The organism is Streptomyces sp. NBC_00341 (assembly GCF_041435055.1).
Classification (GTDB): Bacteria; Actinomycetota; Actinomycetes; order Streptomycetales; family Streptomycetaceae; genus Streptomyces.
In genome coordinates, this window is record NZ_CP108002.1 from 6,732,976 (window position 1) to 6,790,646 (window position 57,671).

Annotated in this window: 44 protein-coding genes and 1 riboswitch (2 of these 45 only partly in view); of the genes, 34 read left to right on the forward strand and 10 right to left on the reverse strand. The window is 70.3% G+C overall.

Annotated elements, in window-relative coordinates; genetic code table 11:
* Positions 1 to 72: the beginning of a serine protease gene (locus OG892_RS30360; RefSeq protein ID WP_073737722.1), read on the reverse strand. It extends 1,092 nt beyond the left edge of the window; 72 of the gene's 1,164 nt are visible here — the first part of the coding sequence; the start codon lies at positions 70 to 72; its stop codon lies beyond the left edge, outside the window.
* A gap of 434 nt (positions 73 to 506) precedes the next feature.
* Here OG892_RS30360 and OG892_RS30365 point away from each other — a divergent pair, with 434 nt between their 5' ends.
* From OG892_RS30365 to OG892_RS30385, 5 genes are all read left to right on the forward strand, one after another.
* Positions 507 to 1,886 (forward strand): diaminobutyrate--2-oxoglutarate transaminase family protein, encoded by a 1,380-nt coding sequence (locus tag OG892_RS30365; protein ID WP_328865212.1) that lies wholly within the window; start codon positions 507 to 509, stop codon positions 1,884 to 1,886.
* A 29-nt stretch (positions 1,887 to 1,915) separates the two neighbouring features.
* Positions 1,916 to 3,808 carry an IucA/IucC family siderophore biosynthesis protein gene (locus tag OG892_RS30370; RefSeq protein WP_073737720.1) on the forward strand — a complete coding sequence of 631 codons (1,893 nt, stop codon included), beginning with the start codon at positions 1,916 to 1,918 and terminating at the stop codon, positions 3,806 to 3,808.
* Positions 3,809 to 3,873: 65 nt separating this feature from the next.
* Complete coding sequence (locus OG892_RS30375; protein WP_371630756.1) at positions 3,874 to 4,671, forward strand: GNAT family N-acetyltransferase; 798 nt, start codon at positions 3,874 to 3,876, stop codon at positions 4,669 to 4,671.
* A 60-nt stretch (positions 4,672 to 4,731) separates the two neighbouring features.
* A complete protein-coding gene (locus OG892_RS30380; protein WP_371630757.1) occupies positions 4,732 to 6,696 on the forward strand; it encodes an IucA/IucC family siderophore biosynthesis protein in 1,965 nt (654 codons plus the stop codon).
* Positions 6,697 to 6,746: 50 nt separating this feature from the next.
* Positions 6,747 to 8,717 carry an ATP-dependent DNA helicase gene (locus tag OG892_RS30385; protein ID WP_073737718.1) on the forward strand — a complete coding sequence of 657 codons (1,971 nt, stop codon included), beginning with the start codon at positions 6,747 to 6,749 and terminating at the stop codon, positions 8,715 to 8,717.
* 98 nt (positions 8,718 to 8,815) lie between these two features.
* On the opposite strand, the gene lexA is transcribed toward OG892_RS30385, so the two are convergent.
* The gene (gene lexA, locus OG892_RS30390; RefSeq protein WP_024489034.1) at positions 8,816 to 9,610 is read right to left on the reverse strand and encodes a transcriptional repressor LexA; all 795 of its coding nucleotides are present in this window, start codon (positions 9,608 to 9,610) and stop codon (positions 8,816 to 8,818) included.
* Between the two features lie 533 nt (positions 9,611 to 10,143).
* On the opposite strand from lexA, the gene nrdR reads away from it, so the two are divergent.
* Both nrdR and OG892_RS30400 read left to right on the forward strand, forming a co-directional pair.
* Positions 10,144 to 10,656, forward strand: coding sequence for a transcriptional regulator NrdR (gene nrdR, locus OG892_RS30395; protein WP_371630758.1), 513 nt, complete (start codon positions 10,144 to 10,146; stop codon positions 10,654 to 10,656).
* 159 nt (positions 10,657 to 10,815) lie between these two features.
* Positions 10,816 to 13,722 (forward strand): vitamin B12-dependent ribonucleotide reductase, encoded by a 2,907-nt coding sequence (locus OG892_RS30400; protein WP_073737786.1) that lies wholly within the window; start codon positions 10,816 to 10,818, stop codon positions 13,720 to 13,722.
* A 103-nt stretch (positions 13,723 to 13,825) separates the two neighbouring features.
* On the opposite strand, the gene OG892_RS30405 is transcribed toward OG892_RS30400, so the two are convergent.
* A complete protein-coding gene (locus OG892_RS30405; protein ID WP_073737716.1) occupies positions 13,826 to 14,362 on the reverse strand; it encodes a TerD family protein in 537 nt (178 codons plus the stop codon).
* Between the two features lie 239 nt (positions 14,363 to 14,601).
* Between OG892_RS30405 and OG892_RS30410 the strand changes: the two genes are divergently transcribed.
* The 4 genes from OG892_RS30410 to OG892_RS30425 all read left to right on the forward strand — a co-directional run bounded on the left by OG892_RS30410 (position 14,602) and on the right by OG892_RS30425 (position 19,005).
* A complete protein-coding gene (locus OG892_RS30410) occupies positions 14,602 to 15,207 on the forward strand; it encodes a YdbC family protein (protein ID WP_073737715.1) in 606 nt (201 codons plus the stop codon).
* 121 nt (positions 15,208 to 15,328) lie between these two features.
* A complete protein-coding gene (locus OG892_RS30415) occupies positions 15,329 to 15,988 on the forward strand; it encodes a histidine phosphatase family protein (RefSeq protein ID WP_073737714.1) in 660 nt (219 codons plus the stop codon).
* A 10-nt stretch (positions 15,989 to 15,998) separates the two neighbouring features.
* Positions 15,999 to 16,895 (forward strand): ADP-ribosylglycohydrolase family protein, encoded by an 897-nt coding sequence (locus tag OG892_RS30420; RefSeq protein ID WP_328865208.1) that lies wholly within the window; start codon positions 15,999 to 16,001, stop codon positions 16,893 to 16,895.
* Between the two features lie 256 nt (positions 16,896 to 17,151).
* Positions 17,152 to 19,005 carry a DUF4153 domain-containing protein gene (locus OG892_RS30425; protein WP_371630759.1) on the forward strand — a complete coding sequence of 618 codons (1,854 nt, stop codon included), beginning with the start codon at positions 17,152 to 17,154 and terminating at the stop codon, positions 19,003 to 19,005.
* A 112-nt stretch (positions 19,006 to 19,117) separates the two neighbouring features.
* Here OG892_RS30425 and OG892_RS30430 read toward each other — a convergent pair whose 3' ends face one another.
* Positions 19,118 to 20,671 carry an MFS transporter gene (locus OG892_RS30430; RefSeq protein ID WP_073737713.1) on the reverse strand — a complete coding sequence of 518 codons (1,554 nt, stop codon included), beginning with the start codon at positions 20,669 to 20,671 and terminating at the stop codon, positions 19,118 to 19,120.
* A gap of 234 nt (positions 20,672 to 20,905) precedes the next feature.
* Here OG892_RS30430 and OG892_RS30435 point away from each other — a divergent pair, with 234 nt between their 5' ends.
* From OG892_RS30435 to OG892_RS30445, 3 genes are all read left to right on the forward strand, one after another.
* The gene (locus OG892_RS30435) at positions 20,906 to 21,532 is read left to right on the forward strand and encodes a TetR/AcrR family transcriptional regulator (protein WP_073737712.1); all 627 of its coding nucleotides are present in this window, start codon (positions 20,906 to 20,908) and stop codon (positions 21,530 to 21,532) included.
* 141 nt (positions 21,533 to 21,673) lie between these two features.
* Positions 21,674 to 22,384 carry a ribonuclease HII gene (locus OG892_RS30440; protein ID WP_073737711.1) on the forward strand — a complete coding sequence of 237 codons (711 nt, stop codon included), beginning with the start codon at positions 21,674 to 21,676 and terminating at the stop codon, positions 22,382 to 22,384.
* Between the two features lie 60 nt (positions 22,385 to 22,444).
* On the forward strand, positions 22,445 to 23,065 hold the full coding sequence (locus OG892_RS30445) for a hypothetical protein (protein WP_328865206.1): 621 nt from the start codon (positions 22,445 to 22,447) through the stop codon (positions 23,063 to 23,065).
* A 171-nt stretch (positions 23,066 to 23,236) separates the two neighbouring features.
* Here the strand turns inward: OG892_RS30445 and OG892_RS30450 are convergent, their stop codons facing one another.
* Both OG892_RS30450 and OG892_RS30455 read right to left on the reverse strand, forming a co-directional pair.
* Positions 23,237 to 23,869 carry a hypothetical protein gene (locus OG892_RS30450; RefSeq protein ID WP_073737709.1) on the reverse strand — a complete coding sequence of 211 codons (633 nt, stop codon included), beginning with the start codon at positions 23,867 to 23,869 and terminating at the stop codon, positions 23,237 to 23,239.
* Positions 23,870 to 24,086: 217 nt separating this feature from the next.
* Positions 24,087 to 26,258: a RecQ family ATP-dependent DNA helicase gene (locus tag OG892_RS30455; RefSeq protein WP_371630760.1), complete on the reverse strand. Its 2,172-nt coding sequence runs from the start codon at positions 26,256 to 26,258 to the stop codon at positions 24,087 to 24,089.
* Positions 26,259 to 26,369: 111 nt separating this feature from the next.
* Between OG892_RS30455 and OG892_RS30460 the strand changes: the two genes are divergently transcribed.
* The 6 genes from OG892_RS30460 (at position 26,370) to OG892_RS30485 (ending at position 34,732) form a co-directional block, all read left to right on the forward strand.
* Positions 26,370 to 27,671 (forward strand): DUF4192 domain-containing protein, encoded by a 1,302-nt coding sequence (locus OG892_RS30460; RefSeq protein ID WP_073737707.1) that lies wholly within the window; start codon positions 26,370 to 26,372, stop codon positions 27,669 to 27,671.
* A gap of 214 nt (positions 27,672 to 27,885) precedes the next feature.
* Positions 27,886 to 28,650, forward strand: coding sequence for an NUDIX domain-containing protein (locus tag OG892_RS30465; RefSeq protein WP_073737706.1), 765 nt, complete (start codon positions 27,886 to 27,888; stop codon positions 28,648 to 28,650).
* Between the two features lie 289 nt (positions 28,651 to 28,939).
* A complete protein-coding gene (locus OG892_RS30470) occupies positions 28,940 to 30,835 on the forward strand; it encodes an ATP-binding cassette domain-containing protein (protein WP_073737705.1) in 1,896 nt (631 codons plus the stop codon).
* A gap of 181 nt (positions 30,836 to 31,016) precedes the next feature.
* Positions 31,017 to 31,901 carry a FadR/GntR family transcriptional regulator gene (locus OG892_RS30475; protein WP_274535163.1) on the forward strand — a complete coding sequence of 295 codons (885 nt, stop codon included), beginning with the start codon at positions 31,017 to 31,019 and terminating at the stop codon, positions 31,899 to 31,901.
* A gap of 322 nt (positions 31,902 to 32,223) precedes the next feature.
* Positions 32,224 to 33,771, forward strand: a complete 1,548-nt coding sequence (locus tag OG892_RS30480) for an RNA polymerase sigma factor (protein WP_073737783.1) — start codon at positions 32,224 to 32,226, stop codon at positions 33,769 to 33,771.
* A 130-nt stretch (positions 33,772 to 33,901) separates the two neighbouring features.
* The gene (locus tag OG892_RS30485; RefSeq protein WP_073737703.1) at positions 33,902 to 34,732 is read left to right on the forward strand and encodes a trypsin-like serine protease; all 831 of its coding nucleotides are present in this window, start codon (positions 33,902 to 33,904) and stop codon (positions 34,730 to 34,732) included.
* A gap of 103 nt (positions 34,733 to 34,835) precedes the next feature.
* Here OG892_RS30485 and OG892_RS30490 read toward each other — a convergent pair whose 3' ends face one another.
* The gene (locus tag OG892_RS30490) at positions 34,836 to 35,069 is read right to left on the reverse strand and encodes a hypothetical protein (RefSeq protein ID WP_024489001.1); all 234 of its coding nucleotides are present in this window, start codon (positions 35,067 to 35,069) and stop codon (positions 34,836 to 34,838) included.
* Between the two features lie 439 nt (positions 35,070 to 35,508).
* On the opposite strand from OG892_RS30490, the gene OG892_RS30495 reads away from it, so the two are divergent.
* From OG892_RS30495 to OG892_RS30525, 7 genes are all read left to right on the forward strand, one after another.
* A complete protein-coding gene (locus OG892_RS30495; RefSeq protein ID WP_073737702.1) occupies positions 35,509 to 37,629 on the forward strand; it encodes a type IIA DNA topoisomerase subunit B in 2,121 nt (706 codons plus the stop codon).
* A 184-nt stretch (positions 37,630 to 37,813) separates the two neighbouring features.
* Entirely contained in the window at positions 37,814 to 38,332 is a 519-nt protein-coding gene (locus OG892_RS30500; protein WP_328865200.1) for a DUF1453 domain-containing protein, read from the forward strand.
* The gene (locus tag OG892_RS30505) at positions 38,329 to 39,492 is read left to right on the forward strand and encodes a histidine kinase (protein WP_328865199.1); all 1,164 of its coding nucleotides are present in this window, start codon (positions 38,329 to 38,331) and stop codon (positions 39,490 to 39,492) included. The genes OG892_RS30500 and OG892_RS30505 overlap by 4 nt, the downstream gene beginning before the upstream one ends.
* On the forward strand, positions 39,489 to 40,166 hold the full coding sequence (locus tag OG892_RS30510) for a response regulator transcription factor (protein ID WP_073737699.1): 678 nt from the start codon (positions 39,489 to 39,491) through the stop codon (positions 40,164 to 40,166). Before OG892_RS30505 ends, OG892_RS30510 begins: the two co-directional genes overlap by 4 nt.
* 131 nt (positions 40,167 to 40,297) lie before the next feature.
* Complete coding sequence (locus tag OG892_RS30515; RefSeq protein WP_328868343.1) at positions 40,298 to 40,741, forward strand: DUF485 domain-containing protein; 444 nt, start codon at positions 40,298 to 40,300, stop codon at positions 40,739 to 40,741.
* Entirely contained in the window at positions 40,738 to 42,330 is a 1,593-nt protein-coding gene (locus OG892_RS30520; protein WP_073737697.1) for a cation acetate symporter, read from the forward strand. Before OG892_RS30515 ends, OG892_RS30520 begins: the two co-directional genes overlap by 4 nt.
* Before the next feature lie 406 nt (positions 42,331 to 42,736).
* The gene (locus OG892_RS30525) at positions 42,737 to 43,756 is read left to right on the forward strand and encodes a LacI family DNA-binding transcriptional regulator (protein ID WP_073737696.1); all 1,020 of its coding nucleotides are present in this window, start codon (positions 42,737 to 42,739) and stop codon (positions 43,754 to 43,756) included.
* Positions 43,757 to 43,785: 29 nt separating this feature from the next.
* On the opposite strand, the gene OG892_RS30530 is transcribed toward OG892_RS30525, so the two are convergent.
* Positions 43,786 to 45,156 (reverse strand): citrate synthase, encoded by a 1,371-nt coding sequence (locus OG892_RS30530; protein WP_328865198.1) that lies wholly within the window; start codon positions 45,154 to 45,156, stop codon positions 43,786 to 43,788.
* 112 nt (positions 45,157 to 45,268) lie between these two features.
* Here OG892_RS30530 and OG892_RS30535 point away from each other — a divergent pair, with 112 nt between their 5' ends.
* Together OG892_RS30535 and OG892_RS30540 are read left to right on the forward strand one after the other, a co-directional pair.
* Positions 45,269 to 46,429: a citrate synthase/methylcitrate synthase gene (locus OG892_RS30535; RefSeq protein ID WP_073737695.1), complete on the forward strand. Its 1,161-nt coding sequence runs from the start codon at positions 45,269 to 45,271 to the stop codon at positions 46,427 to 46,429.
* A gap of 19 nt (positions 46,430 to 46,448) precedes the next feature.
* Complete coding sequence (locus OG892_RS30540) at positions 46,449 to 47,549, forward strand: GTP-binding protein (RefSeq protein WP_371630761.1); 1,101 nt, start codon at positions 46,449 to 46,451, stop codon at positions 47,547 to 47,549.
* An 11-nt stretch (positions 47,550 to 47,560) separates the two neighbouring features.
* On the opposite strand, the gene OG892_RS30545 is transcribed toward OG892_RS30540, so the two are convergent.
* Positions 47,561 to 50,011, reverse strand: a complete 2,451-nt coding sequence (locus OG892_RS30545; RefSeq protein ID WP_371630762.1) for a DNA topoisomerase (ATP-hydrolyzing) subunit A — start codon at positions 50,009 to 50,011, stop codon at positions 47,561 to 47,563.
* 325 nt (positions 50,012 to 50,336) lie between these two features.
* Here OG892_RS30545 and OG892_RS30550 point away from each other — a divergent pair, with 325 nt between their 5' ends.
* The 4 genes from OG892_RS30550 (at position 50,337) to OG892_RS30565 (ending at position 55,246) form a co-directional block, all read left to right on the forward strand.
* Positions 50,337 to 51,713 carry a pitrilysin family protein gene (locus tag OG892_RS30550; RefSeq protein WP_199884490.1) on the forward strand — a complete coding sequence of 459 codons (1,377 nt, stop codon included), beginning with the start codon at positions 50,337 to 50,339 and terminating at the stop codon, positions 51,711 to 51,713.
* Positions 51,714 to 51,739: 26 nt separating this feature from the next.
* Positions 51,740 to 53,122, forward strand: a complete 1,383-nt coding sequence (locus tag OG892_RS30555; RefSeq protein WP_073737691.1) for a pitrilysin family protein — start codon at positions 51,740 to 51,742, stop codon at positions 53,120 to 53,122.
* Between the two features lie 211 nt (positions 53,123 to 53,333).
* Positions 53,334 to 53,501, forward strand: a riboswitch (cyclic di-AMP (ydaO/yuaA leader).
* A gap of 12 nt (positions 53,502 to 53,513) precedes the next feature.
* Positions 53,514 to 54,314 (forward strand): M23 family metallopeptidase, encoded by an 801-nt coding sequence (locus OG892_RS30560; protein WP_371630763.1) that lies wholly within the window; start codon positions 53,514 to 53,516, stop codon positions 54,312 to 54,314.
* A 221-nt stretch (positions 54,315 to 54,535) separates the two neighbouring features.
* Positions 54,536 to 55,246 carry a GntR family transcriptional regulator gene (locus OG892_RS30565; RefSeq protein WP_328865194.1) on the forward strand — a complete coding sequence of 237 codons (711 nt, stop codon included), beginning with the start codon at positions 54,536 to 54,538 and terminating at the stop codon, positions 55,244 to 55,246.
* Between the two features lie 205 nt (positions 55,247 to 55,451).
* Here OG892_RS30565 and OG892_RS30570 read toward each other — a convergent pair whose 3' ends face one another.
* Positions 55,452 to 55,733, reverse strand: coding sequence for an HPr family phosphocarrier protein (locus OG892_RS30570; protein ID WP_073737688.1), 282 nt, complete (start codon positions 55,731 to 55,733; stop codon positions 55,452 to 55,454).
* Positions 55,734 to 55,905: 172 nt separating this feature from the next.
* On the opposite strand from OG892_RS30570, the gene OG892_RS30575 reads away from it, so the two are divergent.
* A protein-coding gene (locus OG892_RS30575; RefSeq protein ID WP_371630764.1) for a GNAT family N-acetyltransferase crosses the window boundary here: on the forward strand, positions 55,906 to 57,671 show its 5' portion. It continues 1,177 nt past the right edge of the window; 1,766 of the gene's 2,943 nt are visible here — the first part of the coding sequence; the start codon lies at positions 55,906 to 55,908; its stop codon lies beyond the right edge, outside the window.

Here is a 57,671-nt window from a genome sequence, read left to right on the forward strand (position 1 = left end):
ACTGTCGTCGTCCGGCCCGCAGGCGGTCGCGGTGAGAGCGAGGACGGCGGCGACCGCCGCGGTGGCGAACACGGGAGAGGGGCGACGGGCGCTCCCCCCGCGGCGTGCGGTGGCTGCTGGTCGAATGAGTCGCATCTGGTGATCCCCCTGGGACTTCGTAACTCAACGCTTCTGTACTGCACTTCTGTACGGCGCACCGCACTTCCTCACAGCACCCCGGCCCCGTCCCGGACGGTGATCCGGGACTGCTCCGGTGGTGCCGCGGTCCCCGGGGAACTGTCCCCGGGGCTCGGTGCGGCCCCCCACTATGCCGGTGCCGGAGTTGACGGTGTACGGCAGGGGCCTGGTTCCGCCCCGTAAGGATCTTCGGATTTACCCGTGATCCTCCGCGTCCGGCGTCGTTGGTACGTACGGGGGACACAGGGACAGAGTTCACCCCCGCAGCCCGTCCCTGCGCAATCGTGCTGACGTGCAACGCAACTGTTACAGCGGGAGGATCAAGAGCCGTGGCCGTGACCGAACCAGCTCCGGCGGCACCGCCCGCGACGTACGAGGGAATCCTGCGGCGCCAGGCGATGCGCGAGTCGGCCGCTCGCACCTACGCCCGGTCGCTGCCGATCGTCCCGGTACGCGCCCGTGGACTGACCATTGAGGGCGCTGACGGCCGGCGCTATCTCGACTGCCTTTCCGGCGCGGGGACTTTGGCCCTCGGTCACAACCACCCGGTCGTACTGGAAGCGATCAAAAAGGTCCTCGACTCGGGTGCGCCCCTGCACGTCCTCGACCTGGCCACCCCGGTCAAGGACGCCTTCACCACAGAGCTGTTCGCTACGCTGCCGCGTGAGTTCGCGGACAACGCGCGGATCCAGTTCTGCGGACCGGCCGGAACGGACGCCGTCGAGGCGGCGTTCAAACTCGTCCGCGCCGCCACCGGGCGGAGCGGGCTGCTCGCCTTCACCGGCGCCTATCACGGTATGACGGCCGGCGCCCTCGCGGCATCCGGGGGCGCCGAGGACGTACGGGTGACCCGCCTCCCGTTCCCGCAGGAATACCGCTGCCCCTTCGGAGTCGGCGGCGAACGCGGCGCGTCGATTGCCGCGCGGTGGACCGAGACCCTGCTGGACGACCCCAAGAGCGGAACACCCGCGCCCGGCGGAATGATTCTGGAGCCGGTGCAGGGCGAGGGCGGAGTCAACCCCGCCCCGGACAGCTGGCTGCGGCGAATGCGGGACATCACCGCGTCCCGGTCCATCCCGCTGATCGCTGACGAGGTCCAGACCGGCGTCGGCCGTACCGGTACCTTCTGGGCCGTCGAGCACAGCGGGGTCATTCCCGATGTGATGGTGCTCTCCAAGGCCATCGGCGGCTCCCTTCCGCTCGCTGTCATCGTCTACCGCTCAGAACTGGACACCTGGCAGCCCGGTGCACACGCCGGCACCTTCCGCGGCAACCAGCTCGCCATGGCGGCGGGCACCGCCACCCTCGCCTACGTCCGGGAGAACCGGCTGGCCGAGCGCGCCGGGACCCTCGGCGCCCGGATGCTGGCGAGCCTGCGGGCGCTCGCCGTGGACCACCCGTGCATCGGTGACGTCCGCGGCCGGGGCCTGATGATCGGCGTGGAGCTCGTCGACCCGGAGGCGGCTCCGGTGGACGGAGGGGGCGCGGCCCCGCCCGACCCCGCCCTCGCCGTCGCCGTGCAGCAGGAGTGCCTGCGCCGAGGTCTCATCGTCGAACTCGGCGGCCGTCATTCCACGGTCGTACGTCTGCTCCCTCCCCTCACGCTCACCGACGAACAGGCAACCGCGGTCCTCGACCGCCTCGCCGATGCCATGGCAGCCGCGGAGCACTCACCGCACCGACGGACCGCGACCGGGTCGATCCGCTGACTCCGGCCACCATCACAGGAAAGACCGCCGTGAACCCCACCCCCGCGCCCGAGGCCGACGGCCCTCCCTCCACCCACCACCGAGGAGAGGCCGGAACATCCGGTCACCTCGCCGTCGAGCCGCCGACCGTGCCGCGCCAGAAAGAGATGCCGCACGGTCACTGGCACGCCGCCAGGACGACACCCGCCTTCCCGGCACCGGCCGCCGACCCCCTGGACCACCCGGACCCGCTCCGGGCCGCGGACGCCGCCGGCATCGAGAACCTGCTGCGCTGCTGGGTCCGCGAATGCGACCTGCCCCGCCCGGAGGGGGAGACCCTGCGCATCCCGCTGCCCGCGAGTGGCACCGCCCTCCTCGTCCCCGTCCGCCACTGGTCCGCCACGGGCTGGCACCGCTTCGGCGTACCCGTCCTGGCACAGGCACCCGACGGAGCGCCCACCGCGGACGCCGTCACCGTCGCCGCACTCCTCGGCCGCGAGGCCGACCACAACGAGGGCGCGGACATGGTGGGCAGGGTCGCCGACTCGGTGCGGCGAACCGCCGTGTTCATCGACGGACAACGCCGCCGTCCGACCGCACCCGCCGAGGCCGACCTCTTCCTCAGCGCCGAGCAGTCCCTGCTCCTCGGACATCCGCTCCACCCGTCTCCCAAGAGCCGCGAAGGCCTCTCCGACTCCGAATCCCGCCTCTACTCACCCGAGTTGCACGGCTCCTTCCCCCTCCACTGGATGGCTGTCGACCGGTCCGTACTGGCAGCCGACTCCGCATGGACCGACCAGGGCCGTCCGGTGCCGGCGACCGAACTCGTGGCCCGGCACGCCCAGGGCCTGCCGTTCCCCGAACACACCGCACCGATCCCACTCCACCCCTGGCAGGCCCGGGAACTGGCGAACCGTCCCGAGGTCGCCGCCCTCCTCGACGCCGGACTCGTGCACGACCTGGGCCCGTACGGCGCCCGCTGGCATCCCACCTCTTCGGTGCGCACCGTCCACCGGCCCGGCGTCGACACCATGCTGAAGCTCTCCCTCGGCCTGCGTATCACCAACTCCCGCCGTGAGAACCTCCGTAAGGAACTCCACCGGGGGGTGGAGGTCCACCGTCTGCTGCGCAGCGGGCTCGCCACGCAGCTGCACCTGGCCCATCCAGGCTTCGACATCGTCCGGGACCCCGCATGGCTCGCGGTCGACACCCCGGACGGCGAGCCCGTACACGGCTTCGACGTCATGCTGCGCCACAACCCCTTCGACCGGCACGACGACGCGGTCTGCATCGCCGGGCTCACCGCGCCGCGCCCCTGGCCGGAGCGGGCAGGCATGCACTCACGCCTCGCTGACATCGTCCGCCGACTGGCCGCTGCCACCGGACGGACCACGACCGCCGTCGCCGCCGAGTGGTTCCTGCGCTACCTCGACCGGGTTGTCCGGCCTGTGCTCTGGCTCGACGGGCACGCAGGGGTCGCACTCGAAGCGCACCAGCAGAACACCCTGGTGCTGCTCGACGCCGAAGGCTGGCCGGTCGGTGGCCGCTACCGCGACAATCAGGGCTACTACTTCCGTGAGTCACACCGCGCGGCACTTGAGCGCAGGCTTCCCGGCATCGGATCGGTCAGCGACACCTTCGTCTCCGACCCCGTCACCGACGAACGCTTCGCGTACTACCTCGGTATCAACAACGTGTTCGGACTGATCGGAGCGTTCGGTGCCCAGCAGCTCGCTGACGAACAGATGCTCCTCGCCGCCTTCCGCCGGTTCCTCGGAGCGGCGAGCGCGCTGGGCTCCCCGCTCCCCGCACACCTGCTGGAAACCCCGCGCCTGCGCTGCAAGGCCAACATGCTGACCCGGCTGCACGGCCTCGATGAACTCGTGGGTCCCGTCGACACCCAGTCCGTCTACGTCACCATCACCAACCCCCTCTGCGGCTGAAGGAATCCCGCTGGGTGCCCGAAGGAACCTCGTCGTCCGAATTGCTGAGAGAGGAGAGCACCACCGTGCCTCCCACCGACGCGCACGCCGACCCCGTAACCGGCCCCGCCCCCAGGGCCGGAACGGGCGCCGAGGACACACTGGATCCACCGGGCACCCAGGAACTCCTCGCGGTCCCGGCCGAGGAGATACCCGGCGCACCCAGCACGCCCAGTACGCCCAGTAGGCCCAGCCCGTCCGATGTATTCGGCGCACCCGGTGCGCCTGTCACCGAGAACGCCGCGGGTATCTCCGAGCTGCTCGACCGGCCGGCCGCGTGGCAGCCCGCCGCCACGCCGGCCGGAGTGTTCCAGCTCGTCCCCGTACGGCTGGGGCGCGACCTCGCGGTGATCAGCCGCTGGATGAACGACCCCGCCGTCGCGGCCTTCTGGGAACTCGCCGGGGCCGAAACCGTCACAGCGGAACATCTGAGGTCCCAACTCGACGGCGACGGACGCAGCCTCCCCTGTCTGGGAGTGCTGTCAGGCACTCCCATGAGCTATTGGGAGATCTACCGCGCCGACCTGGACCCGTTGGCCCGCCACTACTCCGCCCGCTCGCATGACACCGGAATCCACCTCCTCATCGGTGAGATCAACAACCGCGGCCGTGGAGTCGGAGCCATGCTGCTCCGGGCCGCCTCCGACCTCGTACTCGACAACCGTCCCCTGTGTACCCGGGTCCTCGCCGAACCCGACCTTCGTAACACCCCTTCCGTCGCCGCCTTCCTCAGCGCCGGATTCCGCTTCTCCGCGGAGGTCGAACTCCCGGACAAGCGGGCCGCGCTGATGATCCGCGACCGTGTCCACCGTGCCCAGCTGTGAACCAACCGCTGCCTTATCTACACCGCTCGAAGCCCATCGGTTCCATCCCGAGGAGTCCCCGTGCCCCAATATCCTGTGAGCCATGATTCAGCGGAGTCGCCCGCGTTGCTCAGCACTCCAGAACTGAACCGGGCGGTGTGGGACCGAGCCGCCGCCCGGATGCTTGCCAAGATGCTCGGCGAATTCGCCTACGAGGAAGTCATCCAGCCGGTCACGCGATCCGCCGGGAGCGATACGTACACCCTTGTGCTCGACGACGGCGGAAGCCTGATCTTCAGCGCCGGCCGCGGGGTCTACGGCAGCTGGCGGGTGGCCCCCGACTCGATCCGCGAGGCGACCACGGCCGAGACCGAGGCGCACGCCCTCGCCGCCCGGGAAGCGAGCGCCCGGGAAACGAGCGCTCCGGCAGCGACCGACCCGGGCGCGAGCGTCACCACGGATGTCCACGCGGCATCCGACGCGTCCCCAGCGTACGAAACGCCCGCGGGCGTCCCCTTCCGCGACCCGCTGCTCTTCCTCGCCCGCGCCCGCCGCCTGCTCGGGATCGACGGCGCCACCCTCGGCCACCTGGTGCGCGAGCTCACCACCACACTCACCGCCGACGCCCGCCTCGACCACAGCGCGCTCACGGTCTCCGAACTGGCCGGCCTCGACTACGCGGAACTCGAAGGACACCAGACCGGCCACCCCTGGATCGTCGCCAACAAAGGGCGCCTCGGGTTCTCCGCCACCGACGCGTCCCTCTTCACTCCCGAGGCCCGCAGGCCGGTCCGGCTGCCGTGGATCGCGGTCTCCTCCCGGATCGCCGCCTACCGGGGCGTGAGCTCGCTCGCCACCGCCGATCAGCTCTACGCCACGGAGCTCGATCCGGCGGTCCGCGAGTCCTTCGCCGAGGCCCTGCGCGCCCGGGGCCTGCACCCCGACGACTACTACTGGCTGCCCGTGCACCCCTGGCAGTGGGACGAATGGATCGTTCCGCTGTTCGCTCCGGCCATCGCCGCGGACGACATCGTCCCCCTGCACGCCGACCCCGATCTGCGGCTGCCGCAGCAGTCCATCCGTACCTTCGCCAACCTGGAACGGCCCGACCGGCACACCGTCAAGCTGCCCTTGTCGATCCTCAACACGCTGGTCTGGCGCGGACTGCCGACGGAACGCACCCTCGCCGCCCCCGCCGTGACAGGCTGGGTCCAGGGGCTGCGCGACAATGATCCCTTCCTGCGCGACACCTGCGGCGTCATCCTGCTGGGAGAGGTGGCATCGGTCGCTGTCGAGCACCCGCTGTACGACCACCTCCCGGAGACGCCGTACCAGTTCAAGGAGATCCTCGGCGCGATCTGGCGTGAACCCCTCCTCCCTCGCCTGGCGCCCGGCGAGCGCGCCCGCACCCTCGCCTCCCTGCTGCTCACCGACCCGCAGGGGCGCGCATTCACCGCCGAGCTGGTCGCCCGCTCGGGGCTGACCCCCACCGCGTGGCTGAGCCGCCTCTTCGCCGCCCTGCTCCCACCGCTGCTGCACTTCCTCTACCGCTACGGCACCGTCTTCTCGCCGCACGGCGAGAACGCCATCGTCGTCTTCGACGGTCAGGACGTCCCCGTCCGCCTGGCGATCAAGGACTTCGTCGACGACGTGAACATCAGCGCCCGGCCGCTCCCGGAGCACGACAGCATGCCGGACGACGTACGCCGCGTGCTGCTCACCGAGGAGCCGGGCTTCCTCACCCAGTTCATCCACTCCGGTCTCTTCACCGGAGTCTTCCGCTTCCTCTCCCCGCTCTGCGAGGAGCAGCTGGGCGTACCGGAGGCCGAGTTCTGGTCACTCGTCCGGGCGGAGATCCTGCGCCACCACGCCCGCTTCCCCGAGCTCAAGGACAGGTTCGAGATGTTCGACATGCTGACGCCGCGCATCGAACGCCTCTGCCTGAACCGCAACCGCCTGCATCTGGACGGCTACCGGGACCGGCCCGAGCGACCGCACGCGGCAGTCCACGGCACCGTGGCCAACCCGCTCCATCCCTCCGCGTGAGGCCGGGAGTGACCGCCGTTGTCAGTGGAGCCCCGTAGGCTGGTCGGGCTATGACGAAGCCACCTCTCCCCGAGCTCCTGCACGCCGCCGTGACCGCCGTCGGCGGTACGGAGCGACCTGGTCAGGCCGCCATGGCCGACGCCGTCGCCGAGGCCGTAGACAACCAATCCCACCTGCTCGTCCAGGCCGGTACCGGCACCGGTAAATCGCTGGGCTACCTGGTGCCGGCCCTCGCGCACGGCGAGCGTGTCGTGGTGGCCACGGCGACCCTGGCCCTCCAGCGCCAGCTGGTGGAGCGGGACCTGCCGCGTACGGTCGACGCCCTGCATCCGCTGCTGCGCCGCCGCCCCCAGTTCGCGATGCTCAAGGGCCGGTCGAACTACCTCTGCCTGCACCGCCTCCACGAAGGAGTGCCGCAGGATGAGGAGGAGGGCCTCTTCGACCAGTTCGAGGCCGCGGCCCCGTCGAGCAAGCTCGGTCAGGACCTCCTGCGGATGCGGGACTGGTCGGACGAGACGGAGACCGGTGACCGCGACGATCTGACGCCGGGGGTCTCCGACCGGGCCTGGGCGCAGATCTCCGTCTCCTCGCGCGAGTGCCTGGGCGCCACCAAGTGCGCGTACGGGGCGGAGTGCTTCGCTGAGCAGGCCCGTGAGCGGGCGAAGCTCGCCGATGTGGTGGTCACCAACCACGCGCTCCTCGCCATCGACGCCATCGAAGGCGCTCCGGTGCTTCCGCAGCACGAGGTGCTGATCGTCGACGAGGCCCACGAGCTGGTCTCCAGGGTCACCGGCGTGGCCACCGGCGAGCTCACCCCCGGCCAGGTCGGCCGCGCGGTCCGGCGCGCCGCGAAGCTGGTCAACGAGAAGGCCGCGGACGCGCTGCAGAGCGCGTCGGAGGGTTTCGAGCGGGTGATGGAGCTGGCACTTCCCGGCCGCCTGGAAGAGGTGCCGGAGGATCTCGGCTACGCGCTGATGGCCCTGCGTGACGCCGCGCGTACGGTGATCTCCGCCCTGGGCACCACCCGGGACAAGTCCGTCCAGGACGAGGACGCCGTGCGCAAGCAGGCACTGGCCTCGGTGGAGTCCATCCACGGCGTCGCAGAGCGGATCACACAGGGCTCCGAGTACGACGTCGTCTGGTACGAACGCCATGACCGCTTCGGCGCCTCCGTACGGGTCGCCCCGCTCTCCGTCTCCGGACTGCTGCGCGAGAAGCTCTTCACGGACCGCTCCGTCGTGCTCACCTCGGCCACGCTGAAGCTCGGCGGCGACTTCAACGGGGTCGGCGCGTCACTCGGGCTCGCCCCCGAAGGCACCGCGGGTGAGGACATCCCGCAGTGGAAGGGGCTCGACGTCGGCTCGCCCTTCGACTACCCGAAGCAGGGGATCCTTTACGTCGCCCGGCATCTGGCGACGCCCGGCCGGGAGGGTTCCCGCACCGACATGCTGGACGAGCTGGCCGATCTGGTGGAGGCCGCCGGCGGCCGCACCCTTGGGCTGTTCTCCTCCATGCGGGCCGCCCAGGCGGCCGCCGAGGAGCTGAGGGGCCGGCTGGACAGGCCGATCCTGCTCCAGGGCGAGGAGACGCTGGGGGAGCTGATCAAGAACTTCGCGGCTTCCCCGGAGACCTGCCTCTTCGGCACGCTCTCGCTCTGGCAGGGGGTGGACGTCCCCGGCGCGAGCTGTCAGCTGGTGGTCATGGACCGGATTCCGTTCCCCCGCCCCGACGACCCGCTGATGAGCGCGCGCCAGAAGGCGGTCGAGGAAGCGGGCGGCAACGGCTTCATGGCGGTCGCGGCGACCCACGCCGCGCTGCTGATGGCCCAGGGCGCCGGCCGCCTCGTCCGTGCCACGGGTGACAAGGGCGTCGTCGCGGTGCTTGATCCGCGTCTCGCCAATGCCCGGTACGGGAGCTATCTGCGCGCCTCGCTCCCTGACTTCTGGTACACGACCGACCGCAATCAGACGCGTCGCTCGCTGGCGGCGATCGACGCCGCCGCGAAAGCCGAGGGCAAGTAGGCCCGTGCGGGGCCTCGGTCTACGGGGTCCCGGTCGCATGGATGGGGCCCGGAAACCGGCACTACCGGTTTCCGGGCCCCATCCATGCGATGGCGACGTCACACCCGCCGCAGCACCGCCACGACCTTGCCGAGGATGGTCGCCTCGTCGCCGGGAATCGGCTGGTACGCGGAGTTGTGGGGGAGCAGCCAGACATGACCGTCCTCCCGCTTGAAGCGCTTGACCGTGGCCTCGCCCTCCAGCATCGCCGCCACGATGTCGCCGTTCTCCGCCACGGGCTGGCGCCGGACCGTGACCCAGTCCCCGTCGCAGATCGCCGCTTCGATCATCGAGTCACCGACGACCTTGAGGACGAAAAGCTCGCCGTCACCGACCAGCTGGCGGGGAAGTGGAAAGACGTCCTCGACGGACTCCTCGGCGAGGATCGGACCACCGGCCGCGATCCGGCCGACCAACGGAACGTACGAAGCCGCGGGCTTCCCGGTGGTGTCCGTGGGCTGCGTGCTGGGCTGGTCCGAACCGCGAACCTCGTACGCCCGGGGTCGGTGGGGGTCACGGCGCAGGAACCCCTTGCGTTCCAGAGCCATGAGCTGATGCGCGACGGAGGACGTACTGGAAAGGCCCACCGCCTGACCGATCTCCCGCATCGACGGGGGGTATCCCCGCCGCTGCACGGAGTCCCGGATGACCTCGATCACTCGCCGCTGCCGGTCCGTGAGCCCTGAGCTGTCCGCCCGGATTCCAGGAGGTCGCCCGGGAAGCGAGCGCGCTGGGCGCGCGGGCTCGGGCCCCTCCGTGTTCGTGGCTGAGTCATTCATGGCATGCACCGGCTCACGTCGGCTCTGGGAGCGGTCCTGGGCAGTGATGATGGCACTGTCTGCGGTGGTGGTCACGTCGGCCCCTCTCGAATGGTCTCCCTAGCTGCACAACGGTAGTAGCTTTCGAAAGGTTGCGCCAAACACACGTTCGAGTGAAAAACAAATAAAAGCCTGTTGGGCGTTCATTGCTAGGTGTATGAGCGAAGCCGCGAGGGACGCCGCCTGCCGTCGGGTCGAACGGCAATTCGGATCATTACGGTAGCCTCAGCGGCCGCGGAGGCGTCGCGCGGGGTCGCCGTCCGAGGTCGCCGCCCGCCCTTCCGCGCCCCCCGGGAGCCGCCGCCCCGCAATCGGTGCGGCCACATCCTTCCCGTACTCTCTTGCTCGGTCGTACGCTGCCTTCCGGCCGCCCGTGATGCGCGACACGCGCTAGGGCCAAATGCGCGGCCAAACCCAAGATCTAGTGGTTGGATTGCCTCGATCGCCCAGAGGTTGTGGTCCCCGTCTTTCGGGGGTGCGGTCATCGCCTATGCTTGAGACTGCTTCGAAGGCCCCTCGCGGGGCCTGATGAGGCCATTCAGTCGTGCTGTGAAGGAGGGTTGGGAGCCATGCACTGCCCCTTCTGCAGGCACCCCGACAGCCGGGTCGTCGACAGTCGCACCACCGACGACGGGACCTCGATCCGCCGGCGCCGTCAGTGCCCCGACTGCTCCCGCCGTTTCACGACGGTGGAGACCTGTTCGCTCATGGTGGTGAAGCGCAGCGGCGTGACCGAGCCTTTCAGCCGCACCAAGGTCATCTCCGGCGTGCGCAAGGCGTGCCAGGGGCGGCCGGTCACCGAGGACGCCCTCGCCAAGCTCGGCCAGCGGGTCGAGGAGGCGGTGCGTGCGACCGGCAGCGCCGAGCTGACCACTCACGACGTGGGCCTGGCCATTCTCGGCCCCTTGCAGGAACTCGACCTGGTCGCGTACCTGCGGTTCGCATCCGTGTACCGGGCGTTCAACAGCCTCGAAGACTTCGAGGCCGCCATCGTGGAACTCCGCGAACAGCGGCCTCCCGTAGAAGGATGCGGGGCCGGCGAGACCCTTGAGGTCCCCGTTCCCGCCGTCGCCGCCGACTGAGCGGCGCAGGCCGACCGCCGCCGGTCCCCGGACCGGCGGCCGGGTGGCACACAGACCTGCTCCGGATGCCCCACGCGGCGTCCGAAGTACCAGACACACACTGTGCCCGGGGAAGTTCTCGGCACTTCAGGGCGTTTTTGCCCACATATGGGAGGCGGCATGACAGAGACGGCGAGCGGCCCGGCGCGAGGTTCCCGCAACAAGGGAGCCAAGTCGACTGCGACTAAGCAGGGCCTGCGTATCGAGCGCATCCACACCACCCCCGGCGTGCATCCGTACGACGAGGTGGCATGGGCGCGCCGTGACGTCGTCATGACCAACTGGCGCGACGGCTCGATCAACTTCGAGCAGCGTGGCGTCGAGTTCCCCGACTTCTGGTCGGTGAACGCGGTCAACATCGTCACCAGCAAGTACTTCCGCGGGGCCGTAGGCACCCCGCAGCGCGAGACCGGTCTGCGACAGCTCATCGACCGGATCGTGAAGACCTACCGGAAGGCCGGAGAGGACTTCGACTACTTCACCTCTCCGGCGGACGCGGAGATCTTCGAGCACGAGTTGGCTTACGCCCTCCTGCACCAGATCTTCAGCTTCAACTCGCCGGTCTGGTTCAACGTGGGCACGCCCCAGCCGCAGCAGGTCTCCGCCTGCTTCATCCTGGCCGTCGACGACTCCATGGAGTCGATCCTCGACTGGTACAAGGAAGAGGGGATGATCTTCAAGGGAGGCTCGGGCGCGGGCCTGAACCTCTCCCGCATCCGCTCCTCCAAGGAGCTCCTGTCCTCCGGCGGCAACGCCTCCGGCCCGGTCTCCTTCATGCGCGGCGCCGACGCGTCCGCCGGAACGATCAAGTCCGGTGGCGCCACCCGCCGCGCGGCCAAGATGGTCATCCTCGACGTCGACCACCCCGACATCGAGAACTTCATCGAGACCAAGGTGAAGGAGGAGGAGAAGATCCGCGCCCTGCGTGACGCGGGCTTCGACATGGACCTGGGCGGCGACGACATCACGTCCGTCCAGTACCAGAACGCCAACAACTCGGTCCGGGTGAACGACGAGTTCATGAAGGCCGTGGAGTCCGGCGGGAAGTTCGGGCTTCGCGCCCGGATGACCGGTGACGTCATCGAAGAGGTCGAGGCCAAGTCCCTCTTCCGCAAGATGGCAGAGGCCGCCTGGGCCTGCGCCGACCCGGGCATCCAGTACGACGACACGATCAACCAGTGGCACACCTGCCCCGAGTCCGGCCGGATCAACGGCTCGAACCCGTGCAGCGAGTACATGCACCTGGACAACACCTCGTGCAACCTCGCCTCGCTGAACCTGATGAAGTTCCTCAAGGACGACGGCAAGGGCAACCAGTCCTTCGAGTCCGAGCGCTTCGCCAAGGTCGTCGAGCTGGTCATCACCGCGATGGACATCTCCATCTGCTTCGCGGACTTCCCGACCCAGAAGATCGGCGAGAACACCCGCGCGTTCCGTCAGCTCGGCATCGGCTACGCCAACCTCGGCGCCCTGCTGATGGCGACCGGCCACGCGTACGACAGCGACGGCGGTCGCGCGCTCGCGGGCGCCATCACCTCGCTGATGACCGGCACCTCCTACCGTCGCTCCGCGGAGCTGGCGGCGGTCGTCGGCCCGTACGACGGCTACGCCCGTAACGCCGAGCCGCACCAGCGCGTCATGAAGCAGCACTCCGACGCCAACGCGGTGGCCGTGCACGCCGACGACCTGGACAACCCGATCTGGGCCGCCGCCACGGAGGCCTGGCAGGACGTCATCCGGCTCGGCGCGAAGAACGGTTTCCGTAACGCGCAGGCCTCGGTCATCGCGCCCACCGGCACCATCGGTCTCGCGATGTCCTGCGACACCACCGGCCTGGAGCCCGACCTCGCCCTGGTCAAGTTCAAGAAGCTGGTCGGCGGCGGCTCGATGCAGATCGTCAACGGCACCGTTCCGCAGGCGCTGCGCCGCATGGGGTACCAGGAGGAGCAGATCGAGGCGGTCGTCGCCCACATCGCCGAGAACGGCAACGTGATCGACGCGCCCGGCCTGAAGCCCGAGCACTACGAGGTCTTCGACTGCGCGATGGGCGAGCGTTCCATCTCGGCGATGGGCCACGTGCGCATGATGGCGGCCATCCAGCCGTGGATCTCCGGCGCGCTCTCCAAGACGGTGAACCTGCCGGAGACGGCCACCGTCGAGGACGTCGAGGAGGTCTACTTCGAGGCGTGGAAGCTGGGCGTGAAGGCGCTCGCGATCTACCGCGACAACTGCAAGGTCGGCCAGCCCCTCTCCACCAAGAAGTGGGAGGAGAAGAAGGACGAGGTCACGGCCAAGGCCGAGGACACCATCCGTACCGCGGTCGAGAAGGTCGTCGAGTACCGCCCGGTCCGCAAGCGTCTGCCCAAGGGCCGGCCCGGCATCACCACCTCGTTCACGGTGGGCGGCGCCGAGGGCTACATGACCGCCAACTCCTACCCGGACGACGGTCTCGGTGAGGTCTTCCTGAAGATGTCCAAGCAGGGCTCGACCCTCGCGGGCATGATGGACGCCTTCTCCATCGCCGTCTCGGTCGGCCTGCAGTACGGCGTCCCGCTGGAGACGTACGTCTCGAAGTTCACCAACATGCGCTTCGAGCCGGCCGGTATGACGGACGACCCGGACGTGCGGATGGCGCAGTCGATCGTCGACTACATCTTCCGTCGCCTGGCGCTCGACTTCCTGCCGTTCGAGACCCGCTCGGCACTCGGCATCCACTCGGCCGACGAGCGTCAGCGCCACCTCGACACCGGTTCGTACGAGGCGTCGATGGACGAGGACGAGCTGGACGTGGAGAGCCTGGCCCAGTCCGCCCCCGTGCGGCCGGCGGAACCGCTGAAGGCGGTCGCCCCCGTGCGTGAGGCCGAGAAGCCGGACACGAGGACCGCGCACACCTCGGCGGAGCTCGTCGAGATGCAGCTGGGCATCAGCGCCGACGCCCCGCTCTGCTTCTCCTGCGGTACGAAGATGCAGCGCGCCGGATCCTGCTACATCTGCGAGGGCTGCGGCTCGACCAGCGGCTGCAGCTGATCCCGGCCGCCTGAGGCGCGACGGCTGAGCCGCGCTCGGCGGCAGGCCATGGGGCGGGAAGATCTCCTCGGAGACCTTCCCGCCCCGTCCCGTATCCGGAGCGTCACACTCCGGTCGGGCGGTTCCCCATCGTCGCGGCGAACGAGTCGGCGTCGCCGTCGAAGCCCCGTACCGTGTCGTGGAACTGCCAGGCACCCGTGGTGTCCCGGACGAACTCGGCGACGACCGCCGCCGTCGCGCCGCCGACCGACGAGAAGTCGTTCTCGGCCAGTGTGTCGTAGCCCTCGCGGACCTGTACGGCGGTGTTCTCCACGGCGGCGAAGGTCTTGTGGCCGTCGCGCTGCTGTATGGCCACACCGACGATGACCCGGGTGTACGACTCCGACAGCCGGTCCAGCTCCAGCGTCATCACCTCGTCGTACCCCAGCCCCTGACCGGTCCGGCTGTCCCGGTCGAGCGTGATCGTGCCGTCGGGCGCGCGGCTGTCGAAGTGGACGAGGTAGGCGGGGCTGCCGTACGGCTCCTCGGTCGAGTAGGTCGCCGCGATGATGTCGAGGTCATTGGGGGGATCGCCGTGAGGGCTGGGGTCCCATTTGACCCTCACCTCGACCTTCTCGATGTCCTTGTTGGGCGTGCTCATCGGACTTCCCTCCTTCGCCCTTGGGGCCGTCGCCCCGGCTCTGTCACCAGATCATCTCCGTAACTGTCGGTGAAACCAACCGGCTTGGCCATGGGCGGCGGAATCGGGCCACTGCCCGGACCGGGCGCCCGGGTACGGAATCCGCCGCGGCGGTCCGTGCCGGACCGTCGCGCGGCCGGTTCCGGCGCACTCCGCGAGAGCGTGACCCACGCCACGTCCGACACCCGTACGATGGGGCCGTGCTGGTCAAGTGGATTCGCTGCAATGTGGTCGACCGTCGCGGTTTCGAGCGGGGGCAGCGCAAATGGGCGGGGCTGCTGGGGGAGCCGGGGTTCAGGGGACAGGGTGGTGGCTGGAGCCGTGGCCGGCCGGAGGTGGCGCACGTCTTCGCGTTCTGGGAGAACCGGGTCTTCTACGACTCGTTCATGGCACGCGGGCACGACGCTCTGGCCGCCGCGCAGTCGGGTACCTGCAATGACATACAGGTCAAGCTGTTCGACTACCGCTTCGACGTGAAGACCGGCTTCGAACCGGGGTTCACCGACGCGGACGTGCTCAGGGTCGCGCACAGCAGGGTCCACGAGGACCGGGTCGAGCACTTCGCGCTGATGCAGCAGCGGGTATGGAATCCGGCGATGGCCGGATCGCCCGGGATGCTGCGAGGAGTCTTCGGGGAGGCACCGGGCCATGAGTTCCTGGTCCTCTCCATGTGGCAGTCGAGCGCGGAACGCGGCAAATACCGGGCGGGGAGTGTCGAACGGCTCGCGCAGCGGGCGCAGACCGAGGACGACGTGGCGGCGCTCTCCGGCGACGTCGTGCAGCTCGAACCGTCGTGGACGGTGTGAGCGGACCGGGCATCCGAGCCACACCGGTTCCGTGCTGTGGCCGTGATCCGGCCAATCGCTCGACGCGGCGACCGGGGGGCAGCGCTCACGACCTCGCACACCAGGTCGTTAGGGTCGGTACATGGCAAGACCGCAACGCATTGTCCTCGTCCGCCACGGCGAGTCCGAGGGCAATGCCGACGACACGGTGTACGAACGTGAGCCCGATCATGCGCTGAGGCTCACCTCGACAGGGCTGCGGCAGGCCCGCGAGACCGGGGTGCGGCTGCGCGAGCTCTTCGACGGCGAGCAGGTCAGCGTGTACGTCTCGCCCTACCGCCGCACGCACGAGACGTTCAGGTCCTTCGGCCTCGATCTCGAACGCGTACGGGTGCGGGAGGAGCCCCGGCTGCGCGAGCAGGACTGGGGGAACTGGCAGGAACGGGACGACGTCAGGCTGCAGAAGGCGTACCGGGACGCCTATGGGCACTTCTTCTACCGCTTCGCGCAGGGCGAGTCGGGGGCGGATGTGTACGACCGGGTGGGAGCCTTCCTGGAGAGCCTGCACCGGAGCTTCGAGGCCCCGGACCACCCGCCGAACGTCCTGCTGGTCACGCACGGTCTGACCATGCGGCTGTTCTGTATGCGCTGGTTCCACTGGTCCGTGGCCGAATTCGAATCCCTCTCGAATCCGGGCAACGGCGAGTCCCGGACACTGGTGCTCGGCAAGGACGGGCGCTACACACTTGACCGGCCGTTCGAGCGCTGGCGCACCCCTGAGCCGTACGGCATCACCGGATAGAGTGGAACCGATGACCGAATCGGCTTCCGACCAGCGCTTCGAACGCGCCCTTGCCAGCCTGCGCGGCCTCTCCGTGGGAGACGCCCTGGGCTCACAGTTCTTTGTGCCCGCCAACTATCCGCTCCTGAAGGACCGCCTCCTGCCCCCGGGGCCCTGGCAGTGGACCGACGACACGGAAATGGCCTGTTCGGTCCTGTCCGTACTCCGCGACCACGGCCGTATCGATCAGGACGCGCTCGCCCGTTCCTTCGCGGTGCACCACGATTTCGACCGAGGCTACGGCCCCGCCGTGAACCGCCTGCTCAGACTGGTCCGGGAGGGCGGGGACTGGCGGGAGCTCGCCTCCGCGCTCTTCAAGGGCCAGGGTTCCTGGGGCAACGGTTCGTCGATGCGCATCGCCCCGCTCGGTGCCTGGTACGCGAACGACCCCGAGCAGGCCACGCACCAGGCCGAGATCTCCTCGTACCCGACCCACCAGCACCGGGAAGCGGTCGTGGGCGCGATGGCCGTGGCAGCTGCCGCCTCGCTCGCCGCGTCGCCCAGCGGCCCGCCGAAGCCGGCCGACCTCCTCGACGGCGTCATCGCGCTCGTACCGCGCAGCGCGGTCGGTGCGGGACTGCGCAGGGCCCGCGACATGCTCGACTACCGCGACGCCGGAACGGTCGCCGCGGTGCTCGGCAACGGCCGTCGCACCAGTGCGCACGACACCGTCCCCTTCGCCCTCTGGTCCGCGGCCCGCAGCCTCGGCGACTTCGAGCAGGCCTTCTGGGTGACCGCCCAGGCGGGCGGAGACGTCGACACGACCTGCGCGATCGTCGGCGGGGTGGTCGCGGCCGGCGCGGCCGGAGCGCCACCGGCGGACTGGACCGCGAAGACGGAGCGGCTGCCCGACTGGATGGCGCGGTAACAGAGGGACTGCCGGGCTGGACGCGGTAACGGATCCGGCCGCCGGGCCGGACGGCGCGGCAGAAGCGGCGCGCCGTACCGACTGTCACGGTACTGCCACAGCGCTTCCCTGCACGGTCGACGACGGTAACGGGGGGTTACTCTTTCGGCCACGCCGCCCTCGGTGATCATTACGACGGGTGCGCACCGAATGAGACGCCGGGGGGCCGCGCGCTGCCCAGGGCTCGCGTGGGCGGACCTCGGTGGGGAGGGGTCCCATGTCCGATCACAGAGCAGAACCACCCCGGTCCGAGCGCGCGCCGGGGTCGCCGGAGCCGGCGGATCAGCCCGGACCGGCCGAGGCGCGAACGCCCGAGCCGGTGCCGGCCGGGGTGCAGATGTCCAAGCCCGTACCGGAGCCCGTCGTGCCGGACCGCGCGGGCTCCGAGCCCGCGCGGTCCGGCACGACGGGCTCCGCCGTCCCTGACGAGCGCGCCGCCGTGCCGGAGCCGCCGAAGGTGCCGGCCTACGCGAGACAGCCGCACCCGCGGCAGCCCCCCTCGCCCTGGGCGCATACCGGCAGGCAGACGCCCTCGGAACTCACCCGGATCCGCCCCGCCGCACCAGGGCCCGTCCCCGCGGCCACTCTCTGGTCCGTCCTGGCCACCGCGCTGCTCAGCGCCCTGCTGCTCGGTGACGGGATCGGTCTGAACCTGCTCGTCGTGGCGGTACCCGCGGCGTTCGCGGCGTACTTCGCCGCACGGGCGGCCGGCCGTCGGCTGCGCCCGTGGACCGCGGTCTGGGCCGTCGGCGGCCTCGCACTCCTCGCCGTACCGGCACTCCGCGACGCGGGCTGGCCGGTCTTCCTCGCCGTCGTGTCCGCCGTGGCGGTGGGTTCGCTCGCGCTGCACGGCAGCCGGGGCTGGCTCGGGATCTTCCTCGGTTCGCTGGGGCTGCTCACCTCCGTCGCCGGATCGCTGGGCTGGGGCGTCCACGGGGTACGCGACCGGATGGCCGACTCCCGCGGGCGCTGGCGCGTCGCGTTCCGTTCCACGGCCGCGGCGGTCGTGCTGCTCATCGTGTTCGGGGCGCTCTTCTCGAGCGCCGATGCCGCGTTCGCCGACGTACTGGGCAGCCTGATCCCCGATGTGTCGGTGGGCGAGGGTCCGTGGCGGCTGTTCCTCGCCGCACTGGGGCTCGTGGGCGCGCTCGCGGCCGCGTACACCGCCGCCGCACCGGTGCGCTGGGACGCGCTGACCGTGCCTTCCGGCCCGGCACGCGGGCGGTTGGAGTGGGCGCTCCCGCTGATCGTCCTGAACCTGCTCTTCGCCGGCTTCCTCGCCATCCAGCTCACGGTGCTGCTCGGCGGCTACGACAAGGTGATGGCCGAGACCCATCTCAGCTACGCCCAGTACGCCCGCGAGGGCTTCTGGCAACTGCTCTGGGCCACCGTCCTCACCCTGCTGGTCATCGCCCTCGCGCTCCGCTGGGCGCCGCGCGGCGGACCACGCGACCGTACGCTCGTGCGGTCCGTGCTCGGCACGCTGTGCCTGCTCACCCTCGTCGTCGTCGCCTCCGCGCTGCGGCGCATGGATCTGTACGTCGACGCCTATGGTCTGACCCGGCTGCGCATCTCCGTGGCCGCGGTCGAGCTCTGGCTGGGCGTGGTCCTCCTGCTGATCATGGCGGCCGGGGTGTTCGGCGCGAAGATGCTTCCGCGCGCCGTCGCCGCGAGTGCGGCCGTCGGCGTACTGGCCTTCGGACTGGTCTCACCGGACGGACTGATCGCCGAACAGAACGTCCAGCGGTACGGCGACCACCACTCGATCGACATCCAGTACCTCCGCGGCCTCTCCGCCGATGCCGTGCCCGCCCTGGACAGGTTGCCGGAGCCGCTGCGCTCGTGCGCCCTCGAAGAGATCCAGCGGACACTGCGAAGCTCGGACTCGCCCTGGTACGCGACGAGTTGGGGTGAGGCGCGGGCCCGGGACATTCTCGGTGACTGGGATCCCGGTGCGCGGGTGCGCAATTGCCAGGGTCTGGGGTCGGGCGACATGGGGAACGAACGAGGCGGTGACGGGGCCGACGGGAACGGTGGGGGTGACTCGTACGATCCGTACGACCCTTACTGATCCCCTGCTGATCACCGGCCGATCCCCTACTGATCACCGAGGTCCGGCCTGTCTGAACAGTCCGGCCTGTTCAGACAGGCCGGACAGGCCGTGTCCGTACGGACAGTGTGCGTTACACGGCCGCTCCCCCCGCCGACGCCTTGCCGCTCAGCGCGTCCAGATCGCTCTTGCGTACCCTGATCACCAGAGCCGCTGTGAGCAGGGCGAGGGCCGCCATGGCCACCGCCGCGATGAACGCGGTGGAGATGCCCTGGGCAAGCACCTGGTGCCCCCAGCTCCCCGGCAGCTCGTGGGTTCGGGCGAACTCCGCCTTCTGTTCGGGCGAAGCCTTCGCGAGGAACTGCGGAACCTGCTTCTCCGCCTCGTTGCGGCTCGCCGTGCCGAAGACGGTGACCAGGATCGAGAGCCCCAGCGAACCACCCACCTGCTGACTCGCGTTGAGTAGACTGGACGCCGCCCCCGCCTCGTGCTGGGCGACGCCGGAGACCGCGGTGAGGGTGAGCGTCACGAAGTTCAGCCCCATGCCGACGCCGAAGAACATCATCGGTCCCAGTACCCCGGACAGGTAGCCGCTGTCGGAGGATATGAACGTGAGCCAGCCGAGACCCACACCGGTGAGCGCCGAGCCTGTGACCATGAAGGGCTTCGGTCCGAGGACCGGGAGCAGCCGCTGCGAGATTCCGGCCCCGGCGGCGATCGCGACGGCCACGGGCAGGAACGCCAACCCCGATTCGATCGGTGTGTAGGCCAGCACGTTCTGCACGAACAGCACGATGAAGAAGAACATGCCGAGCATGGCCGCGGACAAGCTGAGCATGATGACGTACGTTCCGGAGCGGTTGCGGTCGGCGAACATCCGCAGCGGGGTGATCGGCTCCCTGGCGCGCATCTCGATGAGTACGAACGAGGCGAGCAGCACGACCGCGGCGCCGAACGAACTCAGCGTGAGGGAGTCGCTCCAGCCCTCCTCCGACGCCCGGATGAATCCGTACACGAGCGAGGCCATGCCAAGGGTCGAGGTCAGCGCTCCGGATATGTCGAAGCGGCCCGGATGCCTCTGCGACTCGTTGATGTACAGCGGAGCGAGTACGGCGATCAGTACGCCGATCGGCACGTTGACGAAGAAGACCCAGCGCCAGTCCAGCCATTCGGTGAGCATTCCGCCCGCCAACAGGCCGACCGCGCCGCCACCCGCCGACACGGCGGCGAAGACGCCGAAGGCGCGGTTGCGCTCCGGACCCTCCGGGAAGGTTGTGGTGATGAGGGCGAGCGAGGTCGGTGAGGCGATCGCGCCGCCGATGCCCTGGAGCGCGCGGGCCGCCAGCAACTGCCAGGGCTCCTGGGCGAATCCGCCGAGCAGCGAGGCCAGGGTGAAGATCAGGATTCCGGCCATGAAGACCCGGCGGCGGCCGAGGATGTCCCCTGCCCGGCCGCCGAGCAGCAGCAGCCCGCCGAAGGTGAGCGTGTAGGCGCTGAGGACCCAGGAGAGATCGGTGGTCGAGAAGCTCAGGGCGTTCTGGATGTGCGGGAGTGCGATGTTGACGATCGTGGCGTCGAGCACAACCATCAACTGGCAGGCGGCGATGACGGTCAGGGCGATACCCGGGCGGCCTTGCCGGCGTGCCGGGCTCGGTGCGTCCCGTGCTTCTAACTGAGAGGTTGTCACTATGGATCCCCCGCAAGTGAATTAGTGAACGGACCCGTTCACTGTTCCGGTAACGGTAGTCAATCCCCCTCAGTGAACGCAAGCGTTCACTGAGTCCGCTGCCTCCCGGTCATGTCCGGTACCGCTGTTCGGCTCGGGACTGCTCGGTCCCCGCCGGCCCCACGTGCCGCCCTGTTCGCCGCGCCTGTCCGGCCGGCGGGGGTGCGGCGAACCCGTTTCGATGGAGAGAAACTCATGGATACTTCGCGATCGGCAGCCGCCGCCCGGCCGCCGGTGGTGTCACTTCGCCGCCGGGGCTCCGTACTGGAGAGCGCGATCCTCGAAGCCGTGCTGGAGCGGCTGAGCACGGTCGGCTGGAACGGGCTCACGATGGAGGGCGTCGCCGCGGGTGCCCAGACGGGGAAGGCGGCGATCTACCGTCGATGGCCCTCCAAAGAGGATCTGGTCGCCGACGCGTTGCGTCGCGCACTGCCGCCGATGGGGGGCGCCCCCGACTCCGGCAACATCCGTGACGACCTCTATCAGCTGTGCCGCACGCTGCGGGACGGCATGCTCTCCAAGTCCGGCATCGCCCTGCGGTCGGTCCTTCACGAATGTGACGCGAGCACGGCCGAACGGTTCCAGTCGGTGATCCTCCACAGCGTGATCGCGCCGTCGACCGACCTCATCAAGGAAGTGGTGAGCCGTGGCGTCGACCGCGGAGAGGTTCGCCCCGACGCGCTGTGCGGGCTGGCCTTCGACGTTATCCCCGCGATGATGATGTATCGCAGCAAGGTGTGCGGCAGCGAATGGAGTGACGGCGACATCGCTGAGCTGATCGATCAGGTCGCGATGCCGTTCTTCCGCTCCGGAGCCCGCTGACGGCCCTCGCCGGACGCGGTTCCCGGCCTCTGCCGGCGAGGGTGCCGTGACCGGTCCGGCGGCGCGGCGCCGGACGGCGGCGGGCCGGCATGCGCCCCGGGGTGTTCCCGGTCGCCGCATCGGCGTACGCTTGCTGGCGCCATGCCGTATGAACCACCCACGCACACCGTCGAGCGCTCACTGCGCGCCACCACCGGTGCCAGGACCGTCGCCGGTGTCGACGAGGTCGGGCGCGGAGCGTGGGCGGGTCCGGTCACCGTGTGTGCCGCCGTCACCGGTCTCCGCAGACCGCCCGCCGGGCTCACCGACTCCAAGCTGATCAGCCCCAAGCGCCGCGCGGAGCTCGCGCCGCTGCTGGAGCGATGGGTGACCGCGTTCGGACTCGGTGACGCCTCACCGCAGGAGATCGACGAACTCGGGATGACCGCCGCCCTGCGCCTCGCGGCCGTCCGCGCCCTGGAGGCGCTGCCGGTACGCCCGGACGCGGTGATCCTCGACGGCAAGCACGACTACCTGGGCTCGCCCTGGCAGGTCCGTACCGTCATCAAGGGCGACCAGTCCTGTGTGGCGGTTGCGGCGGCCTCGGTGATCGCGAAGGTTCGCAGGGACACGGCGATGGCCGAACTCGGCGCGGAATCCGGTGAGTACGAGGACTTCGCGTTCGGTGCCAATGCCGGTTATCCGTCCCCCGTGCACAGGGCCGCACTGGAGGAGCGGGGCCCAACGGCCCACCACCGCCTCTCGTGGTCCTACCTCGACGCGCTGCCCAGGTGGCAGCACCTCAAGAAGGTCCGCTTCTCCGCCGAGGCGGCCGCACTGGAAAGCGGGGGCCAGCTCGGCTTCGACTTCTGATCGCACACACGTACCCACCCGCTGATGTCTTCGGTGTCAGCGTTTGATAGACAACCACCCATGCCTCTCATCCCCGAGGAGCCTCAGATTCACGAGAGCGCCCAGGGTCCCCGCGCCACTCCGGCCACCGGCCGCACCGCGTCGACCCCTCGTCCCGTACCCGGCCCGCGTACAGCGGCCATGCCGCGCCCCGGTCGTCCGGGTCCCGGCCCCGCGCGGCCAGCGCCCCCGGCGCAGCGCCCGCACCCTGCCCCCGTCCGACCCCAGGCCGCCGCGCCGGAGAACCGTTCCGCGCCGCAGCTCCAGTTGATCCCTGCCCCCGCCGACGGCGCGCTCGCCGCCGCCGACGAGGCGGTGGACCTGCTGCTCGACTCCGGTCGCGCTCCGGGCGACATCCTGGTGCTCACCACGGATGAGCAACACCCGTGGGCAACACACGAGCTGTCCTTCGGCGAGGCCGCCTACTGGGCCCAGCACGAAGCCGGCGACGACGTGTTCTTCGCCGGAGCCGCAGCCGTGGACCGGGTGAAGCCCCGGCCGGTGGTGATCGTCGCGGTGAACGGTGCCGTCGATGACGCCGCCACCCGTGCGCTGGCCACCGCGCGGCGGAACGCCGGAGCCCTGCTGATCGTCTGCGGTGACCCGCAGCAGGTCAATGCCGTGCTCGGCGCGGGCGTCTGACCCGCGGCACGAACGGCCGGGGGTGGCTACTGAGCTCAGCCCCGGCCTGTGGTGAGCCCGTCCTACGGGGCCTGGTCCGCGGCGCCCCACCTGTTGGTGACCCGGCCTGTTTGTGATCCGGCCCGTTGGTGACCCGGCCGCCCTCAGGGCGGCCGGGTCCCACGGCCGGGGTCAGCGGGCCACGCTGCGGTGCAGTGCCTGGGCCGCACCGCCGCCGGTGCGCGACGGGGTGGCCGGATCCTGATCCAGCGCGGTGTCCGCCAGAGCAGCCGGACGAGAGGTGGAGCTGGGGCGACGACCACCCCTGCCCTCGCCCAGCACCTGCCAGCCGCCGGTGGTCAGCGTGATGTACGCGCCGCACCTCAGGCCGTGCAGGGTGCAGGCGTCCCGCAGCCCCCACATCCACGCCCCGTCCTCCTCCGTCCAGCGCTCGTCCCCCTCGCGGCAGTAGAGAAGCACTGCGGTACGGACGGGAGTACGGCGGCGGAGATCGTGCGGGATGACCCGGCGCAGATGCGCCAGCAGTGAGTTACGGAATTCCCAGCCGTCCGCCGTCACCGAGCGGCGGGCGAACGAGGCACTGGCCGTCAGGCGTTCCTCGTGATCGAGCACGGCTACGACGGCGGTCGCCGGAGTCGGCCGGTGCCTGGCGTGCAGGCCGCTGACGACCTCGCGCGGGCTGCGCAGCAGCGGTATGCCCGCCGCGGCCCACTCGGCCGGTTCGAGTATCCGGGCAAGGCGGTTGGCGGAGTCGGCGGCTGCCGACATGGAAGTGGCTGCGGACGGAGCGAATCCGAAGGTCACGGTCCTCCCTTCGCATACGCGCCCACGATGCGGGCAGGGTCGGGTGAGGGCGCGCCGTGGCACAGCCCTTCCGGGCTGCGAAAGAACTGTGCGGGGGGCGAGTCCAATTCTCCCTGGCGGATCGGCAGGCGGCAACGAGCAATTGGCGCAGCTGACGCTGATCAGCTGGAATGACACGGATATCCCTGCCCAATCGGGCCCCGGCTGACGCCACCTGTCACGCCTGAACAGCGAGGACCAGCGGAAACACCGCGTCAGCGCCGGCCCGTCGCAACAACCGGGCCGTCACGGCGAGCGTCCATCCGGTGTCCGAGAGATCGTCCACGAGCAGCACGGGGCCGTGTGCCTGCGCCAGGGCCTCGGCCAGCTCGGTTCCCACGACGAGCGTCTCGTGCAGTGCCCGGACACGATGCGCGCTGTTGGTCTGCGAGATCCGGATTCCGTCGGCCTCCGGGGCATGGCCGACGCTGCCGAGGAAGGGCATCCGCCCGACCTCCGCGATACGGCTGCCGAGCGACTGGACGAGCTGCGGCCTGCTGTGCGAGGCGATGGTGACCACACCGACCGGCCGGGGCACGGCGTCCACCGCGCCGGATGCCCAGCCGCCGGGCCCCTTGGCCCAGTCGGCCAGCACGGTGACCACCGCGTCGACCACATCGTCAGGCACCGGTGCGTCCGGTGTCTGCGGCGCCAGCATGGGGCGCAGCCTGTTGCCCCAGCCGATGTCGGACAGTCGCCCCAGCGCGCGTCCGGTGCCGGACAGCTCCCCCGCTGGGATACGGCCCTTGAGATCGACGCCCACCGCGGCGAGACCGGTCGGCCACATCTTGCGCGGCTCCACCTCCACACCCGGCCTTCGGAGCTCACCCTGGGCGGTGTCCAGCGCGGCCGAGGAGACGCCCTGGTCGAAGCGTGCGCCGGCGCAGTTGTCACAGCGCCCGCAGGCGGTCGCCTCCTCGTCGTCGAGCTGGCGGCGCAGGAACTCCATCCGGCAGCCGTCCGTCGTCGCGTAGTCGCGCATCGCCTGCTGCTCGGCGGCCCGTTGACGGGCGACCCAGGCATAGCGTTCCGTGTCGTAGATCCAGGGCTCTCCCGTGGCGACCCAGCCGCCCTTGACCCGGTGGACGGCCCCGTCGACGTCGAGGACCTTGAGCATGGTCTCCAGCCGCGTGCGCCGCAGGTCGACCAGGGGTTCCAGGGCGGGCAGCGAGAGCGGGCGGCCTGCCTGGGCGAGTACGTCGATCGTGCGCCGGACCTGCTCCTCCGGCGGGAAGGCGACCGAGGCGAAGTACTGCCAGATCGCCTCGTCCTCCTTGCCGGGAAGCAGCAGCACCTCCGCGTGCTCGACACCGCGGCCCGCACGGCCCACCTGCTGGTAATAGGCGATGGGGGAGGAGGGCGAGCCCAGGTGCACGACGAATCCGAGGTCGGGCTTGTCGAATCCCATGCCCAGCGCGGAGGTTGCCACCAGCGCCTTGACGCGGTTGGCCAGCAGATCGTCCTCCGCCTGCTGACGGTCGGCGTTCTCGGTACGGCCGGTGTAGGAGGCGACGGTGTGCCCGCACTGACGGAGATAGGCGGTGATCTCCTCTGCCGCGGCGACCGTCAGGGTGTAGATGATCCCGGATCCGGGCAGCTCTTTGAGGTGATCGCCGAGCCAGGCCAGCCGGTGGGCGGCGTTGGGAAGCTGCAGCACGCTGAGGCTGAGGCTCTCGCGGTCCAGCGGACCGCGCAGCACGAGGGCGTCCGTACCCGCTCCGGTGCCCAGCTGCTCCGCGACGTCCGCTGTCACGCGGGCGTTGGCGGTGGCGGTGGTCGCGAGCACCGGTACGCCCGAGGGCAGATCGGCGAGCATGGTCCGAAGGCGCCGATAGTCGGGGCGGAAGTCATGGCCCCAGTCGGAGATGCAGTGCGCCTCGTCGACCACGAGCAGCCCGGTCGCGGCGGCGAGCCGCGGCAGGACCTGGTCCCGGAAGTCCGGATTGTTGAGCCGCTCCGGGCTGACCAGCAGCACGTCCACCTCTCCGGCGGCCACTTCGGCCTGGACGGTGTCCCACTCCTCGGTGTTGGACGAATTGATCGTGCGGGCGCTGATACCGGCTCGGGCCGCGGCCGCGACCTGGTTGCGCATCAGCGCCAGCAGGGGCGAGACGATGACGGTCGGACCGCTGCCCTGCGCCCGCAGGAGCGAGGTGGCGACGAAATACACGGCTGACTTGCCCCAGCCGGTCCGCTGGACGACCAGCGCTCTGCGCTTGTCGGCGACCAGCGCCTCGATGGCTCGCCACTGATCCTCGCGCAGCCGGGCGGTGCCGGAGGCGTCCCCGACGAGTCGGGCCAGTACGGAGTCGGCCGAAGCCCTGAGCTCTGCGCGGTCTGCGTTGGTCATGCCCCCATGCAACCCGATGGGTACGACAAACCGCGAACGACCGCGCTGACCCTGTGGATAACTTATCCACAGGGGGTCGCGGATTCTTGTCCGGCACGAGACCGTCATCCCATGAACAAGCACCACGAATCCACCGGTCCCTCCGACGAGCAGCAGATCACCCTGCGAGGCCCGGCCGAACTGGCCGATGCCCTCCCGTATCTCATGGGATTCCATCCGAACGACAGCGTGGTCATGGTCGCCCTGCACGGTGGCCGGGGCCGCTTCGGCGGGCGGCTCAGGCTCGGCATTCCGCAGTCCGCGCAGGAGTGGCCGTCGGTTGCCGAGCAGCTCGCTGAATGCCTGATCAAGGGGAGCGAGCGGCGTGGCGACCGGCCCGACGCGATCGTCGTCTTCCTCTGCCAGGATCCGGCGGACGGAGAGACCGGCAACCAGATCATGGAGCGGCTTCGGCCCTTCGCCCAACGGCTGCGCACCGCCTGTGGAGCACTGGACGTGCCGGTGCTCGAAGCGCTCTGCATCTCCGCCGACCGCTACTGGTCCTATTGCTGCCCCGATGCCCGGTGCTGCCCGGCCGACGGCACCCCGCTGGCCGTGCCCGGCACCTCGGTCATGGCGGCGGCAGCTACCTACGCGGGCGTTCAGGTACGGGGATCGCTGCGCGAGATGGAGGCGAGGCTCACGCCCCTCGCGGCTACCGCGAGCAGCGGGCAGCAGCAGGCGCTCGACCGGGCGGGGTCCGCGCTGCTGCCTAAGCTCCTGGACGAGGAGGGCCGCAAGGAGGTCGGAGGATCGACGCTGAGGCTCGCCCGGCAGCTCATGAAACGCCTCGAGGAGGTACCGACGGCGATGCCCTCGCTGTCCGACCTCAACGACGACCGGCTGATCAGCCACGAGGAGGCCGCCGCGGTGATTCTCGGCCTCCAGGACCGCGAGACCCGCGACAGGGCCGCCGAGTGGATGGAAGGTCCCGAGGCCGAGTCCGCGCTGAGGCTGTGGCGGGCGCTGTCCCGCCGCTGTGTCGCGCCGTACGTGGAGCACGCGGCGGCCCCGCTCACGCTGGCGGGCTGGGTCGCCTGGTCCACCGGGGACGAGCCAGCCGCGCGGGTCGCGCTGGGCCTCGCTCTGCGGCTGGATCCCGGGTACACATTCGCCCAGCTGCTGCACGAGGCCTGCAACCAGGGCCTCGATCCGGAGACGCTGCGACGCTGCCTGCGCGGCGAACGCGCCACAAGGACAGTACGGCGTGGCCACGGCACGGGACGGGTCGCGGGGGCCCGTTCCGTACGGGCGCAGGCAGCCGGGCGGCGCCGGACGCGGCAGGGTTCCACCAGGCCCGGAGCGGCGCCCGACCGGCGCCGCGCAGGACTGCCCCGGACGCAGGGCCGCCGGGGGTCCAGGACCCGTCGATGACGGCGGACGCGGTGCGGGCGCCCTGCTCCTGGTCGTACCGGAACAGATGCGACGTGACGACCACCGGACACGGCGCGGGCGCCCTGCTCCTGGACTCCGAGGCACGGGGGAGCACGGGACGGAGCGCCGTCGGAGCGTCCCGGCCGGTGCCGGGACGGACGAAGAGCGCGACGAAGGGAGTGTTTATCGTCAGGCAGACGACTATGATCACGGCATGCCGCCCTACGACCCGTCGACCTTCCCGCCCTTCGCCGTCACCGTCGACCTGGTCGTGCTCACGGTCCGCCGTCACGCGCTCTGCGCGCTGGTGGTGCGCCGAGGTGAATCGCCGTTCCAGGGCAGGTGGGCGTTGCCCGGCGGCTTCGTCAAAGCCGATGAGGACCTCGGAGCGGCCGCGGCGCGTGAGCTCGTGGAGGAGACCGGGCTCTCCGCGCACGACCCGGCGGTTCCCGCTGTCGGGAACGGTGCTCACCTCGAACAACTCGCCACCTACGGGGACCCGGGGCGCGATCCGCGGATGAGGGTCGTCAGCGTCGCCCATCTCGCGCTGGCCCCCGACCTGCCGGCGCCCCGGGCGGGCGGGGACGCGAACGGTGCCCGCTGGGCACCTGTCGGTGACCTGCTCGGACCCGAGGGCGGATACGGCCGCGACGGTGAACACCCGGCGCCGTTGGCCTTCGATCACGCGCGGATCCTGGGCGACGGTGTGGAGCGGGCCCGCTCCAAGATCGAGTACTCCTCGCTGGCCACCGCTTTCTGCCCGCCGGAGTTCACGGTCGGGGAACTGCGCAGGGTGTATGAAGCGGTCTGGGGCGTCGTGCTCGACCCGAGGAACTTCCACCGCAAGGTGACAGGCACGCCCGGGTTTCTGGTGCCCTCCGGCGGCACGACCACCAGGCAGGGGGGCCGTCCCGCGCAGCTGTTCCGGTCGGGCGCGGCCACCGTACTCAACCCGCCGATGCTCCGGCCCGAGGTCTGATCCCCCTGCCGCGGGGCGAGTCCACACCGATGCCGTACGGCCGATGTGCCTCCGTACCCGCGAGGCATGCCCGTACATGGTGCGTGTTCGTGTAACCGAATGCCCGGTCAACCGACGCGCGCCCGTGCAGCCGGTGTGCCCGCATGCCGGATGCACGGGCCGCCGGGATTCGAGCGGAGTGAGGCCGGAGCGCCGTAGACGCAGAGTTGCGCAGAAAGTCTTATATGTCGGGTTATCTTTCCGTGGTACCCACTGCCGTCGAGCGGTCTCACCTCGTGCGAGAGAAGCGATGCTCCAGGCCATCGGACTCACCAGCGCCCGCCACCGCGGACTTCAGCCCGCCGTGGACGACCTCACGTTCGAAGCCGGCCCCGGCTGCGTCACCGCCCTGCTGGGCGCGCCGGGCTCCGGCAAGACCGCGGCCCTGCGACTGATGCTCGAACTGGATCCGGGCCGGGGGATCACCTACTTCCGAGGCAGAGCGCTGCACCGCGTCGCGCAACCCGCCCGCGAAGTGGGAGTGGTCCTCGGGGACGTACCGGGCCACCCGGTCCGCACCGCCCGGGGGCAGCTCCGCATGCTCTGCGCCGCGGCGGGCGTCCCGGCGTCCAGAGCCGACGAACTCCTCGACACCGTTGGCCTCGCCGGGCTCGGCGACCAGCGCATCGCCTCGCTCTCCCCGGGCATGGACCGCAGGCTGGCCCTCGCGTCCGCGCTGCTCGGTGACCCGCACACGCTCATCCTCGACGAACCCGCGGAAGGCCTCGACGTGCGAGAGGCCGACTGGCTGCACGGGGTGCTGCGATCCCATGCGGCCAGGGGCGGCACCGTGCTGTACACCACCAGCGACGCCAAGGAGGCCGCGAGGGCCGCGGGGCAGGTGGCGGGGCGCGTGGTGTCCATCGACGGCGGACGGCTCGTCGCGGATCAGGACGTCGTCGAATTCGCGCGCACCCGGCTCCGCCCCCGCGTCGCGGTCCGTTCCCCGCACGCCGCCCGGCTCGCCGCGGTCGTCAGCCGCGAGGCAAGGGCGGCCCGGCGCTCCGTCGAGGTCGTCACCGAGGCGAGCAGCAGCCGGCTCTCCGTCTACGGCAGCAGCTGCGCGGAGATCGGAGACACGGCGTTCCGGCACGGGCTTCCCGTTCACCAGCTCGCGGACGAGGTCGGAGACATGGGCCCGGCCGTCAGCCACGTGGTTCCCGGAGGCCCCGCCCGCCGCGAGAACGGGGCAGACGGGAACGGACTGAGCGAGGCAGAGGCCGCCGGGACCGGTTCGGACGGGCCAAATCCCGTCGGATCAGGTCCCGACAGGGCAGTTACCGCCGGCCCCGACCCCGGTAGGGCAGAGGGCTGCTCACCGGCCCCCAACGCCGCAGGGCCGGATCTTCCGCCGCCGATCAGGCGGCGTCCCGCCCGTGGTCCGCTGCGCCCGGTGCGTTACGAACTGCGCCGGCTCTTCGGGGTCAGGACCACGGCACTGATCATGGCCGTCGCCGTGGTCGCGTCGGCCGGGATCTCCGTGCTGCTCGCCCGCGACGGCCGTACGCCGCTGCCCAACGTGCTTGCCGCCTGGCCGTCCCTGCTCCCGCTGCCGCCCGCCGCGATCTGCGCCGGGCTGCTCGGGGCGCTCTCCTTCGGTGACGAGTTCCGGTATCCCGCGCTCGCCGCCGGCCGTGGCACCGTACCCCGCCGCCTCGGGCTGCTTCTTGCCAAGCTGGTGGTGTCCGCAGGCGTGGCCCTGCTGCTCGCCCTGCTTGTCGTAGTGGCCTCGGCGGCGTCTCTTCGTCTCGTGTACGGCAGCGACTTGATCCGGATCCCGCAGAATGTGATGTCGCTGGGCGTGAGTTGGTCGGGCCTGACCGTCGGCTGTGCCTGGGCCGGACTGCTGGCCGCCGGAATCTTCCGGGTGACGGCGGCGGGTGTGGCCGCGGTGCTTGCCGTTCCGGTGCTGATGGTTCCGCTCGTCCAGCGGATGCCGAAGGCGCCGACCGCTCGTTCGATGACCGGACTTCCGGGGCGGCTGCGGGAACTGGCGTGGCCGCACTGGCCGCACGAGACGGACCGGTGGGTGCTGGCGGCGATGCGGGTCGTGGCCCATCCGGTGGGGACCGCATTGACCCTGTCGTTGTCGGTCCTGATCTGCGCGTATCTGTTCACCAGCGTTCGCGGCAGGGTGCGTTGGTGATCGCACGGCGGCGCCGGAGCGCCAAAAGTCCCACAACTCCATTTGAAATGCCCGTTTTATACCACTAAGGCGTCAATTGGGAAGCGGGTGCCGATCACCCTTTCGTGTGCTTTTCACCAAAGACCTCAAGGGGCGGCTGAGCCGCGCCGACAAAGGATGCGTGAGTACCCTTGCGCACACCATGATGACCGCCGCCCGCACTGCCGACTCCGGCCTCGCCGGCTCGGGCGAACTCGACCGTTACCCCTACGCGGACGCGCCGGCCGGCGAGCGTGCCGCCATTCGTTCCTGGAGCGGTACCGACAATGAGCTCGGCAGGGTGGGTCGGCGGGGATCGGCCAGCCGCGGCCGAGGCCTGCACGGCCAACTTGTCCAGCAGCTCGGACAGATGATCGTTTCCGGCGACCTGGGCGCGGACCGCCCCCTGGTGCCGGAGGAGATCGGTCAGCGATTCGAGGTCTCCCGCACCGTCGTACGGGAGTCGCTGCGTGTGCTGGAGGCGAAGGGGCTGGTGAGCGCCCGGCCCAATGTGGGTACCCGGGTCAGGCCCGTCAGTGACTGGAATCTGCTCGACCCCGACATCATCGAATGGCGTGCCTTCGGCCCGCAGCGCGACGACCAGCGTCGTGAGCTGAACGAGCTCCGGTGGACGATCGAGCCGCTGGCCGCCAGCCTCGCTGCGGGCCATGGCCGGGATGATCTTCAGCAGCGCCTCGTCGACATGGTCGAGATCATGGGGCACGCGCTCGGGCAGGGCGACGTGATCACCTGCGCCCGTGCCGACGCCGAGTTCCACGCCCTGCTGATCCAGGCCGCGGGCAACCGCATGCTGGAGCACCTCTCCGGCATCGTTTCCGCAGCCCTGCATGTCTCGGGTGGGCCGGTGACCGGTTGTGACCGCCCGAACGAGGGATCGCTCGGCCATCACGCGCGGATCGTCGACGCCCTCGCGTCCGGTGACTCCGCGGGCGCCGAATCGGCCATGCGTCAGCTGCTCACGGTTCCGCTGGAGGTGGAGACGGAGTCGGCCGAACCGGTGGTCCCCGCGCCGCGCGAGCAGCACTGAGCGCGGCACCGGGCGGGTGTGCCGGCCGTGTGCCGCCGGGCCCCCGCGGTCCGGCGGCACAATTGTGGGGGGATGTCGCCCCTGGTCGCGTTCGCCGGAAATGGGGTGTGACTCGGGCCACGCGGATTGGGCGTAACACTCCTCGAAACAGCGCGATGACTTAAGAGGTGACCGCCGCGGAAGGAATACAGCAGCCATTCAGTGTGCTGTGCAGTTCTGAGGCATAGCCCGCGCCGTTGGCACATTCCCAGCCGACGGTCGTCGGTTCAGCCCTCTCCTGGGCCGGGCCGGAAGCCGTTTCCATCGTTCCGAGAGGTTGTTCGTGTCGGCCAGCACATCCCGTACGCTCCCGCCGGAGATCGCCGAGTCCGAATCTGTGATGGCGCTCATCGAGCGGGGAAAGGCTGATGGGCAGATCGCCGGCGATGACGTGCGTCGGGCCTTCGAGGCTGACCAGATTCCGCCAACCCAGTGGAAGAACGTTCTGCGCAGCCTCAACCAGATCCTCGAGGAAGAGGGTGTGACGCTGATGGTCAGTGCCGCGGAGCCGTCGAAGCGCGCCCGCAAGAGCGTCGCAGCCAAGAGCCCGGTCAAGCGCACCGCCACTAAGACTGTCGCGGCCAAGACGACCGTGACGCGGACCGTCGCGGCCACCGCCGCCCCGTCCGCCGAGACCGTGGACGTGGTGGCCGATGACGCCACCGCGGCCGCCCCTGCGAAGAAGGCGGCAGCCAAGAAGACGGCTGCCAAGAAGACCGCCGTGAAGAAGACGGCGGCCAAGAAGACCGCGTCGAAGAAGGCCGGCAAGCAGGACGACGAAGCCCTCGACGGCGATGACGCGGCCGAGGAAGTCAAGGCCGGCAAGGGCGAGGAAGAGGAGGGCGAGGGCGAGAACAAGGGCTTCGTCCTCTCCGACGACGACGAGGACGACGCACCTGCGCAGCAGGTCGCCGTCGCCGGCGCCACGGCCGACCCGGTCAAGGACTACCTGAAGCAGATCGGCAAGGTCCCGCTCCTCAACGCCGAGCAGGAGGTCGAGCTCGCCAAGCGCATCGAGGCGGGCCTGTTCGCCGAGGACAAGCTGGCGAACTCCGACAAGCTCGCGCCGAAGCTCAAGCGCGAGCTGGAGATCATCGCCGAGGACGGCCGCCGCGCCAAGAACCACCTGCTGGAGGCCAACCTCCGTCTCGTGGTCTCGCTGGCCAAGCGGTACACCGGCCGCGGCATGCTCTTCCTGGACCTGATCCAGGAGGGCAACCTCGGTCTGATCCGCGCGGTCGAGAAGTTCGACTACACCAAGGGCTACAAGTTCTCCACGTACGCCACCTGGTGGATCCGGCAGGCGATCACCCGCGCCATGGCGGACCAGGCCCGCACCATCCGTATCCCGGTGCACATGGTCGAGGTCATCAACAAGCTCGCGCGCGTGCAGCGCCAGATGCTCCAGGACCTGGGCCGCGAGCCCACCCCGGAGGAGCTGGCCAAGGAACTCGACATGACCCCCGAGAAGGTCATCGAGGTCCAGAAGTACGGCCGTGAGCCGATCTCCCTCCACACCCCGCTGGGTGAGGACGGGGACAGCGAGTTCGGTGACCTGATCGAGGACTCCGAGGCGGTCGTCCCGGCCGACGCGGTCAGCTTCACGCTCCTCCAGGAGCAGCTGCACTCGGTGCTCGACACGCTTTCCGAGCGTGAGGCCGGTGTGGTCTCCATGCGCTTCGGTCTGACCGACGGACAGCCGAAGACGCTGGACGAGATCGGCAAGGTCTACGGCGTGACGCGTGAGCGCATCCGCCAGATCGAGTCCAAGACCATGTCGAAGCTGCGTCACCCGTCGCGTTCGCAGGTGCTGCGCGACTACCTCGACTAGGTCGGGGAGTACCCGGAACGAGGGCTCGCATCCCATGGGGATGCGAGCCCTCGGCCTATGTGGGGGTGCGGATCGGCGTCGGCGCGATGACTCTGGGTAGGCATGGTCCATCACAGAGTCAGGAGTACCTATGTCCCGTATCGTCGTCCGCACCATGACCGGGGCGCTTGCCCTCACTGCCGCCGCGGCCGTGATACCGCTAGCGTCCCCCGCCTCGGCGGTCGCGGACAGCATCGTCATCGGGGGGCAGCCCGCCCAGGTCAAGGACAGTCCGTGGGTGGTGGCGCTCTCCAGCCGCAGCCGGTTCGGGGATGCCCGCGCCGGCCAGTTCTGCGGCGCCGTGGCGGTGGGGCCGAAGAAGGTGCTGACAGCCGCGCACTGCCTCAGCCGTGAGGCGCTCGGCACCGATGTCGGCCAGGTGCGCGATCTGCGGATCATCTCCGGCCGGAACGAGCTGAACGGTTCCGGCGGCAAGGAGATCGCGGTGAGCGGGACGTGGGTCAACCCCGGGTTCGACGCCACCACCAACAGCGGGGACGTCGCCGTGCTGACCCTCGCCGAAGCACTGCCCGAGCAGGACGTGATCCCGATGGCCGAAGCCGGTGACGCAGGGTACCGGGCGGGTACCGCCGCGGTCGTCTACGGCTGGGGTGACACCACGGGCAACGGTGACTACGCCTCGTCACTCCGGTCCGCGAACGTGAGCATTCTGCCGGACAGCTCGTGCGAGGAGGCCTACCCGGGCGGCAGGAACGGCACGTACGAGGCCTCAGCGATGCTCTGTGCGGGCGAACCGCAGGGCGGGTACGACGCCTGCCAGGGCGACAGCGGAGGGCCCCTGGTGGCCCATGGGCGGCTTGTGGGGCTGGTGTCCTGGGGGGCCGGCTGCGGCCAGGCCGGGAGCCCCGGCGTCTATACGCGGATCTCCGCCGCCATCGGGTGGATGGCGGACGCCGACTGACGTCACCGGCTCCGGGTACGAGAACGGGCGGCTCCCTCCGGTGGAGGGAGCCGCCCGTCGGTCGGTACAGGACCGGCCCCTGGCTCGTCGTGGATGCGAGGTGTCAGTGTTGTTCCTCTTCGGCGGCTTGGGCCTGCACGGCCGTCAGTCGGTCCGTCTCATCCTGTATTTCCGCGGCGATCTTCTTGAGTTCCGGCTCGAACTTGCGACCGTGGTGGGCGCAGAAGAGCAGTTCACCGCCACTGATCAGGACGACGCGCAGGTATGCCTGGGCGCCGCAACGGTCACAGCGGTCTGCTGCGGTCAGCGGGCTCGCGGGGGTCAGAACAGTAGTCACGTCGCCTCTTCTCTAGCTCGACGAGCTGTCGTACCAGGGTCAACATCCAACCAGGCCGAAAACGTTCCCGCTCGTGGCTTTTCTTCGAAACTTCTTCTCAGGAAGGCTGTCTGTTGCCGGTTCGCGGCGAATGTGCCGTATTGCGTGGCGCTACGGTTTCGCGTTGCTTGTCTTTGGTCGGTCCGTCCGACCGGCTGGCTTGCCGGCTTGTTCATGAGGACGTGCCCGGAGCCTAAATGGTTCATGCCTGGAAGGGAACGTGATGTGCACGTCACTCCGACGAGGGATCGAACGTGTATGCGAAGCTGGACTAGTGTGAGGGTTCTCCTAGGGTGGCGTTACACCCGCTCTACCAGGCCTCGGTACCCTCTCAGCGGCAACCGAAGCCGAGCCCGTTACCCACTGGGCCCCAAATGAAATTCAGCGAGGAGCGAACCGCGTGACCGCCGATACGTCCGTGCCGTCCACTGCGCTGCTGACCGGAGCAGACCAAGACGGTTCCAACTACACCGCGCGGCATCTGCTCGTACTCGAGGGGCTCGAAGCGGTTCGCAAGCGCCCCGGGATGTACATCGGGTCCACCGACAGCCGCGGCCTCATGCACTGCCTCTGGGAAATCATCGACAACTCGGTCGATGAGGCCCTCGGCGGCTACTGCGACCACATCGAGGTCATCCTCCACGACGACAACTCCGTCGAGGTCCGTGACAACGGCCGGGGCATCCCGGTCGACGCGGAGCCCAAGACCGGCCTGTCGGGCGTCGAGGTCGTGATGACCAAGCTGCACGCCGGAGGCAAGTTCGGAGGCGGCGCGTACGCCGCCTCCGGCGGTCTCCACGGCGTGGGCGCCTCCGTCGTGAACGCCCTCTCCGCCCGGCTCGACGTGGAGGTCGACCTCCACGGCGCGACCCACTCGATCAGTTTCCGCCGCGGGGTCCCCGGCATCTTCACCGAGCAGGGGCCGGACAGCCCCTTCGACCCGGCCAACGGGCTGCTCAAGGGCAAGCGGGTCCCGAAGACACGTACCGGTACGAGGGTGCGGTTCTGGGCCGACCGGCAGATCTTCCTCAAGGACGCCAAGCTCAATCTGGACACGCTCTACCAGCGGGCCCGCCAGACGGCCTTCCTCGTCCCCGGCCTCACCATCGTCGTGCGCGACGAGCGAGGCGTGGACGGAGAGGGCAAGACGGAGGAGACGTTCCGCTTCGACGGCGGGATCAGCGAGTTCTGCGAGTACCTCGCCCAGGACAAGGCGGTCTGCGACGTTCTGCGTCTGACGGGGCAGGGCACGTTCAAGGAGACCGTGCCCGTGCTCGACGACCGCGGCCACATGACGGCGACCGAGGTCACCCGGGAGCTGGTCGTCGACATCGCGATGCGCTGGGGCACCGGCTACGACACCACCCTCAAGTCCTTCGTCAACATCATCGCCACGCCCAAGGGCGGCACTCATGTGAGCGGTTTCGAACGCTCGGTGACGAAGACGGTCAATGAAGTGCTCCGCTCCGCGAAGATCCTTCGCGTCGCCGAGGACGACATCGTCAAGGACGACGCCCTGGAGGGCCTCACCGCGGTCGTGACCGTGCGGCTGGCGGAGCCCCAGTTCGAGGGGCAGACCAAGGAGGTGCTCGGCACCTCCGCGGCCAACCGGATCGTCGCCAATGTCGTCGCCAAGGAGCTCAAGGCGTTCCTGACGTCCACCAAGCGCGACGCGAAGGCCCAGGCCAGGGCCGTCCTGGAGAAGGCGGTGGCAGCCGCCCGCACCCGGATCGCGGCCCGTCAGCACAAGGACGCGCAGCGCCGGAAGACGGCTCTGGAGTCCTCCTCGCTGCCCGCGAAGCTCGCCGACTGTCGCAGTGACGACGTCGAGCGCAGCGAGCTGTTCATCGTGGAGGGCGACTCCGCGCTCGGCACCGCCAAACTGGCCCGGAACAGCGAGTTCCAGGCTCTGCTGCCGATCCGGGGCAAGATCCTCAACGTTCAGAAGGCATCCGTCTCCGACATGCTGAAGAACGCCGAGTGCGGCGCGATCATCCAGGTCATAGGAGCAGGGTCCGGACGGACCTTCGACATCGACGCCGCGCGCTACGGCAAGATCGTGCTGCTGGTCGACGCCGATGTGGACGGCGCCCACATCCGGATTCTGCTACTGACGCTCTTCCAGCGGTACATGCGGCCGATGGTCGAGGCGGGGCGGGTCTTCGCCGCGGTGCCTCCGCTGCACCGGATCGAGCTCGTCCAGCCGAAGAAGGGCCAGGACAAGTACATCTACACGTACTCCGACAACGAGCTGCGCACGCGCCTGCTGGAGCTCCAGCGCAAGAACGTCCGGTACAAGGACTCGATCCAGCGCTACAAGGGTCTTGGCGAGATGGACGCCGACCAGCTGGCGGAGACCACGATGGATCCGCGCTTCCGCACCCTGCGGCGGATCAACATCGGTGATCTGGAATCGTCCGAGCAGGTCTTCGATCTGCTGATGGGCAACGAGGTGGCACCCCGCAAGGAGTTCATCACCAGCTCGGCGGCCACGCTGGACCGCTCGCGCATCGACGTCTGAGCCCGCGGCCCCGCGGGACCGGCCCGTTCGACCGGCCCACGCGACACCGGAGCCGTCGTCTCCACCCCTGGGTGGAGACGACGGCTCCACCCACGTTCAACCCCTGAGCCGATCCCCTGACCTGGCTGTTTCCGTAGCGTCGGAGTCGCAGAACTTCCCGCTGATCGGAAATTCGGAGGCTTCCATGCCCGGGCTCGTCAACGTCCTGGTGATCGTCGCGGTCATCGCTCTCGTCGTGGTCCGCCAGTGCTCGGCCCGCCGGATCTCCGGCGACCGGCGCTGGTGGGTCCTGCCCGGCATCCTGCTCGTCATGGCGCTGCGCGAGCCCGGACTCGTCGACCGGGACCACGAGATGCTCTCCATCGTCATCCTGGGAGCCGAGTTGGTCGTCGGGCTGGTCACGGGCGCGGGCTGGGGGTGGACGGCCCGGCTGTGGCGCGGGGAGGACGGCTCTCTCTGGAGCAAGGGGACCAGGGCCACGGCCTACGTCTGGACCGGGGGCCTGGCACTGAGGGTGGCCCTCTACGGGGCGGCCGCGGCGCTGGGCGTACATCAGGGCAGCTCCGCCCTGATGATGGCGCTCGCGGTGACGCTGCTGGTGCGCAGCGGGGTGCTGGCCCTGCGGGCCGCGGGGATACCGGCGTCGTACGGTGATACCGCTGACCGCGCGCCGTTCCGGCAGGCATGGAAGGACCGTGTGTGACCCCCGCTTCATGGACGAGCTGGCCTTCACGGGAGGCTCTCTCGCGGGAGAAGCGCACCCGTCCGCGGGTCGCCATCGCGTGGTCCGTACGGGCCGGGCTGCTCACGGTGATGCTCTGGGGGACGTTCACGGGCGGGCTGTTCGAGCCCTGGGAGATCGCGGTCGGCCTGATCGGCGTGTTCGGCTGCGCGGTGCTCGCGGTGGCCTTCTTCCGGGTCAGCCTGGAGAACCGCCTCTGGCTTTCGCTGGGCACGCTCGCCCTGCTGATGCTGGCGGCGTTCGGGGCGCAGGAGGCCGGGGCCACGGTGCCGGCGGTGGTGCTCTGGTGCGGTTGTGCGGTCACGGCTCTGGAGCGGCTGCCGCTGGTCGCGGGGATCCCGTCCACGGCGGTGGCGCTGGGTGCGTACGCCGTGGTGGACACCGACAACTGGCCGTCCACGGCGGTGACTACGGCCGGGCTCTGCCTCGCGGGCTACGTACTGCGTCTGGACGCCGAGGCCCGGGGAAGCGCGGCGCGGCTTCTCGCGCAGGAGCGGGCCGCGAGGGTGGCGGAGGCCGCGACGGCTGCTCTGGACGAGCGGTCCAGGATCGCCCGGGAGATCCACGACGTGCTCGCCCACAGCCTCTCCGCGCAGCTGGTGCACCTGGAGGCGGCGCGGCTGCTGATCGAGAGGGAGCCTGCGGGGGAGTTCCGGGACCAGGTCCTGCAGCGGGTGGTCGCGGCCCGCTCCATGGCCCGTGAGGGGCTTGCGGAGACCCGCCAGGCGCTCTCCGCCCTGCGCGGCGAGGTGTCGCCGGTGGAGGACTTCCTGCGGCAGCTGGTGGCGGCCGAGCCGGCCGAGGTCAGGGTGGAGGGGGAGCGCCGGGCGCTGACCGCCGAGGCCTCGCAGGCGGTGCGGCGCGTCGCGCAGGAGGCGCTGACCAATGTCCGTAAGCACGCGCCGGGCGCAAGGGTGCTCATACGGCTGGAGTACCTGCCGGACGGAATCGCCCTGGAGGTAAGCGATTCGGGCGGCAGAGGTCCTGAGGGCGACCTCGCTGTCAGTGGCTCCGGATACGGTCTGCTGGGAATGCGGGAGCGCGCCGAACTGCTCGGCGGCACGCTGGAGGCCGGTCCCGGCGAGGAGGGGTTCGTGGTGAATCTGCGGGTGCCCGCGTGACCGCGCGGGTGGTGGTGGCGGACGACCAGTCGGTGGTGCGCGAGGGAATCGTCATGCTGCTGGGCCTGCTGCCCGGGATCGAGGTGGTCGGATCGGCGAAGGACGGGGAAGAGGCCGTCGCCCTGGTGGCCGAGCGCGCCCCGGACGTGGTCCTGATGGACCTGCGCATGCCCCGCTGCGACGGTGTGGAGGCGACGCGCCGGATCCGCAAGAACCATCCCGCCACCCAGGTCGTCGTGCTCACGACCTTCGCCGAGGACGATTCACTCTTCCCGGCACTCCGGGCGGGGGCCCGCGGCTACCTCACCAAGGACGCGGGGGGAGACGAGATCGTGCGGGCCATCGAGGCGGTGCTCTCGGGCGAGGTCGGGCTCTCGCCCGCCGTGCAGCGCCGGCTGCTGGAGGAGGTCACCACGGGGCCGTTGCCGCCGGCCGCGGGTGCTGAGCCGGAGCTGCCCGACGGGATGACCCCGCGCGAGGCGGAGGTGCTCGTCCTGATCGCCGACGGGCTGTCCAACGCGGAGATCGCCCGCAGCCTGCACATCTCGCAGGCCACCGTGAAGAGCCACATCAACAACCTGTTCGCCAAGGCGGGGCTCCGTGACCGCGCCCAGGCGGTCCGCTATGCGTACGTTCGGGGGCTCGCACAGCCGCCCGGCACATCCTTCACCTGAAGAGGTGAAGTCTCGCGAATGAAGTGCCCGGGATCTTCCCGATCTGACCATTCTTGGGTACGCGGCCGAAGTGGTCCGTGGACAAGGGGAGTTGTTCGGTGGAGAAGGAAGCAGGGCGCGAGTCCGCAGCGGTGCGATTCGACGACCCTTGGTACGACGCGCTCGCCTCCGGCTGGGGGGAACTGGACGGTACGGGAAGCTTCGCGCCCGCCGGGACCGCTGATTCCGTGGTGCCGCAGCGTGGCCACAGTGCGGCGGACATCTATCTGGAGGTGCAGCGCAGCGAAGCCTTCCAGGAGGTGCGGCGCCGGTACCGGCGCTTCATCGTCCCCGCCACCCTCGCGTTCCTCGTCTGGTACCTCGCCTACGTGGTCATGGCGGTCACCGCGCCCGGCCTGATGGCAAGACCCGTGGCCGGTGCCGTCAACGTCGCCATGGTGGCGGGACTCGGACAGTTCCTCACGACGTTCCTGCTCACCGGTGCGTACGCGCGGCACGCGCGGCTGCGCAGGGACCGGGCCGCGCTCGATCTGCGCTGGGAGACGCAGGAGATGACGCGGGGGGCCGGGCGTTGAGCGGCAATCACCAGACCCTGGCGCTCCTGCTGTTCAGCGTCTTCATCGCCGTGACACTCGGCATCACCACCTGGGTGAGCCGCAACAGGCACGGTTCCGCGGAGGAGTTCTACGCCGGCGGTCGGCTGTTCTCGCCCATGGAGAACGGTTTCGCCATCGCGGGCGACTACATGTCGGCCGCGTCCTTCCTCGGCATCTCCGGTCTGATCGCCCTCTTCGGCTACGACGGCATGCTCTACTCGGTCGGCTTCCTGGTCGCCTGGCTCGTCGTGCTGCTGCTCGTCGCGGAACTCGTCCGTAACTGCGGCCGGTTCACCCTGGCCGATGTGGTGGCGGCGCGGATGGCCGAGCGGCCGGTCCGGATCGCGGCGGGGACGTCCTCCGTCACGGTCTCCGTGCTCTACCTCGTGGCGCAGATGGTGGGCGCGGGCAGCCTGGTGGCGCTGCTGCTCGGCGGCACGAGCGGTGCCGCCCGGTCCTGGACCGTCATCGGCGTCGGGGCGCTCATGGTGATCTACGTGTCGCTCGGCGGCATGCGCGCCACCACCTGGATCCAGATCGTGAAGGCCGTCCTGCTGATGGCGGGCACGATCGTGCTCACCGTGCTCGTCCTGGTGCACTTCCACGGCAATGTCAACGAGCTGCTCAACTCCGCCGCCGACCGCAGCGGCAACGGCAAGAAGTTCCTCTCGCCCGGCCTCCGGTACGGCGGTACCTGGACGGCACGCGTCGACTTCATCAGCCTCGGCCTGGCACTGGTGCTCGGCACGGCCGGCCTGCCGCACATCCTGTCGCGGTTCTACACCGTGCCGACCGCCCGTGCGGCCCGCCGGTCGGTCGTCTGGTCCATCGGCCTCATCGGCAGCTTCTACCTGATGACGATCGTGCTCGGATTCGGGGCGGCGGCACTGGTCGGCACGGCGGACGTACGGGCCTCGAATCCCGCCGGGAACACGGCTGTTCCCCTGCTGGCCCTGGTGCTCGGCGGTGGCGAGGGATCCACCGGGGGAACGATTCTGTTCGCCGTCGTGGCCGCCGTGGCCTTCGCGACGATCCTGGCCGTCGTCGCCGGAATCACGCTGGCCTCCTCGGCCTCCGTCGCCCACGACCTCTACGCCTCGCTCCGTCGCCCGGGTTCCAAGCAGCGCAGCGAGGTCGCCGTGGCCCGGGTCGCAGCGGCGGGGATCGGGGTGGCCGCCATCGGACTCGGCCTGCTCGCCCAGGACCTGAACGTGGCCTTCCTGGTGGGCCTGGCCTTCGCGGTCGCGGCATCCGCGAATCTGCCCGTGCTCCTCTACTCGCTGTTCTGGCGGAACTTCACCACGCGCGGTGCGGTCTGGTCGGTCTACGGAGGTCTGATCCCCGCCGTGCTGCTCGTCGTCCTCTCCCCGGTCGTATCGGGCAGCTCCAGCTCGCTCTTCCCCGGCGTGGACTTCCAGCTCTTCCCGCTGGAGAACCCCGGTCTGGTCTCGATCCCGCTGGGATTCCTGGCCGGCTGGATCGGTACGGTGACCTCGAAGGAACCGCCGGACGCGGCCAAGCACGCGGAGACCGAGGTCCGTGCGCTGACCGGAGCCGGCGCCGTCTGAGGTCTTTGGTCTGGATCAGGGGCCTTTCGTCTGGATCAGGCCACATCGGGGATCCGCCCGTCCGGGAGTGGCCCGTGGGACCAACGATCCGGCCGATCCGGCTGGGCGGCAGCGCGCTGTGCGACGGCCGGTGGAGGGGCGCCCGCCCGGTCGTCGAGTTGTGCGGTGAGGGGTGCCGGAAAGAGACTGGCGGCGGGTACGGTGACGCTGTTGGCGATGGTCGGCCCGGATGAGCTGTACCTGCGAGAAACATCGCTTGGGTCGTCGAGCCGGCGTGGTGGTCCGATGGCCGGCGAGCCGCGCGCTCACCGTGGAGAGGCTGCGGGGCCCTCCGGGGCTTTCCGAGAATTGACTCGTTTCCAGCTCCACGCAATCCGCTTGCGCTTCTTGCGCTAATCTTGCACACATGACGCGACGACTTGCTCAGGTGGCACAAAAGGTTGGAGTCAGCGAGGCCACGGTCAGCCGGGTGCTCAACGGCAAGCCAGGAGTCTCCGACGCCACGCGGCAGGCCGTCCTGTCCGCGCTGGACGTGCTCGGTTACGAGCGGCCGACCCAACTGCGCGGCGAGCGGGCCCGGCTGGTCGGCCTGGTCCTGCCCGAGCTACAGAATCCGATCTTCCCCGCCTTCGCCGAGGTGGTCGGGAGCGCACTCGCCCAGCAGGGCCTCACGCCCGTCCTGTGCACCCAGACCAAGGGCGGTGTCTCCGAGGCGGAATACGTCGAACTGCTCCTCCAGCAGCAGGTCTCGGGCGTCGTCTTCGCCGGTGGCCTCTACGCCCAGACCGACGCCCCGCACGACCACTACAAGGTGCTGGCCGACCGGAAGATCCCCGTCGTCCTCATCAACGCGGCCATCGACCACCTCGACTTCCCCGGCATCTCCTGCGACGACACCGTGGCCGTCGAACAGGCCTGGCGGCATCTCGTCTCGCTCGGCCACGAGCGCATCGGCCTGGTGCTCGGCCCCTCGGACCACGTGCCCTCGCAGCGCAAGCTGGCCGCCGCCCGGGTGCTCGCGGAGGAGGCCGGCACGACCATGCCGGACAAGTGGGTCGCCAGGGCGATGTACTCGCTGGAGGGCGGGCAGGCGGCCGCCATGCGGCTGCTGGACGAAGGGGTCACGGGGTTCATCTGCGCCAGTGACGTGCTGGCCCTGGGAGCGGTGCGCGCGGCGCGCCGCCGCGGCCTTTCCGTGCCCGCCGACGTCTCCGTCGTCGGGTACGACGACTCGGCGTTCATGAACTGCACGGAGCCGCCGCTGACCACGGTCCGGCAGCCGATCGAGGCCATGGGGCGGGCCGCCGTCGAGCTGCTCTCCGTGCAGATCGGAGGACGTGCTGTGCCGTCCGACGAGCTCCTCTTCGAGCCCGAACTGGTGGTGCGCGGCTCCACTGCCCAGCCCCCGCGCAACGCTTCCCGCTGATCGTCGTGAATTTGCGCCTCGTGGACGGTCTATTGCGAAGGTGACCCTGTGGCATCGGGCAGCGGCCGGGGCGGCCGCTGCCCGATGTACTGGCCGATGGGGCGCATCCGCAGCGGGCGCTCCCCGTACTCCTCCAGGGCGTGCGCGATCCACCCCGCCGTACGGGAGATCGCGAACACGGTCTCGCCCGCCTCCGTGGCCATGCCGGAGGAGACGGACAGCACCGCGAGCGCCATATCGACATTCGCGTGCAACGGGGTGTGGCGCGCGGTCGTGGTGACCACGTCGCGGGCCGCGGCCAGCGCCGGCGCCGCTCGCGGGATGTCCGCGAGCAGGGCGAACAGTGCGGTGGCCCGTGGGTCCTCGCCGGTGTAGAGCCGGTGGCCCAGCCCCGGCACCCGGCGGCCGGTGCGGAGATGGTCCGCGACCACCGGGGCCGCCCCGCCCCGTTCCAGCGCCTCGGCCAGCATCCGGTGCGCCAGTCCGCTGGCCGCGCCGTGCAGTGGCCCCTCCAGAACTCCGAGCCCCGCCGAGACCACCGCGTACGGATGGGCCCTGGCCGAGGCGGCGACCCGGGCCGCCAGGGTGGAAGCGGCCAGATCGTGGTCGATCAGCAGCCCGAGGGCGGTGTCCAGCACGTCGAGTGACGCCTCGTCGGCGGGGTGTTCGGTGAGTTTCGGCCACAGTTGACGCGCGAGTCCGGAATCGGTGGGCGCGACCGTGCCCCGGCCCGTGCCCTGGTTCGCACCGCCGTCCCCATTCGCGTCCCCCGCCGGATCCCCGGAAGCGTCCGCATCCGCGACCCTGTCCGCGCCCACCATCGGCAGCGCGCCCACCAGCGTCGGGATCAGGCTCCGCGCGCTCCCCAGCACCGCCTCGCGAGACAGGTCGAAACGCAGCGGATCGGCGGTGGCCGCGGCGACGACCGCGACCCGCAGCCGGTCCGTCGAACCGCAGTGCGCCGGCAGTGCGCCGACCGTCCGGCGCGCCGCGGCCAGCGCCTCGCGGGGTGCGGTGAAGTGCGCGCCCGTCCGCAGCTCACCGGTCCAGAGCCACTCGGCGATCTCCTCGTAGGTGTGACGCCGGGCCAGCTCCGTGGCGTCCACGCCGCGGAAGCAGTAGCGGTCGCCCTCGATGAGCGTGATGCCGGTCCGGAACGACAGCTCGCCGGCCGGGGAGGCGGGCTCCCTGCGTCCCGTCCGCCGCGCCAGGGCGTCGACCTCCGCCGCGTCGAACGTACTGCCCCGCCCGCCGGGCGCGCGGTTGCTGCTCAGCTGGCCCCGGCTCACGTACGCGTACACCGTCTCGGGCTTCACGCCCAGGCGCTCGGCCGTCTCCCGGGTGGTGAGCCGGTGCGCCGTGCGCCCCGAACCGTCGCCCGCGCCCGCTTGATCCGTCATGGTGCTCACCGTATCCATATTGATTCAATCAACATTGACAGATCTCAAGTCAAGCATGGACAGTCGAATCAATGTCAAGACTCGCAGCACCGGAATGCTCCTGGAGGAAGCAATGACGACCATGACCGGCTCGGCCCCGCTCGACGTCCCCCGAGGTCTCGCGGGTGTCGTCGTCACGGACACGGCCCTCGGCGATGTCCGGGGGCGCGAGGGCTTCTACCACTACCGGCAGTACTCGGCGATCGAGCTGGCGCAGACCCGCAGCTTCGAGGACGTCTGGTACCTGATGACCGAGGGCGAGCTGCCGGGTCCGGCCGCCCGCGCCGACTTCGCCACCCGTACCGCCGCGCTGCGCCGGCTGCCCGCCGAGGTGCGGGACGCCCTGCCCGCCATAGCCCGCGCCGGCGCCGTCTCCGGCCCGCTCGCGGGGCTGCGCACGGCGCTCTCGCTGCTCGGGGCGTCGGCGGGCTTCCGCCCGGTGTACGACATCGACGCGGACCGGCGCCGCGCCGACGCGCTGACCGCCTGCGCCGCGGTCCCCACCGTGCTCACCGCCCTGCACCGGCTCGGCCAGGGACTCGAACCGGTGGAACCCCGCGACGACCTGCCCTACGCGGCCAACTACCTCTACATGCTCACCGGTTCCGTGCCGGACGCCGCCCGGGTCAGGGCCGTCGAGCAGTATCTGATCTCCACCGTCGACCACGGTTTCAACGCCTCGACCTTCACCGGCCGGGTCGTCGCCTCCACCGGCGCGGACATCGCCGCCTGCCTGGTGGCGGCCGTCGGCGCGCTCTCCGGACCGCTGCACGGCGGTGCGCCGAGCCGCGCCCTGGACACCCTGGACGCGATCGGGACCCCCGACCGCATCGACGGCTGGATCCGCGAGCGGGTGCTCGCCGGCGACCGGATCATGGGCTTCGGACACCCGGTCTACCGCACGGAGGACCCCCGCTCCCGCATGCTGCGTTCCATCGCCCAGAGCTTCGGCGGACCGCTCGTCGACTTCGCCGTCGAGGTGGAACGGCAGGTCGAGGCGATCCTCGCCGAGCTCAAGCCGGGGCGCGAACTGCACACCAACGTGGAGTTCTACGCCGGAGTGGTCATGGAGCTGTGCGGGCTGCCGCGCGAGATGTTCACGCCGACGTTCTGCTCCGCGCGGGTGGTCGGCTGGAGCGCCAATATCCTGGAGCAGGCGGAGGACTCCAAGATCATCCGCCCGGCGGCCCGCTACGTCGGCCCGCCTCCGCCGCAGCCGGTCCCGGCCGCCTGACGTCCCCGGAAGGGCCCCGTTGAACCCGTCGTCACCGCCCCGCAGCCGGCAGATCCCGGTCATCGTCCTCGCCGGATTCCTGGGATCCGGCAAGACGACGCTGCTCAACCACCTGCTGCGCCACCGCGCCGGAAACCGGATCGGCGTGATCGTCAACGACTTCGGGTCCATCGAGATCGACGCCATGACCGTGTCCGGACAGGTCGGCTCGACCGTCTCGCTCGGCGGCGGCTGCCTGTGCTGCGCGGTCGACGTGAGCGAGCTCGACACCTATCTGGAGACCCTGACCCGGCCCGCCGCCCGCCTCGATGTGATCGTCATCGAGGCGAGCGGGCTCGCCGAACCCCAGGAACTCGTACGGATGCTGCTCGCCAGCGACAACCCGCACATCGTCTACGGGGGACTGGTCGAGGTGGTCGACGCCGCCGAGTTCGCCGCCACCCGGGAGCGCTACCCGGAGATCGACCGCCATCTCGCGGTGGCGGACCTCGTCGTACTGAACAAGACCGACCGGGCCGGGGAGGCCGACCAACTGCGCGTCCGGGAGGCCGTCGCGGCCACCGGCAGCACGGCGGCCGTTGTCCCCGCCTGCTACGGACGCGTCGATCCCGAGCTGCTCTTCGATCCCGCGCTGCGGCCCGACAGCGAGGAGAAGGCACGTCAGCTGAGCTTCGAGGACCTGTACCTGGAGGAGCGGGCGCCGGATACGGGGGAGGAGCACGGGGACCATCTGCACGTGGCGTACGAGAGTCTCGACTTCACCTCCGACGTGCCCATGAGCCCCCGTCGGCTGATGGCCTTCCTGGACTCCCGGCCGGAAGGGCTCTACCGGATCAAGGGGTACGTCGACTTCGGCGCGGGAGACCCCGGCAACGTCTACGCGCTGCACTCCGTCGGCAGGTTCCTGCGGTTCGCCCCGCAGCCCTGGGCACGTGGCGGGCCCCGGCTGACCCGGCTCGTGCTGATCGGCTCCGGCATCGACGTACCGGCCCTGCGCAAGGCGCTGGAGGACTGTCGCGCACCGGACGGGCCGACGCCCGACATGGCGCAGGACGCCGCACACGAGCGATCCATGTGGGGCGTCCTGCGGTACGTGCGCGGGCCCGGCGACGACGCGTAGGGCCGGGCCGGCTACACCGGGCCGGCGATCACCGCGACCGGGGACTCCAGAGGCGTCCCGGAACCGTCGCGGCGCGGGTCGGGCTCGGGCAGCGTGGCCGGTGTGCCGTTCTTCTGCGCGGCGCGGGCGGGTGTCGGGCCCGCCCAGGCGAACGTGAGCACGTCCTCGCCCTTCAGGAACCGCTGACAGCGCACCCCGCCGGTGGCCCGGCCCTTGCGCGGGTACTGGTCGAACGGGGTGAGCTTGCAGGTCAGCACCGAGTCGTCCAGCGTGCCGTGCGAACCGGCCACCGTGAACACCACGGCGTCCGAGGCCGGATCCACCGCGGCGAACGAGAGCACCTCCGCGCCCTCCGTGAGCTTCACGCCCGCCATACCGCCGGCCGGACGCCCCTGCGGGCGCACCTGCGCCGCCGGGTAACGCAGCAACTGCGCGTCCGAGGTGATGAAGACCAGGTCCTCCTCGCCGGTGCGCAGTTCCACCGCGCCGACGATCCGGTCACCGTCCTTGAGGGAGATGACCTCCAACTCCTCCTTGTTGGCCGGATAGTCGGGCACCACACGCTTCACGACGCCCTGCAGGGTTCCGATCGCCAGCCCCGGCGAGGACTCGTCGAGGGTGGTGAGGCACACGACCTCCTCGTCCGCCTCCAGAGTGAGGAACTCCGCGACCATCGCTCCGCCCGAGAGGTTGGGCGCCGCGTGGGTGTCCGGCAGCTGCGGCAGATCGATCACGGCGAGCCGCATCAGCCGCCCCGTCGAGGTCACCACGCCGATATCGCCCCGTGCAGTGGCCGGTACGGACGACACGATCACATCGTGCTTGGCGCGCTTGGCGTCCTCGCCGAAGACGATCGGGTCGCCGTTGGCCGTACGGGCCAGCAGACCGGTCGAGGAAAGCAGCACCCGGCACGGGTCGTCCGCGACCTCCAGCGGAACCGCCGCGATCTGCGAACCGGCCGACTCCAGCAGCACCGTACGCCGGTCGGTGCCGAACTTCTTGGCGACCGCGGCCAGTTCCGTGGAGACGAGCTTGCGCAGCTCGGGGTCCGATTCGAGGATCGCGGTCAGCTCTTCGATCTCGGCGTTGAGCCGGTCCCGCTCGCTCTCCAGCTCGACCCGGTCGAACCGGGTGAGCCGGCGCAGCGGGGTGTCCAGGATGTACTGCGTCTGGACCTCGCTCAACGAGAAGCGCTCGATGAGCCGGTCCTTGGCCTGCGCCGAATTGTCACTGGACCGGATGAGCCGGATGACCTCGTCGATGTCGATCAGCGCGACGAGGAGGCCCTCGACCAGGTGAAGCCGGTTGCGGCGCTTGGTCCGGCGGAACTCGCTGCGCCGGCGCACCACGTCGAAGCGGTGGTCGAGGTAGACCTCCAGGAGCTCCTTGAGGCCCAGGGTGAGCGGCTGTCCGTCGACCAGCGCCACGTTGTTGATGCCGAAGGACTCCTCCATCGGCGTCAGCTTGTAGAGCTGCTCCAGCACGGCCTCCGGCACGAAGCCGTTCTTCACCTCGATGACCAGGCGCAGTCCGTGCGCGCGGTCGGTGAGGTCCTTGACGTCCGCGATGCCCTGGAGCTTCTTCGCCGAGACCAGGTCCTTGATCTTGGCGATCACCTTCTCAGGACCGACGCTGAAGGGCAGTTCGGTGACGACCAGACCCTTGCGACGTGCCGTGACGCTCTCCACGGCGACGGTGGCCCGGATCTTGAACGAGCCGCGCCCCTTCGCGTACGCGTCCTTGATGCCTCCGAGGCCCACGATCCGGCCACCGGTCGGCAGGTCGGGACCGGGGACGAACCGCATCAGGGTGTCCAGGTCCGCGCCCGGATGCTTGATCAGGTGGCGGGCGGCGGCGATGACCTCGCCCAGGTTGTGCGGCGGCATATTGGTCGCCATGCCGACCGCGATCCCGGTCGTGCCGTTGACCAGGAGGTTGGGATAGGCGGCCGGCAGGACGACCGGCTCCTGCTCCTGGCCGTCGTAGTTCGACTGGAAAGCGACGGTGTCCTCGTCGATCGACTCCGTCATCAACGACGTCGCGTCGGCCATCCGGCACTCGGTGTACCGCATCGCGGCCGGCGGGTCGTCGTTGCCGAGCGAGCCGAAGTTTCCGTGTCCGTCGACAAGGGGGAGCCGCATGGAGAACGGCTGTGCCATCCGCACCAGCGCGTCGTAGATCGACGCGTCACCGTGCGGGTGCAACTTACCCATGACCTCGCCGACGACGCGGGCGCACTTCACGTAGCCGCGGTCCGGGCGCAGGCCCATCTCGTTCATCTGGTACACGATGCGGCGGTGCACCGGCTTCAAGCCGTCACGGGCGTCCGGCAGGGCCCGTGAGTAGATCACCGAATACGCGTACTCGAGGAAGGAGCCCTGCATTTCGTCGACGACGTCGATGTCGAGGATCTTCTCCTCGAAGTCGTCCGGCGGCGGGGTCTTCGTGCTGCGGCGGGCCATCGCGGCTGCGACTCCTTCACGGATTCTGTTCGGGCAACCTCAGGTTCTGACGCGGACCATTGTGGACCGCCGCACCGACAACTCCGACCTCGACCCGTCCCAAAGGCGGTTCTCGACCCGTTCCGAGGGGGGTTCCGCACCCGCTCCGAGGGGGTTCTCGGCCCGTCCCGATGGGGCCGGGACCCTCTTTGCCGCCGACTTCCGCAGAACTTCCGCATGACTTGCGCATGACGTGCGCGGCACGGGAACTTCGCCAGGTGTCGGTGCGCTTGCTTACAGTGGCAGGTCTCGCATCACATCCAGTATCGCGATCGAAGGGACGTACATGCCCATGGGTCACACGGCCACAGCCCAGGCCGGCTCCGGCGGCTTGACAGCGACCGAGCACCGTCTGGCCAACGGCCTGCGCGTGGTGCTCTCCGAGGACCATCTGACCCCGGTCGCCGCGGTGTGCCTCTGGTACGACGTCGGCTCGCGCCACGAGGTCAAGGGACGCACCGGCCTGGCTCACCTTTTCGAGCACCTGATGTTCCAGGGCTCCGGCCAGGTCAAGGGGAACGGCCACTTCGAGCTGGTGCAGGGCGCCGGCGGCTCGCTCAACGGCACCACCAGTTTCGAGCGGACCAACTACTTCGAGACGATGCCCACGCACCAGCTGGAGCTCGCCCTGTGGCTCGAGGCCGACCGGATGGGCTCGCTGCTCGCCGCGCTCGACGAGGAGTCCATGGAGAACCAGCGGGACGTCGTCAAGAACGAGCGCCGGCAGCGGTACGACAACGTCCCGTACGGCACCGCGTTCGAGCGGCTGACCGCCCTCGCGTACCCGGAGGGCCACCCGTACCACCACACCCCGATCGGGTCCATGGCGGACCTGGACGCGGCGACCCTCGATGACGCGCGGTCCTTCTTCCGTACGAACTACGCGCCCAACAACGCGGTGCTCTCGGTCGTCGGTGACATCGACCCCGAGCAGACGCTCGCCTGGATCGAGAAGTACTTCGGCACCATCCCGTCGCACGACGGCAAGCAGCCGCCGAGGGACGGCTCGCTGCCCGAGGTGATCGGCGGTGAGCTGCGCGAGGAGGTCCACGAGGAGGTCCCGGCGCGTGCGCTGATGGCCGCCTACCGGCTGCCGCACGACGGCACCCGGGAGTGCGACGCCGCGGATCTCGCGCTGACCGTGCTGGGCGGCGGCGAGTCGTCCCGGCTGCACAACCGGCTGGTCCGTCGTGACCGGACGGCCGTCGCGGCCGGATTCGGGCTGCTGCGGCTGGCCGGCGCGCCCTCGCTCGGCTGGCTGGACGTCAAGACGTCCGGCGGCGTCGAGGTGGCGCAGATCGAGGCCGCGGTCGACGAGGAGCTCGCCCGGTTCGCCGAGGAGGGCCCCTCGCCGGAGGAGATGGAGCGCGCCCAGGCCCAGTTGGAGCGCGAGTGGCTGGACCGGCTCGGTACGGTCGCGGGCCGCGCCGACGAACTGTGCCGGTTCGCCGTGCTGTTCGGTGACCCGCAGCTCGCCCTGAGCGCGGTGCACCGGGTGCTCGACGTCACCGCGGAGGAGGTCCGGGCGGCCGCCAGGGCCCAGCTGCGGCCCGACAACCGGGCGGTGCTGGTCTACGAGCCGGTCGAGTCCGCGGAGCCCGCAGACGAGGCGGAGACCGACGCCGCCGACGACACCGACGCGCACGAAGGGGCGGACAAGTGAGCGACGCTGCCGTGACTGGAGTTTCGATGGAGTACCACCCGCAGCCCGCCCCCGGCACGGCCAGGCCCTGGGCCTTCCCCGCGCCCGAGCGCGGTGCCCTGCCCAACGGCCTCACGGTGCTGCGCTGCCACCGTCCCGGCCAGCAGGTCGTCGCCGTAGAGGTCTTCCTCGAAGCCCCGCTCGACGCCGAACCCGAGGGTCTGGACGGGGTGGCCACGATCATGTCGCGCGCCCTTTCGGAGGGCACCGACAAGCACAGCGCGGAGGAGTTCGCCGCCGAGCTGGAGCGGTGCGGCGCCACCCTGGACGCCCACGCCGACCACCCCGGTGTCCGGGTCTCCCTGGAGGTGCCCGCCTCCCGGCTGGCCAAGGCGCTCGGCCTGGTCGCGGAGGCCCTGCGGGCCCCGGCCTTCGCCGACAGTGAGATCGAGCGGCTGGTGAACAACCGGCTCGACGAGATCCCGCACGAGCAGGCGAACCCGGCCCGGCGCGCGGCCAAGCAGCTCTCCAAGGAGCTCTTCCCGGCCACGGCCCGTATGTCGCGCCCGCGCCAGGGCACCGAGAAGACCGTCGAGCGGATCGACTCCGCGGCCGTGCGCGCCTTCTACGACGCCCACGTCCGCCCGTCCACCGCGACCGCCGTGGTCGTCGGTGACCTCACCGGCATCGACCTGGACGCCCTGCTCTCCGACACCCTGGGCGACTGGTCGGGCAACACCGCCGCGTCCCGTCCGGTCCCGCCGATCACCGCCGACGACACCGGCCGCGTGGTCATCGTGGACCGCCCCGGAGCGGTGCAGACCCAGCTGCTGATCGGCCGGATCGGCGCCGACCGGCACGACAGCGTCTGGCCGGCCCAGGTACTCGGCACGTACTGCCTGGGCGGCACGCTGACCTCCCGGCTCGACCGGGTGCTGCGTGAGGAGAAGGGCTACACCTACGGCGTACGCGCCTTCGCCCAGGTGCTGCGCTCCTCGGCCCCGGACTCCGCCTCGGGGGCGACCGGCGCCGCGATGCTCGCCATCAGCGGATCGGTTGACACCGAGTCCACCGGCCCGGCGCTGGAAGACCTGTGGAAGGTGCTGCGGACCCTGGCCGCGGAGGGCCTGACGGACGCCGAGCGCGAGACGGCCGTGCAGAACCTCGTGGGCGTGGCACCGCTGAAGTTCGAGACGGCCGCCTCCGTCGCGGGCACCCTCGCGGACCAGGTCGAGCAGCACCTCGCGGACGACTACCAGGCGCAGCTGTACGCGCGCCTCGCCGAGACCGGCACGGTGGAGGCGACGGCGGCCGTGGTCAACGCCTTCCCGGAGGACCGGCTGGTCACGGTCCTCGTCGGGGACGCCGCACAGATCAAGGAGCCCGTCACGGCTCTCGGCATCGGAGAGGTCTCGGTCGTCACCGGCTGACCTGCCACCGCCCCCGACAGCGGGGCGGGAGCGAGGCCCTGGCGGGTCGTCTGCCGCCAGGGCCTCCCTTTTTGTCCGCTTTGGTGGAGAGGTTGCCTGTCTGCCCTGTGGGATGCGCTACAAAACCGCCTGTCCGTTTGGTGCGGGGAAGTGCCCCCGCTTAGCGTCGGCCCGGCTGTCCGTCACTCGTATGCCGCATCCGCGACGTACCGGGCAGCCATCGCCGAGTCCCCGTCAGGCGCGAGCCCGGGGAGCCGGGGACCCACGCAGTCCCTGGGGTGAATCGGATGCCCATGCCTCGACGAGGTTCGGGACTCCGTAGGAGACCTTCCTGCTCCGAACCCGTCAGCTAACCCGGTAGGCGAGAAGGAAGGAAAGGACCAGCCACTTCATGGCGTTCACCCGTGCCACGGGGAAGCACCGTGCCCCGAGCCGTCTGACGCGCCGAGGCGCGAAGGCCGTCGGCATCGCGACCCTGGCGACCACCGGCGTCATCGGCTCGCTGGCCTCCCCGGCGCTCGCCGCGGACACCGAGGCCCCCGCCGCCGATACCGGTCTCTCCCAGATCATCACCATCGAGGGCGACCTGGCCGACCGGATCGACGCCCAGGCGGACGCACAGCGGCACCAGGCCGACGCCGTCGCCAAGGCGAAGGCCAAGGCCGAAGCCGACGCGAAGAAGAAGGCCGAGGCGAAGGCCAAGAAGGCCAAGGCCGCCGCCAAGGCCAAGGAGGCCCGCGAGAGCGAGGCGCGCGCCGCCCGCTCCGCCGAGCGCGCCCGGCTCGGCACCTTCCAGCTGCCCGTCGCGGGTTCCTACGTGAGCACCGGCTACAAGTCCAGCGGCTCCCTGTGGTCCTCCGGCAGCCACTCCGGCATCGACTTCCACGCGGCGTCCGGCAGTTCCGTCGTCGCCGTCGGCGCCGGTACGGTCGTCGAGGCCGGCTGGGGCGGCGCGTACGGCAACAACATCGTGCTCCGGATGACGGACGGCACGTACACCCAGTACGGCCACCTCTCCTCGATCGGCGTCTCCGTCGGCCAGAGCGTCGGCCAGGGGCAGCGGATCGGCCTCTCCGGCGCCACCGGCAACGCCACCGGACCGCACCTCCACTTCGAGGCCCGCACCACCCCGTCGTACGGCTCCGACATGGACCCGGTCGCGTATCTGCGCGCGCACGGCGTCACCGTCTGACCGACGCGAAGCACCTCACCGAAGGCCCCGGCGATGCGCCGGGGCCTTCAGTCGTACCCGGCCGCCGGGCCGTGGTGCGGCCCCCCTTCCCGAACCCGTCCGCGACCAAAAGATATTCATGAATTTACGCCCGGCATCGGAAATGCGTCCGCATTGCAATAGAGTCACAGGACAGGCGTCGATCGGCCGCGTTTCGCGGGGATTAAGGCGGAGGTTCGGACATGCGCATTCCGGCGCATTCGGTATGCACGGCAATCCGTGACGACATCGTCTCCGGTGTCTTCGAACGCGGCAGCCGACTCACCGAGGAGGTGCTCGCACGCCGTTACGGGGTTTCCCGCGTCCCGGTGCGTGAAGCGCTGCGCACCCTGGAGTCCGAGGGTTTCGTGGTCACCCGCAGGCATGCCGGGGCCTGCGTCGCCGAGCCCGACGAGCAGGAGGCGGCCGACCTGCTCGAGGTCCGGATGCTGCTGGAGCCGCTCGGTGCGGCCCGTGCCGCCCAGCGCCGCACCGACGCCCATCTCAAGGTGTTGCGCGGCCTGGTCAGGCTGGGCCAGGAGCGGGCCCGCCGGGGCGAGGGCGAGGATCTGCGCTCACTGGGCGGCTGGTTCCACGAGACCCTCGCCCAGGCCTCCGGCAGCCCCGGCCTGATCGCACTGCTCACCCAGCTCCGGCACAAGATCGCCTGGATGTACGCGGTCGACCCGCCGGCCCGTCCCGCCGATTCCTGGGCCGAGTACGGGGCCATCGTGGACGCCGTGGCACGCGGTGACGCGGAACGGGCGAGGGTGCTCGCCGCCCAGCACGCCGAGCGGGCCACCGGCGCGCACCGGCTGCGCCGCCCCGGCCGCCCTGCTGCGCCGGCCGTACCCCGGGCCGCCCGGGTGAGGACTTCGCAACATGCCGTAAACACCCAGGGCGGCCGTCATTAACAATTACGCCGTATACAAGAAGCAGCTATTCGTCGAGGCATTCCAGGGCCGGCCCATTTTGTTGTTCTGCTCGCCGTCCTGAATCATTTCCGCGGCCGGACCATATGGGTCGGGCGGCATTCTCGTGCGAACGCAAAAGCCGCGGCTCCCGGTCGGGGGTGCCGCGGCTCCTGCGCAGGAATTCCAGGCGGTCGTGACCGCTGGATCAGACGGTCTCCGGGAGCTCGTCGAGCCCCTCGGCGACCAGCTTGGACAGACGGTCCAGAGCGGCCTCTGCGTTGTCGGCCTCGGACGCGAGGATGATCTCCTCGCCGCCCTGGGCGCCGAGCCCGAGCACCGCGAGCATGGACGCGGCGTTCACCGGGTTGCCGTCGGCCTTGGCGATGGTCACGGGGACGCCGGAGGCCGTGGCGGCACGGACGAAGATGGATGCGGGGCGGGCGTGCAGGCCCTCGGCCCAACCGACGTTGACGCGGCGCTCAGCCATGGTTCTGCCCTTCACGAATCAATGGTTGTCTAGACCAGTCTCTCATGCAGTGCGCGATGCTCCGGCCGACCCGCGGCCCGTCCGCGGACCGCTTCCGCCGTCGGCCGGCCACCCCAAGACTGCCCCGGCCCCGACCCCCACGCGACCGCTGGCAGAGCCGTAGGCTTTGCCCATGGAGCCCTCTGTGGAGCAGAGTCCGCATCACGCCTACCCCGGCCACTGGGAGGCGGACGTGGTGCTCCGCGACGGCGGCACCGCCCGGATCAGGCCGATCACCACGGACGATGCCGAACGGCTGGTCAGCTTCTACGAGCAGGTCTCCGACGAGTCGAAGTACTACCGCTTCTTCGCTCCCTACCCCCGGCTCTCCGCCAAGGACGTCCACCGCTTCACCCATCACGACTACGTCGACCGGGTGGGACTCGCCGTCACGGTGGGCGGCGAGTTCATCGCCACCGTCCGCTATGACCGCATCGACGCCACGGGCAGGCCCGCCTCCGCCCCGGCGGACGAGGCCGAGGTCGCCTTCCTCGTCCAGGACGCGCACCAGGGCCGCGGCGTCGCCTCCACGCTGCTCGAACACATCGCGGCCGTCGCCCGCGAGCGCGGCATCCGGCGCTTCGCCGCCGAGGTGCTCCCCGCCAACAACAAGATGATCAAGGTGTTCCGGGACGCCGGATACACCCAGCAGCGCAGCTTCGAGGACGGCTCCGTCCACCTCACCCTGGACCTCGAACCGACCGCCGAGTCGCTCGCCGTCCAGCGCGCCCGCGAGCAGCGGGCAGAGGCGCGGTCCGTGCAGCGGCTGCTCGCACCCGGCTCCGTCGCCGTCATCGGCACGGGGCGCAACCCGGGCGGGGTCGGCCGCACCGTCCTGCGCAACCTCCTGGGCGCGGGCTTCACCGGCCGCACCTACGCGGTGAACAGCGCCCTGGACGCGGACCAGGACACCATCGACGGGGTGCCCGCCCACCGCTCCCTCGGCGAGATCGGTGAACCGGTCGACCTCGCCGTCGTCGCCGTCCCCGCCGAGCGGGTGCCCGAGGCCGTCGCCGACTGCGGGGAGCACGGCGTCCAGGGCCTCGTCGTCCTCTCCGCCGGATACGCCGAGTGGGGCGCCGAGGGCCGCGAGCGGCAGCGCGAACTGGTGCGCCAGGCCCGCTCGTACGGCATGCGCATCATCGGCCCGAACGCCTTCGGCATCATCAACAACTCCGAGGCGGTCCGGCTGAACGCCTCACTCGCCCCGGAGCGGCCCGCCTCCGGGCGCATCGGCCTGTTCACCCAGTCCGGCGCGATCGGCATCGCCCTGCTCTCCGGGCTCTACCGGCGCGGCGCGGGGCTCTCCACCTTTATCTCGGCCGGAAACCGCGCCGACATCTCCGGCAACGACTTCCTCCAGTACTGGTACGAGGACCCGGACACCGACGTCGCCCTGCTGTACCTCGAATCGCTCGGCAACCCCCGTAAGTTCACCCGCCTCGCCCGGCGTACCGCAGCCGTGAAGCCGGTGGTCGTGGTCAAGGGCGCCCGGCACAGCGGCTCCACCCCGCCGGGCCACGCCGTGCCCATCAGCCGGATCCCGGACGCCACCGTCTCCGCGCTGATGCGGCAGGCGGGCGTGATCCGCGTCGACACGGTGACCGAGATGGTCGACGCGGGCCTGCTCCTCGCGGACCAGCCGCTCCCGGCGGGCGGCCGCGTCGCGATCCTCGGCAACTCCGAGTCCCTCGGGCTGCTCACGTACGACGCCTGCCTGGCCGAGGGGCTGCGCCCGCGTCCGCCGCGCGACCTCACCACCGCCGCAACCCCGCAGGACTTCCGGGACGCGCTGGCCGAGGCGCTGGCCGACGAGGGCTGCGACGCGGTGATCGTGACGGCGATCCCCTGGGTGGGCGAGGACGGAGAGGCGGAGCAGGGTGACGGCGAGGTGCTGGC

Bases quoted from the DNA above. Each gene is read 5' to 3' on its own strand.
- OG892_RS30460 (WP_073737707.1), top strand. From the start codon at position 26,370: ATGAACAAGCACCACGAATCCACCGGTCCCTCCGACGAGCAGCAGATC.
- OG892_RS30475 (WP_274535163.1), top strand. From the start codon at position 31,017: ATGATGACCGCCGCCCGCACTGCCGACTCCGGCCTCGCCGGCTCGGGC.
- OG892_RS30400 (WP_073737786.1), top strand. From the start codon at position 10,816: ATGACAGAGACGGCGAGCGGCCCGGCGCGAGGTTCCCGCAACAAGGGA.
- OG892_RS30555 (WP_073737691.1), top strand. From the start codon at position 51,740: ATGGAGTACCACCCGCAGCCCGCCCCCGGCACGGCCAGGCCCTGGGCC.
- nrdR (WP_371630758.1), top strand. From the start codon at position 10,144: ATGCACTGCCCCTTCTGCAGGCACCCCGACAGCCGGGTCGTCGACAGT.
- OG892_RS30405 (WP_073737716.1), bottom strand. From the start codon at position 14,362: ATGAGCACGCCCAACAAGGACATCGAGAAGGTCGAGGTGAGGGTCAAA.
- OG892_RS30570 (WP_073737688.1), bottom strand. From the start codon at position 55,733: ATGGCTGAGCGCCGCGTCAACGTCGGTTGGGCCGAGGGCCTGCACGCC.
- OG892_RS30435 (WP_073737712.1), top strand. From the start codon at position 20,906: ATGGATACTTCGCGATCGGCAGCCGCCGCCCGGCCGCCGGTGGTGTCA.
- OG892_RS30485 (WP_073737703.1), top strand. From the start codon at position 33,902: ATGTCCCGTATCGTCGTCCGCACCATGACCGGGGCGCTTGCCCTCACT.
- OG892_RS30425 (WP_371630759.1), top strand. From the start codon at position 17,152: ATGTCCGATCACAGAGCAGAACCACCCCGGTCCGAGCGCGCGCCGGGG.
- OG892_RS30385 (WP_073737718.1), top strand. From the start codon at position 6,747: ATGACGAAGCCACCTCTCCCCGAGCTCCTGCACGCCGCCGTGACCGCC.
- OG892_RS30560 (WP_371630763.1), top strand. From the start codon at position 53,514: ATGGCGTTCACCCGTGCCACGGGGAAGCACCGTGCCCCGAGCCGTCTG.
- OG892_RS30545 (WP_371630762.1), bottom strand. From the start codon at position 50,011: ATGGCCCGCCGCAGCACGAAGACCCCGCCGCCGGACGACTTCGAGGAG.
- OG892_RS30565 (WP_328865194.1), top strand. From the start codon at position 54,536: ATGCGCATTCCGGCGCATTCGGTATGCACGGCAATCCGTGACGACATC.
- OG892_RS30420 (WP_328865208.1), top strand. From the start codon at position 15,999: ATGACCGAATCGGCTTCCGACCAGCGCTTCGAACGCGCCCTTGCCAGC.
- OG892_RS30445 (WP_328865206.1), top strand. From the start codon at position 22,445: ATGCCTCTCATCCCCGAGGAGCCTCAGATTCACGAGAGCGCCCAGGGT.
- OG892_RS30535 (WP_073737695.1), top strand. From the start codon at position 45,269: ATGACGACCATGACCGGCTCGGCCCCGCTCGACGTCCCCCGAGGTCTC.
- OG892_RS30415 (WP_073737714.1), top strand. From the start codon at position 15,329: ATGGCAAGACCGCAACGCATTGTCCTCGTCCGCCACGGCGAGTCCGAG.
- OG892_RS30455 (WP_371630760.1), bottom strand. From the start codon at position 26,258: ATGACCAACGCAGACCGCGCAGAGCTCAGGGCTTCGGCCGACTCCGTA.
- OG892_RS30470 (WP_073737705.1), top strand. From the start codon at position 28,940: ATGCTCCAGGCCATCGGACTCACCAGCGCCCGCCACCGCGGACTTCAG.
- OG892_RS30500 (WP_328865200.1), top strand. From the start codon at position 37,814: ATGCCCGGGCTCGTCAACGTCCTGGTGATCGTCGCGGTCATCGCTCTC.
- OG892_RS30530 (WP_328865198.1), bottom strand. From the start codon at position 45,156: ATGACGGATCAAGCGGGCGCGGGCGACGGTTCGGGGCGCACGGCGCAC.
- OG892_RS30550 (WP_199884490.1), top strand. From the start codon at position 50,337: ATGCCCATGGGTCACACGGCCACAGCCCAGGCCGGCTCCGGCGGCTTG.
- OG892_RS30440 (WP_073737711.1), top strand. From the start codon at position 21,674: ATGCCGTATGAACCACCCACGCACACCGTCGAGCGCTCACTGCGCGCC.
- OG892_RS30465 (WP_073737706.1), top strand. From the start codon at position 27,886: ATGCCGCCCTACGACCCGTCGACCTTCCCGCCCTTCGCCGTCACCGTC.
- OG892_RS30525 (WP_073737696.1), top strand. From the start codon at position 42,737: ATGACGCGACGACTTGCTCAGGTGGCACAAAAGGTTGGAGTCAGCGAG.